57 protein-coding genes, 2 tRNA genes and 1 pseudogene (1 of these 60 only partly in view) are annotated in these 55,665 nt (G+C 59.9%); 32 read left to right on the forward strand and 28 right to left on the reverse strand.

From position 1 onward, the window contains the following. Positions 1-456: 456 nt before the first annotated feature. Positions 457-897, reverse strand: a complete 441-nt coding sequence (locus JN524_RS22915) for a hypothetical protein (protein WP_202370819.1) — start codon at positions 895-897, stop codon at positions 457-459. Between JN524_RS22915 and JN524_RS22920 the strand changes: the two genes are divergently transcribed. Further along, positions 896-1,351, forward strand: a complete 456-nt coding sequence (locus JN524_RS22920; RefSeq protein ID WP_003220777.1) for a tRNA (cytidine(34)-2'-O)-methyltransferase — start codon at positions 896-898, stop codon at positions 1,349-1,351. The genes JN524_RS22915 and JN524_RS22920 overlap by 2 nt on opposite strands. A 202-nt stretch (positions 1,352-1,553) precedes the next feature. Here the strand turns inward: JN524_RS22920 and secB are convergent, their stop codons facing one another. The 3 genes from secB to JN524_RS22935 are packed head-to-tail and all read right to left on the reverse strand — an operon-like array spanning position 1,554 to position 2,766. Further along, a complete protein-coding gene (gene secB / locus JN524_RS22925; RefSeq protein ID WP_025110924.1) occupies positions 1,554-2,039 on the reverse strand; it encodes a protein-export chaperone SecB in 486 nt (161 codons plus the stop codon). A 57-nt stretch (positions 2,040-2,096) separates the two neighbouring features. Further along, positions 2,097-2,351: a glutaredoxin 3 gene (gene grxC, locus JN524_RS22930; RefSeq protein WP_003220774.1), complete on the reverse strand. Its 255-nt coding sequence runs from the start codon at positions 2,349-2,351 to the stop codon at positions 2,097-2,099. A gap of 1 nt (position 2,352) precedes the next feature. Next, complete coding sequence (locus tag JN524_RS22935) at positions 2,353-2,766, reverse strand: rhodanese-like domain-containing protein (protein ID WP_007961724.1); 414 nt, start codon at positions 2,764-2,766, stop codon at positions 2,353-2,355. 154 nt (positions 2,767-2,920) lie between these two features. Here JN524_RS22935 and gpmI point away from each other — a divergent pair, with 154 nt between their 5' ends. From gpmI to JN524_RS22965, 6 genes are all read left to right on the forward strand, one after another. Further along, on the forward strand, positions 2,921-4,447 hold the full coding sequence (gene gpmI, locus JN524_RS22940; protein WP_202370820.1) for a 2,3-bisphosphoglycerate-independent phosphoglycerate mutase: 1,527 nt from the start codon (positions 2,921-2,923) through the stop codon (positions 4,445-4,447). 252 nt (positions 4,448-4,699) lie between these two features. After that, positions 4,700-5,986, forward strand: a complete 1,287-nt coding sequence (locus JN524_RS22945; RefSeq protein ID WP_123585600.1) for a murein hydrolase activator EnvC family protein — start codon at positions 4,700-4,702, stop codon at positions 5,984-5,986. Between the two features lie 31 nt (positions 5,987-6,017). Further along, a complete protein-coding gene (locus JN524_RS22950; protein WP_041071409.1) occupies positions 6,018-7,337 on the forward strand; it encodes a S41 family peptidase in 1,320 nt (439 codons plus the stop codon). Positions 7,338-7,339: 2 nt separating this feature from the next. Beyond that, positions 7,340-8,116 carry a divergent polysaccharide deacetylase family protein gene (locus JN524_RS22955; RefSeq protein ID WP_202370821.1) on the forward strand — a complete coding sequence of 259 codons (777 nt, stop codon included), beginning with the start codon at positions 7,340-7,342 and terminating at the stop codon, positions 8,114-8,116. A gap of 126 nt (positions 8,117-8,242) precedes the next feature. Continuing rightward, on the forward strand, positions 8,243-9,721 hold the full coding sequence (locus JN524_RS22960) for a S1 family peptidase (protein WP_202370822.1): 1,479 nt from the start codon (positions 8,243-8,245) through the stop codon (positions 9,719-9,721). A gap of 206 nt (positions 9,722-9,927) precedes the next feature. Further along, positions 9,928-11,232 carry a Vps62-related protein gene (locus JN524_RS22965; RefSeq protein WP_202370823.1) on the forward strand — a complete coding sequence of 435 codons (1,305 nt, stop codon included), beginning with the start codon at positions 9,928-9,930 and terminating at the stop codon, positions 11,230-11,232. Here JN524_RS22965 and JN524_RS22970 read toward each other — a convergent pair. From JN524_RS22970 to JN524_RS23000, 7 genes are all read right to left on the reverse strand, one after another. Continuing rightward, on the reverse strand, positions 11,213-11,968 hold the full coding sequence (locus tag JN524_RS22970; protein ID WP_097086958.1) for a substrate-binding periplasmic protein: 756 nt from the start codon (positions 11,966-11,968) through the stop codon (positions 11,213-11,215). The genes JN524_RS22965 and JN524_RS22970 overlap by 20 nt on opposite strands. A 73-nt stretch (positions 11,969-12,041) precedes the next feature. Then, complete coding sequence (hisF, locus tag JN524_RS22975) at positions 12,042-12,812, reverse strand: imidazole glycerol phosphate synthase subunit HisF (RefSeq protein WP_007909211.1); 771 nt, start codon at positions 12,810-12,812, stop codon at positions 12,042-12,044. A gap of 9 nt (positions 12,813-12,821) precedes the next feature. After that, a complete protein-coding gene (hisA, locus tag JN524_RS22980) occupies positions 12,822-13,559 on the reverse strand; it encodes a 1-(5-phosphoribosyl)-5-[(5-phosphoribosylamino)methylideneamino]imidazole-4-carboxamide isomerase (protein ID WP_027611256.1) in 738 nt (245 codons plus the stop codon). A 42-nt stretch (positions 13,560-13,601) separates the two neighbouring features. Further along, on the reverse strand, positions 13,602-13,862 hold the full coding sequence (locus JN524_RS22985) for a DUF2164 domain-containing protein (protein ID WP_003220751.1): 261 nt from the start codon (positions 13,860-13,862) through the stop codon (positions 13,602-13,604). Next, positions 13,863-14,501 (reverse strand): imidazole glycerol phosphate synthase subunit HisH, encoded by a 639-nt coding sequence (gene hisH / locus JN524_RS22990; protein ID WP_007961712.1) that lies wholly within the window; start codon positions 14,499-14,501, stop codon positions 13,863-13,865. Continuing rightward, on the reverse strand, positions 14,501-15,094 hold the full coding sequence (gene hisB, locus JN524_RS22995) for an imidazoleglycerol-phosphate dehydratase HisB (protein WP_007909204.1): 594 nt from the start codon (positions 15,092-15,094) through the stop codon (positions 14,501-14,503). The genes hisH and hisB overlap by 1 nt, the downstream gene beginning before the upstream one ends. 265 nt (positions 15,095-15,359) lie before the next feature. Further along, positions 15,360-17,024 carry an OFA family MFS transporter gene (locus JN524_RS23000; RefSeq protein ID WP_096796694.1) on the reverse strand — a complete coding sequence of 555 codons (1,665 nt, stop codon included), beginning with the start codon at positions 17,022-17,024 and terminating at the stop codon, positions 15,360-15,362. A 319-nt stretch (positions 17,025-17,343) separates the two neighbouring features. Between JN524_RS23000 and JN524_RS23005 the strand changes: the two genes are divergently transcribed. From JN524_RS23005 to JN524_RS23030, 6 genes are all read left to right on the forward strand, one after another. Next, positions 17,344-17,748, forward strand: a complete 405-nt coding sequence (locus JN524_RS23005; RefSeq protein ID WP_202370927.1) for an acetyl-CoA sensor PanZ family protein — start codon at positions 17,344-17,346, stop codon at positions 17,746-17,748. 78 nt (positions 17,749-17,826) lie between these two features. Further along, positions 17,827-20,052 (forward strand): AsmA family protein, encoded by a 2,226-nt coding sequence (locus JN524_RS23010; RefSeq protein ID WP_202370824.1) that lies wholly within the window; start codon positions 17,827-17,829, stop codon positions 20,050-20,052. Then, positions 20,049-21,116 (forward strand): A/G-specific adenine glycosylase, encoded by a 1,068-nt coding sequence (mutY, locus tag JN524_RS23015; RefSeq protein ID WP_202370825.1) that lies wholly within the window; start codon positions 20,049-20,051, stop codon positions 21,114-21,116. The genes JN524_RS23010 and mutY overlap by 4 nt, the downstream gene beginning before the upstream one ends. Next, positions 21,113-21,385, forward strand: coding sequence for an oxidative damage protection protein (locus JN524_RS23020; RefSeq protein WP_008024947.1), 273 nt, complete (start codon positions 21,113-21,115; stop codon positions 21,383-21,385). Before mutY ends, JN524_RS23020 begins: the two co-directional genes overlap by 4 nt. A gap of 103 nt (positions 21,386-21,488) precedes the next feature. Continuing rightward, a tRNA-Phe gene (locus JN524_RS23025) sits at positions 21,489-21,564 on the forward strand. A 166-nt stretch (positions 21,565-21,730) separates the two neighbouring features. Next, complete coding sequence (locus tag JN524_RS23030; RefSeq protein WP_202370826.1) at positions 21,731-22,081, forward strand: hypothetical protein; 351 nt, start codon at positions 21,731-21,733, stop codon at positions 22,079-22,081. Between the two features lie 50 nt (positions 22,082-22,131). Here JN524_RS23030 and JN524_RS23035 read toward each other — a convergent pair whose 3' ends face one another. After that, positions 22,132-22,581, reverse strand: a complete 450-nt coding sequence (locus JN524_RS23035) for a carboxypeptidase regulatory-like domain-containing protein (protein ID WP_202370827.1) — start codon at positions 22,579-22,581, stop codon at positions 22,132-22,134. 243 nt (positions 22,582-22,824) lie between these two features. On the opposite strand from JN524_RS23035, the gene JN524_RS23040 reads away from it, so the two are divergent. The 4 genes from JN524_RS23040 to JN524_RS23055 are packed head-to-tail and all read left to right on the forward strand — an operon-like array spanning position 22,825 to position 24,888. Beyond that, positions 22,825-23,775 (forward strand): alpha/beta hydrolase family protein, encoded by a 951-nt coding sequence (locus JN524_RS23040; RefSeq protein WP_202370828.1) that lies wholly within the window; start codon positions 22,825-22,827, stop codon positions 23,773-23,775. Positions 23,776-23,803: 28 nt separating this feature from the next. Next, complete coding sequence (locus JN524_RS23045; protein ID WP_202370829.1) at positions 23,804-24,217, forward strand: hypothetical protein; 414 nt, start codon at positions 23,804-23,806, stop codon at positions 24,215-24,217. A gap of 6 nt (positions 24,218-24,223) precedes the next feature. Beyond that, positions 24,224-24,676: a hypothetical protein gene (locus JN524_RS23050; RefSeq protein ID WP_202370830.1), complete on the forward strand. Its 453-nt coding sequence runs from the start codon at positions 24,224-24,226 to the stop codon at positions 24,674-24,676. A gap of 44 nt (positions 24,677-24,720) precedes the next feature. Continuing rightward, a complete protein-coding gene (locus tag JN524_RS23055; protein WP_202370831.1) occupies positions 24,721-24,888 on the forward strand; it encodes a hypothetical protein in 168 nt (55 codons plus the stop codon). 96 nt (positions 24,889-24,984) lie between these two features. Here JN524_RS23055 and gabP read toward each other — a convergent pair whose 3' ends face one another. Beyond that, positions 24,985-26,376 carry a GABA permease gene (gene gabP, locus JN524_RS23060; RefSeq protein WP_027611243.1) on the reverse strand — a complete coding sequence of 464 codons (1,392 nt, stop codon included), beginning with the start codon at positions 26,374-26,376 and terminating at the stop codon, positions 24,985-24,987. A gap of 552 nt (positions 26,377-26,928) precedes the next feature. On the opposite strand from gabP, the gene JN524_RS23065 reads away from it, so the two are divergent. From JN524_RS23065 to JN524_RS23090, 6 genes are all read left to right on the forward strand, one after another. Further along, the gene (locus tag JN524_RS23065) at positions 26,929-27,702 is read left to right on the forward strand and encodes an ABC transporter ATP-binding protein (RefSeq protein ID WP_007961695.1); all 774 of its coding nucleotides are present in this window, start codon (positions 26,929-26,931) and stop codon (positions 27,700-27,702) included. Between the two features lie 13 nt (positions 27,703-27,715). Continuing rightward, complete coding sequence (locus tag JN524_RS23070) at positions 27,716-28,465, forward strand: ABC transporter substrate-binding protein (RefSeq protein ID WP_202370832.1); 750 nt, start codon at positions 27,716-27,718, stop codon at positions 28,463-28,465. A 77-nt stretch (positions 28,466-28,542) separates the two neighbouring features. Further along, on the forward strand, positions 28,543-29,238 hold the full coding sequence (locus JN524_RS23075; protein ID WP_007961693.1) for an ABC transporter permease: 696 nt from the start codon (positions 28,543-28,545) through the stop codon (positions 29,236-29,238). Then, positions 29,235-29,924, forward strand: a complete 690-nt coding sequence (locus tag JN524_RS23080) for an ABC transporter permease (RefSeq protein WP_003220713.1) — start codon at positions 29,235-29,237, stop codon at positions 29,922-29,924. The genes JN524_RS23075 and JN524_RS23080 overlap by 4 nt, the downstream gene beginning before the upstream one ends. Further along, positions 29,905-31,140: a methyltransferase gene (locus tag JN524_RS23085; protein WP_202370833.1), complete on the forward strand. Its 1,236-nt coding sequence runs from the start codon at positions 29,905-29,907 to the stop codon at positions 31,138-31,140. Before JN524_RS23080 ends, JN524_RS23085 begins: the two co-directional genes overlap by 20 nt. Before the next feature lie 419 nt (positions 31,141-31,559). Then, positions 31,560-31,635, forward strand: a tRNA-Thr gene (locus JN524_RS23090). Positions 31,636-31,753: 118 nt separating this feature from the next. On the opposite strand, the pseudogene JN524_RS27285 reads toward JN524_RS23090, so the two are convergent. The 3 genes and pseudogenes from JN524_RS27285 to JN524_RS23100 all read right to left on the reverse strand — a co-directional run. Further along, positions 31,754-31,879: pseudogene (locus JN524_RS27285) on the reverse strand (helix-turn-helix domain-containing protein); the annotation flags it as partial. Between the two features lie 64 nt (positions 31,880-31,943). Next, positions 31,944-32,624 carry an RES family NAD+ phosphorylase gene (locus tag JN524_RS23095; RefSeq protein ID WP_202370834.1) on the reverse strand — a complete coding sequence of 227 codons (681 nt, stop codon included), beginning with the start codon at positions 32,622-32,624 and terminating at the stop codon, positions 31,944-31,946. After that, the gene (locus JN524_RS23100; protein WP_007961687.1) at positions 32,621-33,031 is read right to left on the reverse strand and encodes an MbcA/ParS/Xre antitoxin family protein; all 411 of its coding nucleotides are present in this window, start codon (positions 33,029-33,031) and stop codon (positions 32,621-32,623) included. Before JN524_RS23100 ends, JN524_RS23095 begins: the two co-directional genes overlap by 4 nt. A gap of 738 nt (positions 33,032-33,769) precedes the next feature. On the opposite strand from JN524_RS23100, the gene JN524_RS23105 reads away from it, so the two are divergent. Next, complete coding sequence (locus JN524_RS23105) at positions 33,770-34,696, forward strand: LysR family transcriptional regulator (RefSeq protein WP_007961685.1); 927 nt, start codon at positions 33,770-33,772, stop codon at positions 34,694-34,696. Here JN524_RS23105 and JN524_RS23110 read toward each other — a convergent pair. The 6 genes from JN524_RS23110 to JN524_RS23135 form a co-directional block, all read right to left on the reverse strand. Further along, a complete protein-coding gene (locus JN524_RS23110) occupies positions 34,613-34,930 on the reverse strand; it encodes an AzlD domain-containing protein (protein WP_202370835.1) in 318 nt (105 codons plus the stop codon). The two genes, JN524_RS23105 and JN524_RS23110, sit on opposite strands and share 84 nt — an antisense overlap. Further along, positions 34,909-35,625, reverse strand: coding sequence for an AzlC family ABC transporter permease (locus tag JN524_RS23115; RefSeq protein ID WP_027611235.1), 717 nt, complete (start codon positions 35,623-35,625; stop codon positions 34,909-34,911). The genes JN524_RS23110 and JN524_RS23115 overlap by 22 nt, the downstream gene beginning before the upstream one ends. Next, complete coding sequence (locus tag JN524_RS23120; protein WP_003220700.1) at positions 35,622-35,999, reverse strand: GNAT family N-acetyltransferase; 378 nt, start codon at positions 35,997-35,999, stop codon at positions 35,622-35,624. Before JN524_RS23120 ends, JN524_RS23115 begins: the two co-directional genes overlap by 4 nt. A gap of 79 nt (positions 36,000-36,078) precedes the next feature. Beyond that, the gene (locus tag JN524_RS23125) at positions 36,079-36,825 is read right to left on the reverse strand and encodes a 2OG-Fe dioxygenase family protein (protein WP_007961854.1); all 747 of its coding nucleotides are present in this window, start codon (positions 36,823-36,825) and stop codon (positions 36,079-36,081) included. Between the two features lie 231 nt (positions 36,826-37,056). Then, positions 37,057-38,343 carry an OprD family porin gene (locus JN524_RS23130; RefSeq protein ID WP_202370836.1) on the reverse strand — a complete coding sequence of 429 codons (1,287 nt, stop codon included), beginning with the start codon at positions 38,341-38,343 and terminating at the stop codon, positions 37,057-37,059. Positions 38,344-38,638: 295 nt separating this feature from the next. Next, positions 38,639-39,307 carry a DsbA family protein gene (locus JN524_RS23135; RefSeq protein WP_202370837.1) on the reverse strand — a complete coding sequence of 223 codons (669 nt, stop codon included), beginning with the start codon at positions 39,305-39,307 and terminating at the stop codon, positions 38,639-38,641. Positions 39,308-39,563: 256 nt separating this feature from the next. On the opposite strand from JN524_RS23135, the gene JN524_RS23140 reads away from it, so the two are divergent. Then, positions 39,564-41,657, forward strand: coding sequence for a TonB-dependent receptor (locus JN524_RS23140; protein WP_202370838.1), 2,094 nt, complete (start codon positions 39,564-39,566; stop codon positions 41,655-41,657). 149 nt (positions 41,658-41,806) lie between these two features. Here the strand turns inward: JN524_RS23140 and JN524_RS23145 are convergent, their stop codons facing one another. From JN524_RS23145 to JN524_RS23155, 3 genes are all read right to left on the reverse strand, one after another. Further along, entirely contained in the window at positions 41,807-42,019 is a 213-nt protein-coding gene (locus JN524_RS23145; RefSeq protein WP_202370839.1) for a hypothetical protein, read from the reverse strand. A 245-nt stretch (positions 42,020-42,264) separates the two neighbouring features. After that, a complete protein-coding gene (gene aguA / locus JN524_RS23150; protein ID WP_007961848.1) occupies positions 42,265-43,371 on the reverse strand; it encodes an agmatine deiminase in 1,107 nt (368 codons plus the stop codon). A gap of 226 nt (positions 43,372-43,597) precedes the next feature. Further along, complete coding sequence (locus tag JN524_RS23155) at positions 43,598-46,510, reverse strand: aminotransferase (protein ID WP_202370840.1); 2,913 nt, start codon at positions 46,508-46,510, stop codon at positions 43,598-43,600. 147 nt (positions 46,511-46,657) lie between these two features. On the opposite strand from JN524_RS23155, the gene rfbC reads away from it, so the two are divergent. Genes rfbC through JN524_RS23175 form a run of 4 tightly spaced genes read left to right on the forward strand, consistent with a single transcriptional unit; the run spans position 46,658 to position 50,888 of the window. Beyond that, entirely contained in the window at positions 46,658-47,203 is a 546-nt protein-coding gene (rfbC, locus tag JN524_RS23160) for a dTDP-4-dehydrorhamnose 3,5-epimerase (RefSeq protein WP_103368291.1), read from the forward strand. Positions 47,204-47,245: 42 nt separating this feature from the next. Next, a complete protein-coding gene (locus tag JN524_RS23165) occupies positions 47,246-49,054 on the forward strand; it encodes a sensor histidine kinase (RefSeq protein WP_027611227.1) in 1,809 nt (602 codons plus the stop codon). Further along, positions 49,051-50,436: a sigma-54-dependent transcriptional regulator gene (locus tag JN524_RS23170; RefSeq protein WP_097086920.1), complete on the forward strand. Its 1,386-nt coding sequence runs from the start codon at positions 49,051-49,053 to the stop codon at positions 50,434-50,436. Before JN524_RS23165 ends, JN524_RS23170 begins: the two co-directional genes overlap by 4 nt. Next, positions 50,433-50,888 (forward strand): YiiD C-terminal domain-containing protein, encoded by a 456-nt coding sequence (locus JN524_RS23175; protein WP_202370841.1) that lies wholly within the window; start codon positions 50,433-50,435, stop codon positions 50,886-50,888. The genes JN524_RS23170 and JN524_RS23175 overlap by 4 nt, the downstream gene beginning before the upstream one ends. Before the next feature lie 85 nt (positions 50,889-50,973). Here the strand turns inward: JN524_RS23175 and cysQ are convergent, their stop codons facing one another. Both cysQ and nudE read right to left on the reverse strand, forming a co-directional pair. Then, positions 50,974-51,807 (reverse strand): 3'(2'),5'-bisphosphate nucleotidase CysQ, encoded by an 834-nt coding sequence (gene cysQ / locus JN524_RS23180; RefSeq protein ID WP_202370928.1) that lies wholly within the window; start codon positions 51,805-51,807, stop codon positions 50,974-50,976. Between the two features lie 5 nt (positions 51,808-51,812). Beyond that, entirely contained in the window at positions 51,813-52,379 is a 567-nt protein-coding gene (gene nudE, locus JN524_RS23185) for an ADP compounds hydrolase NudE (protein WP_047600934.1), read from the reverse strand. Positions 52,380-52,467: 88 nt separating this feature from the next. Between nudE and yrfG the strand changes: the two genes are divergently transcribed. Further along, on the forward strand, positions 52,468-53,130 hold the full coding sequence (gene yrfG, locus JN524_RS23190) for a GMP/IMP nucleotidase (RefSeq protein WP_202370842.1): 663 nt from the start codon (positions 52,468-52,470) through the stop codon (positions 53,128-53,130). 102 nt (positions 53,131-53,232) lie between these two features. Here the strand turns inward: yrfG and lysM are convergent, their stop codons facing one another. Beyond that, positions 53,233-53,673, reverse strand: coding sequence for a peptidoglycan-binding protein LysM (lysM, locus tag JN524_RS23195; RefSeq protein WP_027611221.1), 441 nt, complete (start codon positions 53,671-53,673; stop codon positions 53,233-53,235). A gap of 188 nt (positions 53,674-53,861) precedes the next feature. Here lysM and fdhD point away from each other — a divergent pair, with 188 nt between their 5' ends. Beyond that, positions 53,862-54,701 carry a formate dehydrogenase accessory sulfurtransferase FdhD gene (fdhD, locus tag JN524_RS23200; protein WP_027611220.1) on the forward strand — a complete coding sequence of 280 codons (840 nt, stop codon included), beginning with the start codon at positions 53,862-53,864 and terminating at the stop codon, positions 54,699-54,701. After that, positions 54,698-55,665, forward strand: the 5' end (the start) of a protein-coding gene (locus JN524_RS23205) for an FdhF/YdeP family oxidoreductase (protein ID WP_202370843.1). It continues 1,381 nt past the right edge of the window; only the first 968 of its 2,349 coding nucleotides appear in the window; the start codon lies at positions 54,698-54,700; its stop codon lies off the right edge, out of view. The genes fdhD and JN524_RS23205 overlap by 4 nt, the downstream gene beginning before the upstream one ends.

Raw genomic sequence — 55,665 nt, forward strand, 5'->3', positions numbered from 1 at the left:
GAGAACGCATATCCCTGTAGGAGCTGCCGAAGGCTGCGATCTTTTTTTGTGTGCACCGCCACAAGGCACGGCGAACCGCAATTGGGCATGACTCACTGATCAAAAAAACACCAACAAGATCAAAGCTTCAACCAAGCGGAAGCATCAAAGCCCCGATTCACGGGACTCTCGCGGCTCTTAGGCTTTTTTCTGTTTCGAAATGCTAAAACTGGCACGCCCCCTGCAATAACGCTTACAGGTGATTCGATTCACCAACCCTTTCGGGGACCTTGGTACAGGCAGGCCGGGGATTCCCCTCTTTACACCGGGCTCAAAACCGCAACGCGGCGAACCCACCCTTTTGGGATCCTTGGTACAGGCAGGCCGGGGGTTCCCTCTTTACACCGGACCGACGCTCTCAGCGAAGTCCACCCCGTTTTGGGAACCCTGGTACAGGCAGGCCGGGGATTCCCGCTTTTATTGCTCCCGGAGATGGATCTCCAGCCGCCAGCGGTCATCGACCCTGCTGCCGGCCCAGTCCCCCTGCAGCGGCCGCGCCGCCAGCACCGTCAGCAACAGCCCACCGTCACTCAAGCGCGTTCGCCAGTTCACGTCCTTGCCGTTGAGCTTGAGCTGACCCTTTTGCGCCTTGCCCTCTGCCTGAAACAACAGGGCCACGGTGCCATCGATGATTTCACCGTGCAGCTTCGGTTCGTTATCGAACCACACCACCAGGCCGTCAGCGGTCACCTCGACCTGCTGCAGCACGCTGGGGTCCGGCGTGGTCAGGCGGCCGATCATCAAGCCGACCATCAAGCCGACAATCGCCAGCGAACCGATCACCCGCGGGAATAGTTTCGAACGCGGGTCGGCTTGCGGCGTAGAATGCGCGTCATCTTTACCTTCGGAGCCGTGCATGTTTCACGTCATCCTTTTTCAACCAGAAATTCCGCCGAACACCGGCAACGTTATCAGGCTGTGCGCCAACAGCGGCTGCCACCTGCATTTGATCGAACCGCTGGGTTTCGAGATGGACGACAAGCGCTTGCGCCGGGCCGGTCTCGACTACCACGAATATGCCACGTTGCAGCGCCACGCCGACCTCGCCAGTTGCCTGGAAAGCCTCGGCAACCCACGGCTGTTCGCCTTTACCACCAAAGGTTCGCGGCCGTTTCACGATGCCGCGTTCGTCCCGGGCGATGCGTTCATCTTCGGCCCGGAAAGCCGTGGCTTGCCGCCGGAAGTGCTGGACGCCCTGCCCGCCGAACAGCGCCTGCGCCTGCCGATGCGTGAAGGCTGCCGCAGCCTGAACCTGTCCAACACCGTGGCGGTGGCCGTGTACGAAGCGTGGCGGCAGAACGACTTCAAATAACCCGCCGCCCGCAAAAACATCACCCCTGTAGGAGCTGCCGAAGGCTCGGGCCGCGTTCGGACGATCTTTTGATCCTGTTTTTGAAGATCAAGATCAAAAGATCGCAGCCTGCGGCAGCTCCTACATGAAGTCATGAAGTCTGTATTCCAACCCAAGAAAAAAGCGCCTGTTACGGCGCTTTTTTCGTTGTCGCTCAAACCGCTTATTGAACGGTCGGAGTCTCGCCCGCTGCCTGCATGCGCTGCAGCTCCTGCGCGTACAGAGCGTCGAAGTTCACCGGCGCCAGCATCAGGGCCGGGAACGAACCACGGGTCACCAGGCTGTCGAGGGTTTCGCGCGCGTACGGGAACAGGATGTTCGGGCAGAACGCACCCAGAGTGTGGCTCATCGAAGCCGCGTCGAGGTTCTTGATCAGGAAGATACCGGCCTGTTGCACTTCAGCGATGAAAGCCACTTCGTCGCCGTTTTTCACGGTCACGGACAGGGTCAGCACGACTTCGTAGAAATCGCCTTCCAGTTCTTTCTGACGGGTGTTCAGGTCCAGGCCGACGGTCGGGTCCCACTGCTGGCGGAAGATCGCCGGGCTTTTCGGGGCTTCGAAGGACAGATCGCGTACGTAGATGCGCTGCAAGGAGAATTGCGGTGCGGTTTCTTCTTCGCTGGCTGCAGTGTTCTGTTGGTCAGTCATCTCAGATCCTTTCTGATCTTGGGTCTTTTAGGGATTGCTGTACGTGGGTGCAGCCGTTCAGGCCTTGAGCAGCGCGTCGAGCTTGCCGGCGCGCTCCAGGGCATACAAATCATCACAACCGCCGATGTGCTTTTCGCCGATCCAGATCTGCGGCACGGACGTGCGTCCGGCCTTCTGGCTCATGGCAGCACGAATCTGCGGCTTGCCATCGACCTTGATCTCTTCGAAGGCCACACCTTTGTTCGCGAGCAATTGCTTGGCTCGCATGCAGTAAGGGCAGTAATCGCTGGAGTAGACGATGACTTCGCTCATATCACTTCACCAGCGGCAGGTTGTCGCCTTTCCAGCTGGAGATCCCGCCGGACAGCTTGGCGGCAGTGAAGCCGGACTTCATCAGCTCGCGAGCGTGGGTGCCAGCGGTCTGGCCCAGGGCGTCGACCAAAATGATGGTCTTGGCCTTGTGCTTTTCCAGCTCGCCGGTACGCGCAGCCAGTTTGTCTTGAGGAATGTTGATCGCGCCAACGATATGGCCGGCGGCGTAATCTTTCGCCGGACGGATGTCCACCACCACGCCTGCGTCCTTGTTGACCAGTGCGGTCAGTTCGCCGGTGCTCAGGCTTTTACCGCCGCCCTGCATCGTGTGCGCCAGCAGCAAAGCCAGCAATACGACGAAGATACCGACAAGAATGTAGTGGTTAGTGGCAAATTCAATCAGGTGAGCAACCATCGAAGGAGGTTCCAGGGCGTTAAAATGTCGGCCAGTATACACAGCCACTATGGTGGGCCAAACCCCGTCCGGCGGTGACGTGGTCGGAACTAAGCATTAAACTCGCCACTCCCTTTTTCAACGCCCTCTTCTTTATTAGCCACGAGTGGATTCCATGACTACCACGCCTAAACCTTTGGTCCTGATGATTCTCGACGGCTTCGGTCACAGTGACAGCCACGAATCCAATGCCGTGTATGCGGCGAAGAAGCCTGTGCTCGATCGTCTGTGGGCCACGGTGCCGAACGGCCTGATCTCGGGCAGCGGCATGGACGTTGGTCTGCCGGACGGTCAGATGGGCAACTCCGAAGTCGGCCACATGAACCTCGGCGCCGGGCGCGTGGTGTATCAGGACTTCACCCGCGTGACCAAAGCGATCCGCGACGGTGAGTTCTTCGACAACCCGACCATCTGCGCTGCCGTGGATAAAGCCGTGGCCGCCGGCAAAGCCGTGCATTTCATGGGTCTGCTGTCCGATGGCGGCGTGCACAGCCACCAGGATCACCTGATCGCCATGGCCGAACTGGCCTTCAAGCGCGGTGCCGAGAAGATCTACCTGCACGCCTTCCTCGATGGCCGCGACACCCCGCCAAAAAGCGCCGCGTCGTCGATCGAACTGCTCGACGCGACCTTCCAGGCACTTGGCAAGGGCCGCATCGCCAGCCTCATCGGTCGCTACTTCGCGATGGACCGTGACAACCGCTGGGACCGCGTCTCCCAGGCCTACAACCTGATCGTCGACGGCAACGCCGAATTCAACGCCGCCACCGCTCAGGAAGGCCTCGACGCCGCCTACGCCCGTGGCGAGAGTGACGAATTCGTCAAAGCCACCACCATCGGCGAACCGGTCAAGGTCGAAGACGGCGACGCCGTGGTGTTCATGAACTTCCGCGCCGACCGCGCCCGCGAACTGAGCCGTGTATTCGTCGAAGACGATTTCAAGGAATTCGAGCGCGCGCGTCAGCCCAAAGTGCAGTACGTGGGCTTGACCCAATACGCCGCCAGCATTCCAGCCCCAGCAGCCTTTGCTCCGGGCAGCCTGGAAAACGTGCTTGGCGACTATCTGGCGAAAAACGGCAAGACTCAGCTGCGCATCGCCGAAACCGAAAAATACGCGCACGTGACCTTCTTCTTCTCTGGCGGCCGCGAAGAACCGTTCCCGGGTGAAGAGCGCATCCTCATCCCGTCGCCAAAAGTCGCCACCTACGACCTGCAGCCGGAGATGAGCGCGCCGGAAGTCACCGACCGCATCGTCGATGCCATCGAACACCAGCGTTACGACGTGATCGTGGTCAACTACGCCAACGGCGACATGGTCGGCCACAGCGGCGTGTTCGACGCTGCGGTGAAAGCCGTGGAATGCCTGGATACCTGCGTTGGGCGTATCGTCGAAGCGCTGGAAAAGGTTGGCGGCGAAGCGCTGATCACCGCTGACCATGGCAACGTCGAAAAAATGGCCGATGAGGAAACCCACCAGGCGCACACCGCGCACACCACCGAGCCGGTGCCGTTCATTTATGTCGGCAAGCGCGACCTCAAGGTCCGTGAAGGCGGCGTACTGGCGGACGTGGCACCGACCATGCTGATGCTGCTGGGCCTGGAAAAACCGGCGGAAATGACTGGCACCTCGATTCTGGTTTAATTCGCCAGATCAAACACCACCAAACCCTGTGGGAGCTGGCTTGCCAGCGATAGCAATCTGACAGCCAACAGCTATGTTGAATGTGCGGACGCCATCGCTGGCAAGCCAGCTCCCACAGTGGTTTATGGGGTTTTCGAAATGGAAATGAGCCTCTCCGCCGCTCCAGTTATCACACAAGCCCAATTGGGCGTTTTTTTTGCCGCCCCGGGCGGGCATACTAGGCCGTCCATTACCCTGGTGCCGCCCGCCTCTATGCTCCGCGTCCTGATCGCCCTCGCTCTGACCTGCCTGCTCCAACCGGCCTTCGCTGACGAGCGCGCGCAAACCCAACAGCAGTTGGATGCCACGCGTCAGGACATTGCCGAGCTGAAAAAGCTGCTGGGCAAGCTGCAGGAAGAAAAATCCGGTGTGCAGAAAGAGCTCAAGGGCACCGAAACCGAGATGGGCAAGCTCGAGAAGCAGGTCGACGCCCTGCAGAAAGAGCTGAAGAAAAGCGAATCCGAGCTGCAGCGACTCGATGCGGAGAAAAAAAAACTCCAGAGCGCGCGCACTGAACAGCAGCGACTGATCGCCATCCAGGCCCGCGCGGCCTACCAGAATGGCCGTCAGGAATACCTCAAGCTGCTGCTCAACCAGCAGAATCCCGAGAAATTCGCCCGCACCCTCACCTATTACGATTACCTGAGCCAGGCCCGCCTGGAGCAGTTGAAGAACTTCAACGAAACCCTGCGCCAACTGGCCAATGTCGAAAAAGACATCGCCATGCAGCAGGCGCAATTGCTGGTACAGAAAAGCAGCCTCGACACCCAGCGCGACGAGCTGGAAAAAGTCCGCAAGGAACGCCAGCAAGTCCTCGCCAAGCTTAACGATGACGTAAAAGCCCGCGACCAGAAACTGGCCGCCCGCGAGCAGGATCAGGCAGACCTGTCTAAAGTTCTTAAAACCATTGAAGAAACCCTGGCCCGCCAGGCCCGTGAGGCAGAAGAGGCGCGGCAGAAAGCGCTGATCGCCCAGCAGGAAGCGGAAAAAAAGCGTTTGCGTGAGGCGCAGGCTGAAAACAGCGACGCCCCACGAAAACCAGCCAGATCAACCCCCGGCGCGCTGGTATCCAGCAGCGGCGAGACCTTCGGTGGCCCTTTTGCTGCAACCCGGGGAAAACTTCCATGGCCGGTTGATGGTCGATTGCTGGCACGCTTCGGCGAAAGCCGTGGCGACGATGCCCGGACCAAGTGGGATGGCGTGATGATCAGCGCCGCCGCCGGCAGCCAGGTGCATGCCGTGCACGGCGGGCGCGTGGTGTTCGCCGACTGGTTGCGTGGTGCCGGGCTGCTGGTGATCCTTGATCACGGCAATGGTTATCTGAGTCTTTACGGTCACAACCAGACACTGCTCAAGTCGGCCGGTGACGTGGTAAAAGCCGGTGAGTCGATCTCCACTGTGGGTAACAGTGGCGGTCAGGACACACCAGCGCTGTATTTCGCAATTCGTCAGCAGGGTCACCCGAGTGATCCGGCGCAATGGTGTCACGCGCAAGGATAAGCGCGTCGCCTAATTCAGGAGTTCGTTCGACATGCTGCATTTGTCCCGCCTTACCTCGCTGGCCCTGACGATCGCCCTGGTGATCGGCGCGCCTCTGGCGTTCGCCGCTCAACCGGCCCCGGCCGTCGCTCCGGCAGGCACTGCCGCGACCGCCAAGGCCCCGTTGCCGCTGGAAGAGTTGCGCACCTTTGCCGAGGTCATGGACCGGATCAAGGCGGCGTATGTCGAGCCGGTGGATGACAAGACCCTGCTGGAAAACGCGATCAAGGGCATGCTCAGCAACCTCGATCCGCACTCCGCGTATCTCGGCCCTGAAGACTTCACCGAGCTACAGGAAAGCACCAGCGGCGAATTCGGCGGTCTGGGCATCGAAGTCGGCTCCGAGGATGGCTTCATCAAGGTCGTCTCGCCGATCGACGACACCCCGGCGTCGAAGGCCGGCATTCAGGCCGGAGACTTCATCGTCAAGATCAACGGCCAGCCGACTCGCGGCCAGACCATGACCGAAGCCGTGGACAAGATGCGCGGCAAGATCGGCCAGAAAATCACCCTGACCCTGGTGCGCGATGGCGGCACGCCGTTCGACGTGACCCTGGCCCGCGCCGTGATTCAAGTGAAGAGTGTCAAGGCGCAGTTGCTTGAGTCTGGCTACGGCTACATCCGCATCACCCAGTTCCAGGTCAAGACCGGCGAGGAGGTCTCCAAGGCCCTGGCCAAGCTGCGCAAAGACAACGGCAAAAAGCTCAACGGCATTATCCTCGACCTGCGCAACAACCCGGGCGGTGTGTTGCAGGCGGCAGTGGAAGTGGTCGACCACTTCATCAAGAAAGGTCTGATCGTTTACACCAAAGGCCGGATCGCCAACTCCGAGCTGCGCTTCTCCGCCACCGGCAAGGACGAAAGCGAAGCGGTGCCGATGGTCGTACTGATCAACGGCGGCAGCGCCTCGGCTTCGGAAATCGTCGCCGGCGCCCTGCAGGATCAGAAACGCGCGGTAGTCATGGGCACCACCAGTTTCGGCAAAGGCTCGGTGCAGACCGTGCTGCCGCTGAACAACGACCGCGCGCTGAAGATCACCACGGCGCTGTATTTCACGCCGAACGGCCGCTCGATCCAGGCCCAGGGAATCGTTCCGGACATCGAAGTGCGCAAGGCCAAGATCACCAACGAAGCGGACGGCGACTACTTCAAGGAAGCCGACCTGCAAGGTCACTTGGGCAACGGCAACGGCGGCGCAGACAAGCCGACCGGTTCCGGCGCCAAGGCCAAGGCCATGCCGCAGGATGACGATTACCAGTTGGCCCAGGCCCTGAGCCTGCTCAAAGGCCTGAGCATCACGTCCGGCCGTTGAGGATGTCGTTGCGTTTGCTCTTCGTCCTGCTGTGCTGTCTGGCGGGTGCTGCTCACGCAGAACCCGCCAGGACCACCGCGCAAAAAGCCTACCTGACGCTGATCATCGACGACCTGGGGCAGAACCTGCCCCGGGATCGCCGCGTGCTGGCTCTGCCCGGCCCGGTGACCACGGCGATCATGCCCGACACGCCGCACGCTACCGAGTTCGCCCGCGAAGCCCATCGCGCCGGCAAGATCGTGATCCTGCATATGCCCATGGACCCGGCCACCGGCCCGTATGCCTGGCATCCCGAGCTGCCGCTCGAAGAGTTGGAAAAACGCCTCGATGCCGCCTTCAAAATGGTTCCCTACACGGCGGGCATCAACAACCACATGGGCAGTCGCATGACAGCCCAGCCGGTGGCGATGGCGTGGCTGATGGGTGAGTTGCAACGTCGGCACAAGTTCTTCGTCGACAGCCGCACCAGCGCCCAGACCGTGGCGGCGCAGCAAGCACAGAAGATCGATCTGGCGAGTGTTTCGCGGGATGTGTTCCTCGATGACGAACGCACCGAAGCCGCTATTTTCACCCAGCTGCAGACGGCGATCAGCCTGGCCCGCAAGCAGGGCTCGGCCGTGATGATCGGCCACCCTTACCCGCAGACGCTGGCGGTGCTGGAACGTGAATTGCCGAAGCTCAAGGCGCAAGGCATCGAGTGGATCGATATCAAGCAGATGATCAGCGTGCGGAGTAACAAAGCGACAGCTGCACACGGAAAAAATGGAATTTATCGTTAAGCTATCAACTTATTAAATTCTCATAAGCCTCTACGACCAAAATAAGCAGCAATAACTTATAGAACCGACTCAAACCCAACTGTCTTATTCTGCGCCAGTCTTTTACTCACAAGCCAAGGACTGGCCATGAACTTTAAATATATCCACCCAAGCTTTTTATTACTGACCGCCTTCTCACTTCCTGCCTGTTCCAGTCCTGTCGATTACGGCAAGGGCGCTGAAAACTTCTCACCGTCGCGACACCTGACTAACAAAGATGGCGAAAATAACCACTGGATGGGGATCGGCGAGTACAAAAGCCGCGAGCACGGTTCCTGCACCGCCTTCCTGATCGACACTAACAGCTCTCGACCGTCCGATTCCGCCTATGCACTGACCAGCGCCCACTGCGTGGGCAAGGAAAACGGGGTCATGCGAACAGATGACCCTATCGAAGCCAGCATTACCTTCAACAACTTCATCGATACGACTGCTGCCTCCAGGACTGTGCCTGTGAAGAAAGTAGCCTGGAGCAGTATTCAGGGTGTCGACCTGGCTCTGTTGGAGCTTGGAGTGTCGCAGGGCGAACTTCTGGCACAGGGCATCACGCCCATGAAACTGGCCCGGCAGGCGCCGGCAGAAGATAGCGACATTCTGATTGTGCACAAACCCGTCGGTGCTCCATTACAAATGTCAGCCTGCACCCACATGCCCTCCCCGGCGATTTTCGAAAAGCCCTGGGTTTGGCGGCATACCGTCAGCAACCAATGCAAAGATATTGCTGCCGGCAGCTCGGGGAGTCCGGTCATCGTTCGAGCGACCAACGAGGTCTACGGCGTCCTTGGGACCTTGGCTCACCATCTGACGCCGCTGCCTGGATACGGTCAGATGCCGAGCGGCAGTTACGGCAGTCCCACCTCGGTTTTCAACGGCTGCTTTATCGATGGCAAACTCGATACGGATCCGCAGGTGTGCGAGTTATTTCCAGCGGCCTCTATCAGACTGCCTGCCCAAGTGCCAACGCATGCAAAGATCAGCATAAACGCTCAGGGTAACTACGTTTATCCAGAGTGGAACTTTGAAATAACCGCCAGCACCCGGTTTATCCGGACCAAACGTACGCCTGACCCGGTCGATTGCGAAGTTCCGCAAGGCTACAGCCAGCCAATCACCACCGGCACTGCGCCCACTCGATTAAATGTTCCGATGGGACCTGAAACCGGGCTTAACAACCTTTGCATCATCGCCACAAACAGTACTGAGGACATATTACCCGCAGGCACTTATCGCAATGCCGTCACTGTTCCCACTTATCTGATTGATGCGGGCCCGACGCCTGTTCCGACCATAGCGACTTCGTTTAACAAAGAGATAAACAAGGCGCTGATTCTGTGGCCGGAACACAAGAACGAGGGCCTTGATCGATACGAGGTAAAAGGCGGCCTTGCTGAAAAAGTCAGTTGCGAAGACCCGCAGGGTTATAGGCGTGTGACCTCCAATTGGCTACGCCCGGAAAGCAACTTCCCCCTCAAGCTCTGCGTTTACGCTGTCGACCCCAACAATCAGCGCTCAGAATTGAAGGAATACATCCTGGAATGGGAAGCGCTCAAAAACAGCGCCCCCTGAGCTGATCAGTGACGCCGGCCTTGTGCTTCTGCCTTATTGGGCAAAACAGGAGCGCAAGGCTGCCCATGGCAAGGAACGGTTTTTCGGAAATAACTGGTCACGACGTCATACATAGTTACCGCCAGAGACCGGGTGCGAATACCGATAGTGAGACCTGCAACGGGTCGCGACTCCCTTGAGTCGCCGTTCAACTATCAGGAGTGACCATGACCATTCATGACCAGGCCGCAGCCCCATCCAGGCAAATCGAACCGATCAGACACGACAATCTGCTGATCCATTTCACCACGGAGTTTCACCGCATCTGGGACAGCACCGGCTCGCGGGCAAAACCCGCGGCCTTCTGGCGCCCGACTCCGGCACCGGATGTGTTGCCGGGCTATTTTCCGCTCGGCGACGTGTTCGTCGCCGGACACGACAACATCAACGGTAGCACCGTAGTGGCCGTTGTTTGCGAGGCGGATGCACCCAGTGCAGATCCGGACAGGGGCCCGGCATTAAGGCGCCCGGAGGATTTCGAACTGATCTGGAAAGATTCCGGCTCAGGCTCGAAGAAAGACGGTGCCGTATGGCGACCGATCGCTCCGCAAGGGTATGTGGCCATGGGCGCGGTCTGCTCCAATGATCACGAAAAACCTTCACTCAACGCGGTTCGCTGCGTACGCGCCGATCTGGTGATCGCCTCGGACGTTGGCGAACTGATCTGGAATGACAGGGGCAGCGGCGCCAAGCAGAGCTTCAGTGCATGGAGTGTCATACCACCCAATGCACCGCCGGGAGAGATTCATTTCGCACCGGGAACATTTGTTGCGGCCAGCAGTTTCAACCGGCCAGAGGGCAATGTCGGTGCCTATTCACTAAGCATGCAGATCGCGCCGCTAATCCAGTCACCGCCACAGCTGCCGACGCTCTCCGCAGCGCAAGCCCCCGAAACCAAGGGAGTGGCCACCCTCGCCCAAGTCATCGAGCTGCCATGGTTCGTGGTCAAGGATGACTTGTCGCCAATTGATCAATTACGCACCACGCCGTTTTATCGCCTGGAAAGAACCGACCAGTACTATCTGGTTGGGAGCGGACACAACACGGGCGAGGAGGCACGGGCTTTCAAGTGGACTGCACAGCGGCTGCAGAATCCGAAGACGTTGCGTCTGTTCACTCAACTTACCGCGATCAGTTTTGTGAGCCCGTGGGCAACGAAGGCAGACGCTCCTCCGTCACTCCCATTCTCGGCAAGACTGGACAGCCAGTTCACTCACAGCGAGACGTCAACCAGTGGTTGGCAGACTCCATTTGTTACCCATGTGATCGCGATGGCCGGCAAAGGCAAATTCGTCGCGGTTTATCAGCTGGAGAGTTTCTACGAGCTGCGTCGTGCTGACGGCTCGCAAGCGGGGATCAATCTGGCTTACACCCAGAACGATAACCTGAGTCTGCTGCAGTATCCGCCGCAAGAATGCACCCACGACGCAGCGGACCAGTCGTTACCGACGACTACAGATAGCGCCCCATGATCTCGTCGACAACCCCGTCCTTGCGCATCTGATCCAACGCCGCCTGCAGCCTGGCGACCGTTGCGTCCGACACATCCTTGTTCAGCGCCAGATATAACTCGGCGCTGTTGAAGCGCAACACGGTCTTGAGCCCGGTGACCCCGTCCTGCCGCGCCAGATAACGCCCGGCAGGATCACCCGTGGCCCACAGGTCGATCTGGCCATTGACCAGTTTTTTCGCGTTGTCCTGATCGCGCAGAACGACCGTAGGCTTCAAGCCCTGCTTGGCCAGCGTCTCGGCAATCGCATCGCCTTTGTAGGCACCGATCTTGTATTTGCGCGCATCGTTGAGGGTTTCGAGGGTGATTTTGCTGTCGGCCCTGGCCAACATGATCCAGTCGTCCGGACCGATCGGGCCGACCCATTTGAACAGGTTTTCGCGGTCCGGCAGGCGGGCCATCACAAAGGCGCCGTAACCGGGGTTTTCCAGCGCCAGTTTGTAGACGCGCTCCCATGGGAAGCGCAGCGTCAGGCTGTAGGTGAGCCCGGCGCGCTTGAACATTTCGCGCACGATGTCGGCGGCAATACCGTTGATGTTCTCGCCCTTGGCGAAGTTCTTGCCGTCTTTCGCCATGTTGTAGGGCGGGAAGTTTTCGGTGAGGAGCACCAGATCGGTGTCGGGACTGTTTTCGGCCCGCGCCGTGTTGAGCAACAACACAGAGGCACTGGCGAGAACAAGAAGCAGGCGTTTGATCATGTCGGGCTACCGGAATCCATGGCGTGCCCAAGAGTGCCTTGGGTACGCCATGCTGTCCACTGGCCTGTACGGTTTAGCGCATCACGATGCCGCGTTTGGCCATGTACGCTTTCGCTTCCTGCACGGTGTATTCGCCGAAGTGGAAAATACTCGCCGCCAGTACCGCGCTGGCGTGGCCTTCGAGGATGCCGTCGGCCAGATGCTGCAGATTGCCGACGCCGCCGGAAGCGATCACCGGAATGCCCAGCGCATCGCTGATCGCGCGGGTCACGCCGAGGTCGAAGCCGTTTTTCATGCCGTCCTGATCCATGCTGGTCAGCAGGATTTCGCCGGCACCGAGGCCTTCCATTTTCTTCGCCCACTCGACCGCGTCGAGGCCGGTTGGCTTGCGCCCGCCGTGGGTGAAGATTTCCCAGCGCGGGGTTTCGCCCGGGCCGGAGACTTTCTTCGCGTCGATGGCGACGACGATGCATTGCGAGCCGAAATGCTGCGCCGCTTCGCCAACGAATTCCGGATTGAACACCGCTGCGGTGTTGATCGAGACCTTGTCCGCACCGGCATTGAGCAGGTTGCGGATGTCCTGCACGGTGCGCACGCCACCGCCGACGGTCAGCGGAATGAACACCTGGCTGGCCATGCGCTCGACGGTATGCAGCGTGGTGTCGCGACCATCGACGCTGGCGGTGATATCGAGAAAGGTAATCTCGTCGGCACCCTGCTCGTCATAACGACGGGCGATTTCCACCGGGTCGCCAGCATCGCGGATGTTCTCGAACTTCACACCTTTGACGACCCGGCCGTTGTCCACGTCCAGGCAAGGGATGATGCGTTTGGCCAGCGCCATGGTCAGTCCTCAGCCTTGGTACGAATCGCAGAAAGCTTGCGCTTCGGCGACGTCGAGGGTGCCTTCGTAGATCGCCCGGCCAGTGATTGCACCGATGATGCCCGGCGCCTTGGCGTCGAGCAGCGACTTGATGTCACCCAGATTGTGGATACCGCCGGACGCGATCACCGGGATCTTCGTCGCAGCAGCCAGCGCAGCGGTGAACGGTACGTTGCAGCCCTGCATCATGCCGTCTTTGGCGATGTCGGTATAAACGATCGACGATACACCGTCGGCTTCAAACTGCCTGGCCAGGTCGATGACCTGCACGGTGCTGATTTCAGCCCAGCCGTCGGTGGCGACGAACCCGTCTTTGGCATCCAGGCCGACAATGATCTTGCCCGGGAACGCGCGGCAGGCCTCAGCGACGAACGCCGGATCTTTAACGGCTTTGGTGCCGATGATCACGTAGCTCACGCCCGCCTTGACGTAATGCTCGATGGTTTCCAGCGAGCGGATACCGCCGCCGATCTGGATCGGCAGGTTCGGGTAGCGCTTGGCGATTGCGGTGACCACTTCGCCATTGACCGGCTGGCCTTCGAACGCGCCGTTCAGATCGACCAGATGCAGACGACGGCAACCGCCCTCCACCCACTTGGCAGCCATGCTCACCGGGTCCTCGGAGAACACTGTGGAATCTTCCATGCGGCCCTGGCGCAGACGTACGCAGGCACCGTCCTTGAGATCGATAGCGGGAATAATCAGCATCTGGCAAACCTTCAAATTTGAATGTTCAGCTTGGCTCGGAAATCAGTTTTTCTCGAGCGCCCACAGGTCGCTTTCGATGCTTTCAAACCGCTCTTTGAGGTGGGTCTGCACATCGAAAATCGCCCTGTTGTAATAGTGCGGAGCAATTTCGCGGGTAAACAGCTCAAGAATTTCCGCCGCCTCGAACGAACCCAGGTCGAGTTCGAACCGATCCTCCATGAACCGCTGGATCTTGCGGTTGGCCTCGTTCTCCTGCTCGGGAGTGAGGGTCAGGATCGGCGGTTTGGACTTCTTGGCAGCCATTTACCAGCGACCGTCCCACGCGGCGAAGTTCTGCAGCAATTGCAGGCCATGGGTATGGCTCTTCTCCGGGTGGAATTGCACGGCGAAACGCGAGCCTTCGGCCAGCGCGGCAGCGAAATCGACTCCGTAATGACCGCTACCGACTACCTGCCGCGCATTGGCGGCAGCGATGTAGTAACTGTGCACGAAGTAGAAACGCGCCATGTCCGGAATGTCGTGCCACAGCGGGTGACTGACCTTCTGCTGCACTTCGTTCCAACCCATGTGCGGGACTTTCAGGTGCTCGCCGTCTTCATGCAGGTCTTTGCCGAAGAACTTCACCGCGCCCGGGAACAGGCCGATGCAGTCGACGCCGTCGTTCTCTTCGCTGCTGTCGAGCAGGGCTTGCATGCCGACGCAGATGCCGAGGAACGGACGATCCTGGCTGACTTCACGCACCAGCGAGTCGAACCCGAGGCGACGGATCTCCGCCATGCAATCGCGAATCGCGCCTACGCCGGGGAATACCACGCGGTCGGCTTCGCGAATCACGTCGGCATCGCTGGTGATCAGCACTTTGCCGGCGCCAACGTGCTCAAGGGCCTTGGCCACCGAGTGCAGGTTGCCCATGCCGTAGTCGATAACTGCAACCGTCTGCATTACAGAACGCCTTTGGTCGATGGCATTTGCCCGGCCATGCGCTCATCCAGCTCGACGGCCATGCGCAAGGCGCGGCCGAAAGCCTTGAACACGGTTTCGATCTGGTGGTGGGTGTTGGTGCCACGCAGGTTGTCGATGTGCAGGCTGACCAAGGCGTGGTTGACGAAGCCCTGGAAGAATTCCTGGAACAGGTCGACGTCGAAGCCGCCCACGGTGGCGCGGGTGTACGGCACGTGCATCTGCAGGCCTGGACGGCCGGAGAAGTCGATCACCACGCGCGACAGCGCTTCATCGAGCGGCACGTAGGCATGGCCGTAGCGACGGATGCCTTTCTTGTCGCCGATGGCTTTGGCGAAGGCCTGGCCGAGGGTGATACCGACGTCTTCCACGGTATGGTGGTCGTCGATATGCAGATCGCCCTTGCATTCAATATCCAGGTCGATCAACCCGTGACGGGCGATCTGATCCAGCATGTGCTCAAGAAAAGGAACACCGATATCGAATCGGGCCTTTCCGGTGCCATCAAGGTTGATCGAGGCTTTGATCTGGGTTTCCAGAGTGTCGCGCTCGACAGACGCCTTACGTTCGGCCATCACCAGCTCCGCAAAATCATTGGGCGAAAAAGGCAGCCATTATAGGCACGCGGGGCCGAAACAGAAACACGCGACGTGAGATGGCTGACGGATAGAACGCCCGGCTGTCGCGGGTAGACATGTCCATACAAGCCATTACAGGCACCCCAAAACAACTGTAGGAGTGAGCCTGCTCGCGATGAGGACCTCACAGTCAACATTTCTGTCGACTGTCAGACCGCTATCGCGAGCAGGGCTCACTCCTACAGGGGTATTACGTTTTTACTTAGTGAAACAGTACCGCCGTCTTCTGCAGGGTCACCCACACACCCCACGCCAACGGAATACCCACCACCAGCCACGCGGCGATTGCCAGCGGCTTGCTGCCCGGTGCGGCTTTCCACTCCAGTACGGTGCTGGCATCAGCCCCTTTGTCGTGGCCCAGCGCCTGTTCGGCGGCCAGTTCAGCGTCGGTCATGAAGTACTTGTCGGCCACCGGACGCACCATCAGGTTGCACAGGAAACCCAGCACCAGCAGGCCGGCGAGGATGTACAGAGTGATGTCGTAAGCGGCAGCGCGTTCAACGCCGATGCTCAACTGATACTCGCGCAGGTAGTTCACCAGCACCGGGCCGAGCACGCCGGCGGCGGCCCAGGCAGTCAGCAGACGACCGTGGATCGCACCGACCATTTGCGTGCCGAACAGGTCGGCCAGATACGCCGGAACGGTCGCAAAACCACCGCCGTACATCGACAGGATGATGCAGAACGCCGCCACGAACAGCGCAACGTTGCCCAGATGGCCCATGTTCGGGATCAGCGCGTACAGGGCAAAACCGAGGGCGAAGAACACGAAGTAGGTGTTTTTGCGACCCAGGTAGTCCGAGAACGAAGCCCAGAAGAAGCGGCCACCGATGTTGAACAGGCTCAGCAGACCGGTGAAGCCGGCAGCGATCGCAGCGATCGAAGCCAGTTGCCCGGCGTCCAGTTGACCGAACGGCACGTCAACGCCCAGCAGCTTGCCGCCGAACACTTCCTGCAGCAGTGGCGAGGCCATGCCGAGGATGCCGATACCGGCCGACACGTTCAGGCACAGCACCAGCCACACCAGACGGAACTGCGGGGTTTTCCACGCCACATTCACGTGCACGTGACGGTGGGTGATCATCGCGTTCGACGCTTTCTTCGCTGGAGCGGTCCAGCCTTCAGGCTTCCAGCCGGTTGGCGGCACGCGGTAAGCCAGGGCGCCACCGATCATGAACACGAAGTAGATCGCAGCCATGGCCACGAAGCTTTGCCAGACGCCGACACCGGCAGGCGAAGCGAAGTGGCTCATCAGCGCAGTGGCCAACGGTGCACCGACCATCGCGCCGCCACCGAAGCCCATGATCGCCATGCCGGTCGCCATGCCGCGTTTGTCCGGGAACCACTTGATCAGGGTCGAGACCGGCGAAATGTAGCCCAGGCCCAGACCGATACCGCCGATCACGCCAGAGCCGATCCACATCAGCCAGATCTGGTGGGTGTAGATACCCAGTGCAGAGATCAGCAGACCGCCGCACCAGCACAGTGCCGACACCACACCAGCCTTGCGTGGCCCGGCGTGTTCCAGCCAGCCACCCCAGATCGCTGCCGAGCAGCCGAGGAAGATGAAGAACAGGGTGTAGATCCAGCCGAGCATGGAGATCGGCCAGTCGCATTGCGAAGAGAAGACCTGAGCGATGAAGCTCATGTCCGGTGCGCAAGCCACCGGAGCCGTGACGCCCAGCGCCTTGGACAACGGCAACCAGAACACCGAGAAGCCGTAGGCCATGCCGATGCACAGGTGGATGGCCAGAGCGGCCGGTGGAACCAGCCAACGGTTGAAACCGGGCTTGGCGATGATGCGTTCCTTGGACAGGAACGCAGGCTGGTCGGCGCGCAGGCCGTCCGCCGTGATGCTCGTGCTCATTGTGTATCCCCCAATTATTAGTATGGTTCGCCAGCCACTGCTCACCCTCGGCCTTTATGCACGCAGGCATGACCGTTTTTTCGGGTGAAGCTCCTTGAAGGCGCGACGTTAAGTCGCAGAAGGACGGACGAACCGGCGAAGGTTACCATTTGCACGTGACAGAAAAACCAAACTGATATCACCTTTTTCATGTCATCTGATCTCGTCCCCTGTAGGAGCTGCGGAACGCTGCGATCTTTTGACCTTGGTTTTGAAAGGCAAAATCAAAAGATCGCAGCCTGCGACAGCTCCTACAGGGAGCACTCTTGAGGAGTCATCAATGCCTGTCACCGTTCAAACGCTCGAAGACGCCAGTTACCAGGATCAACAGGACCTGCAAAAAATCTATCGTGACGCTCCACAATGGCTGTTCGCACCGTATTCCGGCGACGCTCAACTGATCGAAAACAGCCTGGCTGACGGCTCTTTGATTGCAGGACGTTTCAATGATCGCCTGCTCGGTGCAGCACGCCTGACAAGGCACGACAGGATTTGGTACTTGTCACATTTGTGTGTACGAAAAGTCACCCGGCGCCGTGGGGTAGCCGAGCGATTGGTGAACCAAGCGCAGAAAATGGCGTCGCAAGCGGGTGCCCAACTGCGCCTGCTGGCACCGGCCGGGCACCTTGAAATCCAGGCGCTGGCCGCCAAATTGCAATTGCCGCTGGACGTCATCGCGACATGACAGCGCCCCGGACCGGGCGGATGCAGCGCTATACTCCCCGGCTAAATTACGAATTCGACTAACTACAAGGACTCGCCCATGAAAGCGTTCGGCAAAATCCTGGGTCTGGTACTTCTCGGGCTGTTGCTGATCATTGTGGCGGCGGGCTTCGCCCTGACCCACCTGTTTGATCCCAACGACTACAAAGACGAGATTCGCCAGATAGCCCGAGACAAGGCCCACATCGAGCTGACGCTCAATGGCGATATCGGCTGGAGCCTGTTCCCGTGGCTCGGCCTGGAACTGCATGAGGCCAGCATCGCCACCCTGATCAACCCGACCGAACCGTATGCCGACCTGCAGATGCTCGGCCTGTCCGTGCGCGTGCTGCCGCTGTTGCGCCGCGAAGTGCAGATGAGCGATGTGCGCGTCGAAGGCTTGAACCTGCGCCTGAAACGCGACAAGAACGGCCACGGCAACTGGGAAGACATCGGCAAGCTGCCACCTCCCGCCACGCCTGCCGGCAGCCCGACGCCTGCCAGCCCGCCTGTTGCAGAGGCCCCCGTCCAGCCGGAAAAACCGCCGCAGCCGATCCGCCTCGACATCGACAGCCTGACCGTCAACAACGCCCGGGTTGAGTACAACGATGAGCAGACCGGCAAGCAGTACAGTGCCGAAAGCATCCAGCTGAGCACCGGTGCGGTACACGATTCGACCAACATTCCGCTGAAAGCCACGGCGTTCCTCAGCACCAATCAGCCTGTGCTGCGCGTGCGTACCGAACTCAACGGCGAGCTGCGCATCGAGCGCGCCTTGCAGCGCTACAAATTCGAAGACATGAAACTGTCCGGCGAACTGACCGGCGATCCGCTGCAGGGCAAGGCCATGACCTTCTCCGCCCAAGGGCAGATCTCACTGGACAAGGCGGCGAACGTCGCCGAATGGACCGGGATCAAGATCTCCGCCAACCAGTTGCGCGCGCTCGGTGAGCTGAGGGCCAACGACCTCGACAAGACCCCGCAGATCACTGGCGGGATCTCGATCGCCCAGTTCGATCTGGCGAAATTTGTCGACAGCATCGGCCAGACACTGCCGGCCATGGCGCCCGGCAGCCTGAGCAAGGTCGAACTGGTCAGCCGCGTGGCAGCCGCGCCAACCAGCGTGGCCTTCGACAACATCAACCTGAAACTAGACGACAGCAGCTTCAGCGGGCGCATTGCCGTGGAAGACTTCGCCAAGCAGTCGCTGCGGGCGATCCTCAAGGCTGACACGTTCGACGTCGACCGCTACCTGCCGCCGAAATCGGAAAAAGCCAAAAACGCCACGCAAGTGCGTCAGGCCGAAGTCGCCAGCACCGAAGCCGATGCCATGGCCGGCGCTGGCAGCACACCGCTGCCGGACAAGCCGAGTAAAAGCGCCTGGAGCACCGAGCGCCTGTTGCCGGTCGAGCGTCTGGCCAAACTCGACGTTGATGCCGATCTGAGCTTCGGCCAACTGACCCTCGACAAACTGCCGATCCAGAACGCCGCGCTCAAAGCCACCGGCCAGGGCGGCCTGCTGACGTTGGAGAATCTGCGTGGCGGCCTGTACAACGGCGACTTCGAAGCCAAGGGCACCCTCGACGTACGCCCAAGTGCGCCGGTGCTGAACCTGCAAACCAGAATCAACCGCGTGCCGGCCGAGAAAATCCTCGAAAGCCAGGGCAAGAATCCGCCGGTCAAAGGCCTGGTCACACTGACCAGCAGCCTCACCGGCAGCGGCAACAGCCAGCAGGCGCTGATCGAAACCCTCAACGGCAACGCCAGTTTCGTGATCAACAACGGTGTGCTGCTCAACGCCAACCTTGAACAGCAACTGTGCAAAGGCATCGCCACCCTCAACCGCAAAACCCTCAGCGGCGAGCCACGGGGCAAGGACACGCCGTTCCAGGAACTCAAGGGCAACCTGACCTTCCGCAACGGTATCGCCAGCAACCCGGACCTGAAAGTGCGCATCCCGGGCATGACCGTCAACGGCGATGGCGACATCGACCTGCGGGTGCTGGGCATGGATTACCGCGTCGGCATCATCGTCGAAGGCGACACCAGCGCGATGCCGGATCCGGCCTGTCAGGTCGGCGAGAAATTCGTCGGCATCGAGTGGCCGCTGCGTTGCCGTGGCCCGCTGGAGCTGGGCGCCAAGGCCTGCCGTGTGGATAACGAACGTCTCGGCCAGGTCGCGACCAAAATGGCCGGCGACAAACTCAGCGAGAAGATCGATGAAAAACTCGGCGACAAGGTCAGCCCGGAATTGAAAAACGCATTGAAGGGGCTGTTCAAGCGATGACAGCGGAGCAGTTTTCCACGGCGGTGCTGGAATGGTTCGACCGCCACGGCCGCCACGATTTGCCTTGGCAGCAGGACATCAACCCGTATCGGGTGTGGGTCTCGGAGATCATGTTGCAGCAGACCCAGGTCAGCACCGTGCTCAATTACTTCGACCGCTTTATGGCCGCGCTGCCAACGGTGCAAGCCCTGGCCGAAGCGCCGGAGGACGAAGTGCTGCACCTGTGGACCGGGCTGGGTTACTACACCCGCGCGCGCAATTTGCAGAAGACCGCAAAGATCGTCGTCAGCCAGTACGACGGCGAATTTCCGCGGGACGTCGAAAAGCTGACGGATTTGCCGGGGATCGGCCTGTCCACCGCCGGCGCCATCGCCAGCATCAGCATGGGCCTGCGCGCGCCGATCCTCGATGGCAACGTCAAACGCGTTCTGGCGCGCTTTACCGCGCAGGAGGGTTACCCGGGAGAACCGAAGGTCGCCAAACAGCTGTGGGCCAACGCAGAGCGTTTCACACCGCACGATCGGGTCAATGCCTACACCCAGGCGATGATGGATCTCGGTGCCACGCTGTGTACGCGTAGCAAACCGAGCTGCCTGCTGTGTCCGCTGGAAAAGGGCTGCGAGGCGCACATGCTCGGGCTGGAGACGCGCTACCCGATCCCCAAACCGCGCAAGGCCATCCCGCAGAAACGCACGCTGATGCCATTGCTGGCCAACGGCGAAGGCGCGATTCTGCTATATCGCCGCCCGTCCACGGGGCTTTGGGGCGGCTTATGGAGCCTGCCGGAACTCGACGATCTCGACGACCTGCAACATCTGGCCGACCAGCACTCGCTGACCATGGGCGAGCAGCAGGCGCTGCCAAGCCTCATCCACACGTTCAGCCATTTCCAGCTGTCCATTGAACCCTGGCTGGTTCAGGTGCAGGAGGCCGGTCAGCACGTGGCCGAGGCCGACTGGCTCTGGTATAACCTCGCCACCCCGCCGCGCCTGGGCCTTGCCGCCCCGGTCAAAACCTTGCTCGAACGCGCGGCCGCCGTATTGAACGCAGGAGAGTCGTCATGACCCGCACCATCATGTGCCGCAAGTACAAAGAAGAATTGCCCGCGCTGGAACGCGCTCCTTTCCCGGGCGCCAAAGGTCAGGATATTTTTGACCACGTCTCGGCCAAGGCCTGGGCCGACTGGCAGAAGCACCAGACCCTGCTGATCAACGAAAAGCGTTTGAACATGATGAACGCCGAAGACCGCAAATATCTGCAGGGCGAAATGGACAAGTACTTCTCCGGCGAGGAATACGCCAAGGCCGAAGGCTACGTTCCGCCTGCAGAGTAAACCTGCAAAATCGGGGGGCGGATCGTAAGCGACGGAATTAATTTAAGAAATTTTAAAAAAGTCGTTGACGTAAATCCGAAAAACCCTTTTAATGCGCCCCGTTGCCCAGATAGCTCAGTCGGTAGAGCAGGGGATTGAAAATCCCCGTGTCGGCGGTTCGATTCCGTCTCTGGGCACCAAATACCGAAAACCCTGAATCGCAAGATTCAGGGTTTTTTTATGCCTGCGATTTGATGGCGGCTCAATCCAGTCTTTTTTCTGGGCTGCGCAAATGCGCGACGGGTTTCGAACAAAGGCAATCCGCGCTACTTTGGCCGCACCTTATGGAAGAGGGTCATCCGCTCGATGAACCAGAAAAGAACCCGCGTCCCCCTGCCCCATCCGCCACTCTATCGCCAGAGCCGGGTGGCATTCTGGCTGACGGTGCTGGTCGGCGTACTGATCGCCTTCCTCATCGCCGCGTCGACTTATCTGATCATCCACAGCTTGATCAGCGGCTCCATCACCACCTGGAACCGATCGGGCCCACGCCATACCTACACCCTCGCGCAGCAACCCCGAATGTTCTGGTTCGAGATCGTGTCGCAGTGCGTTGGCACCCTGTTTCTGATAGCCGTCGGCTGGATCGGATTATGGATTCACCGAATGGCGCGCGAGCCCAGTGACAAGCAGCAGGCCAAGCGTACGCGGGGGTAAAGGAATGCGCGGGATTGTACCCGCGCCTCGACTTTCAATTACACCCATCGTTATCCAGCGTCATTCCAGTGGAACACCAGATTGCGCGCAGTGCCGCTGCCAACGTCTGTCACGTCACGCCGTGTTTCGCCATTGCGCGTGGCGACCACGGTGTACTTACCGGGTGGCAGTTGCACGTACACCAACGGGCCCGTTTGAGTGAGGGTCAGCACGGTTTGCCCCGGCGACTTTTGAATCACCACATCGACATCAGCGGTGTACTGGTCTTGCGCGCCCACCGCGAACGTCATGTGCAGGTTGTAACCAGTGGATTGTTGAATGGCTTTTGACTCGTCCAGGCCGATCCCGCCAGACAGGTAGTTGATGCCGTTTTGCTGTTGTTGCTGGACTTGCACGCCGGCACTGTCGATCGGGTCGAGGTTGGCCGCCTGCAACATCGCCGGAAAGACCAATGCAGCCACCGCCGCGATGGGCAGCAGGAATGAAAGAACGCGTTTCATGATGACGACTCCCGGGCTCTTGTAGAGCCCAACCGTTACTCCTTATTTGATCCGGCCAGGGAAGCACGTGTTTTAGAATGATTGGAACTTGGCCAGGGTGCGAAAGGGACTAATTCGAGACGCACTGCGGCTCGAATTCACAGAGTCGCCAACCTTCAATCCGGAATGCACTGCGTTCCAAGTGATTGCGCAGCCGGGCGTTGAAGCTCATTCTCGATCCGTCTTCGCCAAGGCCAAGTCCATATGAATTCACGCAGTCCCGCGTTTACGCCCGACACCGCAACCGTGAACGAACCTTTCAAAGAAGCTGCCGCAGATGGCTTTATGGTCGGCGGCTTCACCTGGCGTCACGCCCTGCCCGATGCGCAACGCCCGGTAGTCATCATCAACGCCGCCACCTCGGTCCGCTGCCGACACTATTCACGCTTCGCCGATTACCTGTTCGCCAACGGCTTCGACGTGATCACCTACGACTACCGAGGCATCGGCGAATCGCGTCCGGCAACCCTGAAAGGCCTTGAGGCTTCATGGACCGATTGGGGCGCGCTGGATTTCGAGGCGATGCTCAAACGCGCGCAACGGGAATTTCCCGACCAGCCAATCGATGTGGTCGGCCATAGCTTCGGCGGTTGCGCGGCCGGGCTCGGCGAGTCCGGGCAGGTCATTCGTCGACTGGTGACAGTCGGCGCGCAGTTCGCTTACTGGCGCGACTATGCGCCGGCACAGCGCTGGCGCATGTTTGGTAAATGGCATTTGCTGATGCCGCTGCTGACGCGGCTCTGTGGCTATTTCCCGGGCAAACGCCTCGGCTGGCTGGAGGACACGCCAACAGGCGTCGTACGCGACTGGAGCACGCCTGCCGCGAGCTACGAGCAGCGTCCGAGCGGTCGCCGACTGCTGAAGGCAAGCGGTCGCCTGCCCTTCGCCAACGTCCGCGCACACACCCTGGCGATCAGTATCAGCGACGACCCGTACGGCACGATCCCGGCCATCGAACGCCTGCTCGGCTACTTCAGTCATGCGCACAAAACCCACTTACGCATCGAGCCGCAGGACATCGGCGAACAACAAGTCGGACATTTCGCCTTTTTTCGTAGCGCATACCAAGCCACACTATGGCCCATTGCTCTGACCTGGCTGCAAACCGGCGAGTTGGCCCCCGACACACCCGGGCGGCCAGTGCCACGCAGCTGAGCCCTTTCAACGCACGACGGAACACACCATGGCCTCCGCCAACAAGCAGCAAAAACGCGCCGCCCGGGCCAAGACCAAGGCCAAGCAAAACCGCAGCAAACGCGCCGAGGCGCCGGTCGAACTGGACCCGAACGATGACCGTATCGACTTCGAGTCGGTGGACCTGACCGAGCTGTTCAAGAAAATGATCGACGCCGAGAAGATCAGCCAGCAAGCCATGTGCACCGCGTTCCTCGAAGACCCGCTGCTAGGACTGGTCTACGAGCAGGAGGGCGAAGAAGGCGCGATGGATTTCATCCTCGCCGCGCTGATCGAGTATCGCCAGTGGTCCCAGGAAACCGACGAAGCCGGCGCCCTGGCGTGGATCGAATCCCCGGCCTTCCAGGCCGACTATGTGGCGGCGTCCGACGCGATCGCCGCACAAACCCAACAGAAGAACTGAGTTCCCATGGCATCCCTGAACAAGCAACAGAAACGCGCCAAACGCGCCAAGGCCAAAGCCAAACACATCCGCATGGTCGGCCGTAAGCCGCTGGACCAGGACGACAGCCTCGGGCATCTGGAAGAGCCGATCCCGGAATACACCCTCGCAATGTTCAGCAAAATGCGCGACGCCGAAGCCGTCAGCCGCAACGAAATGCTGCTGACCCTGCTGCGCGAACTGGCCTTCATCATCGTTGACCATCCAGAGCTGCTGGACATGGAAAATGCCGAGAACGAAGGCATGGCCGCCACTCACCTGGCCGCCGACATGCTGATCGACTACCGCATGTGGGCCGATGGCATGGATATCGAAACCGCCCAGGCCTGGCTGACCGAGCCACAGTTCATCACCGATTTCGGGATTGCGCTGGATACTTATGGCAAGTCGCTGGAGGACAGCGCCCCCAAAGCCGAGTAACTTTTTGCACCTGACATTCACGCACGATCAAAAAAGGAGGTCAGGTGAAGAAGACAGCTTCATGCAAGGATCGACAATTGCCGAAATCAGAAGACTCAGCTGCGACCCTTCAAAGCAAAACCGTTAAAACTCCCAAGGAAACAACTTGGGATGAATGGTTCGACGAAGAGAAAGGCAGCTCAGACTTTATGCTCTTGCGAGAACAAAGCTGATTACGGATATGTGGCGATGTTTCGCCACCTGCAGCACAAACAAAAACGGCCGCTCGTCATCACTGACAGCGGCCGTTTTGCATTACGCGTTACGGATCAGTTCAACACCACCGCACCACGGTTTTCCAGCTTGCGGCGGCGTGCCACCAGCAGGCCTGCGGCAACGACCATGAGGCTCAGCAGGCCGGTTGCGAGGATTTCCACGCGGTGGGCTTCCTGGAACAGCATGATAGTCAGGGCCGCGACGATGAAGATGATCACCGCGTAGGTCAGGCCCGGGAACAGCCACATGCTGAAGACGATTTTCTCGCCGCGGGCCATGCGTTGTTTACGCATGCGCAGTTGCGAGAACGCGATCACCAGGTACACCAGCAGCGCGATGGCGCCGGAGCTGGCCAGCAGGAATTCGAACACGGCAGCCGGGGCCACGTAGTTGGCGAAGGTGCAGAGGAACGCCGCGCCGGTCGACAGCATGACGGCCCAGTAAGGCGTACCGCTTTTGTTGACCCGAGTCGACATCGCCGGTGCATCACCGCGCTTGCCGAGGGAGAACAGCATGCGCGACGAGGTGTACAGCGCCGAGTTCAGGCAGCTGGTTACCGCGACCAGCACCACGATGTCGACGATCATTTTCGCGTTCGGAATGCCCATGCGCTCAAGCACGGTCTGGTAGGAACCGAGGTTGGCCAGCGTAGGATCGTTCCACGGTACCAGGGCCACAACGATGAAGATCGATACGAGGTAGAACAGGCCGATCCGCCAGATCACCGAGTTGGTGGCCTTGGAAATCTGCTTGCCCGGGTTCTTCGATTCCGCAGCCGCGATGGTCACGATTTCGGTACCCATGAACGAGAACATGGTGGTCAGGATTGCACCCAGCACCGCGCCCATGCCGTTTGGCAGGAAGCCGCCGGAATCAAACAGGTGCGAAACACCGCTGACCTGGCTGTTCGGCAGGAAGCCGAAAACGGCCGCAAGACCCAGCGCGATGAAGCCGATGATCGCCAGGACTTTGATCAAGGCAAACCAGAATTCGAATTCACCGTAGTTTTTCACGCTGAACAGGTTGGTGACCGTCAGCAGCATGGTGATGATCAGTGCAAACGCCCAGATCTCGATCCCCGGGAACCAGGCATGGAGAATGGTCGCGGCGGCGTTGGCTTCCAGTGGAATCACCAACACCCAGAACCACCAGTACAACCAGCCGATGGTGAAACCGGCCCAGTGCCCGATGGCACGGTCGGCGTATGTCGAGAACGAGCCGGTGTCGGGCGAGGCGACAGCCATCTCACCGAGCATGCGCATCACCAGCACCACCAGGGTACCGGCGGCGGCGTAGGCCAGCAGCACGGCGGGGCCGGCGGCAGCGATCGCGTGGCCGGAGCCAACGAACAGACCTGCGCCGATAACACCGGCGATCGACAACATGGTCACATGACGCGGTTTGAGCCCCTGTTCGAGGCCATTGGAGCTTGGGGTACTGCTCATCGGAACTACCTTTGCGAGGAAAGCGATTGCGTCCGTCCTGTCTGGTTTTCCTTCTCGTAAAAAGAAACCAACAGGGCGTTCCAGATTCTGCACGCAATAAATGCGCCAAAATGTTTCAAACTCTTCTGGGCCGCGGTTTTCAGCGAGACCGGACAGTCATCGCAAGTCATTGGAATGAATGGCAATTCGCCAGAGCGTTACCCTGCGACTCACTTTTCAGACGATTCAGCGCACCAGAAACACACTGAAAAAGTGTGGGATGCACAATAAAAGGGCGATTCAGGAACGTTCGGCCGGATAGCGCTTCCAACACCCCGCCAAAGCTGGCAACATCGCGCCTTTTTTTACGCGACACCCACGGGTTTGCACGATCAAACACCCGTTCGGTTGTTGATGGGGCGACAGTCTGCTGTGCCGATGCGACAACCTGCCACACGCCATCCGCTTACCGCCCGTAGCGCTGTTGGCTGCCATTGAAACGCTATGCTAGCTTGGCCGCCTCGCCAGGAAGGCCCGCCAACAGCAGGAGCGCAACATATATGAGGAACGCACATGGCTGAGGCCACGCCCGCGCTTGAAATCCGCAACTTGCACAAACGCTACGGACAGCTTGAGGTGCTCAAAGGCATCTCGCTGACCGCCCGCGACGGCGATGTGATCTCGATCCTCGGTTCCTCCGGTTCCGGCAAGTCCACGTTCCTGCGTTGCATCAACCTGTTGGAAAACCCGCACCAGGGTCAGATTCTGGTGGCCGGGGAAGAACTCAAGCTCAAGCCCGCCAAGAATGGCGAACTGGTTGCCGCTGATGGCAAGCAGATCAACCGCCTGCGTTCCGAGATTGGTTTTGTATTTCAAAACTTTAATCTGTGGCCGCACATGAGTGTGCTCGACAACATCATCGAGGCCCCGCGCCGCGTGCTCGGCCAGAGCAAGGCCGAGGCGATTGAAGTTGCCGAAGCGCTGCTGGCCAAGGTCGGTATCGCCGACAAGCGCCACGCCTACCCGGCGCAACTGTCCGGCGGTCAGCAACAACGCGCGGCGATCGCCCGCACGCTGGCGATGCAGCCGAAGGTGATTCTGTTCGACGAGCCCACCTCCGCCCTTGACCCGGAAATGGTTCAGGAAGTACTTAGTGTCATCCGCGCACTGGCCGAAGAAGGCCGCACCATGCTGTTGGTGACCCACGAAATGGGCTTTGCCCGTCAGGTCTCCAGCGAAGTGGTGTTCCTCCACCAGGGGCTGGTGGAAGAGCAAGGATCGCCTCAGCAGGTGTTCGAAAACCCGCTTTCGGCGCGCTGCAAACAATTCATGTCCAGCAACCGCTAACGGAGCAACATGCATGCAGAATTTTAAAAAGGTCTTCCTGGCCGCCGCCGTCACCCTCGCGTTCAGTGCCGGTGCCATGGCCGAGACCCTGAAGATGGGCATCGAAGCGGCTTACCCGCCGTTCAACAACAAAGACGCCAGCGGCAACGTGGTCGGCTTCGACAAAGACATCGGCGACGCACTGTGCGCCAAGATGAAAGTCGAGTGCAGCGTGGTCACCTCCGACTGGGACGGCATCATCCCCGCGCTGAACGCCAAGAAGTTCGACTTCCTGGTCTCCTCGCTGTCGATCACCGAAGAGCGCAAGGGCGCGGTGGACTTCACCGACCCGTACTACTCGAACAAGCTGCAGTTCATCGCGCCGAAAAACGTCGATTTCAAAACCGACAAGGATTCGCTCAAAGGCAAGATCATCGGCACCCAGCGCGCCACCCTCGCCGGTACCTGGCTGGAGGACACTTACGGTAGCGATATCGAAGTCAAACTCTACGACACCCAGGAAAACGCCTACCTGGACCTGACCTCCGGTCGCGTCGACGCCATCCTGGCCGACAAGTACGCCAACTACGACTGGCTGAAAACCGACGCTGGCAAGAACTACGAGTTCAAGGGCGACCCTGTCGTGGAAAGCGACAAGATCGGCATCGCCGTGCGCAAAGGTGATCCACTGCGTGAGAAGCTGAACGCCGCGCTGAAGGAAATCGTCGCCGACGGTACCTACAAGAAGATCAACGACAAGTACTTCCCGTTCAGCATCTATTGATCTGACCTGCGGGACCGGCACCGTGATCCGACGGCGCCGGCTCCCGGCCTTGCCTGCCGCGATTTGAAAAGAAATCCATGATTATCGACCTCTACGGATTCGGCCCGGCCCTCGCCGCCGGTGCGCTGATGACCGTCAAACTGGCGCTGACGGCCCTGTGCCTGGGACTGGTGCTCGGTCTGCTCGGCGCCTTGGCCAAGACTTCCCCGTACAAGCCGCTGCAATGGCTTGGCGGCACTTATTCGACGCTGGTGCGTGGCGTCCCGGAATTGCTCTGGGTGCTGTTGATCTACTTCGGTACGGTCAACCTGATGCGCAGCCTCGGTGAGTTTTTCGGCAATCCCGACCTGCAACTCAGCGCCTTCGCCGCCGGCGTGATTGCGCTGGGCCTGTGCTTCGGCGCCTACGCCACGGAAGTGTTCCGCGGCGCGATCCTTGCCATTCCCAAAGGCCATCGCGAAGCGGGTGTGGCGCTGGGACTGTCGAAATGGCGGATCTTCACCAAGCTGATCATGCCGCAGATGTGGCGCATCGCCCTGCCCGGCTTGGGCAATCTGTTCATGATCCTGATGAAAGACACCGCGCTGGTGTCGGTGATCGGCCTGGAAGAAATCATGCGTCACGCGCAGATCGGCGTGACCGTGTCGAAACAACCGTTCACCTTCTATCTGGTGGCGGCGGTCATGTATCTGGGCCTCACCGTGCTGGCGATGACCGGCATGCACTTCCTGGAAAAACGCGCCGCCCGCGGCTTTGCGAGGAGCGCTTCATGAACTGGGAAGTGATCATCAAGTGGCTGCCGAAACTGGCGCAGGGCGCGACCCTGACCCTGGAACTGGTGGCGATTGCCGTGATTGCCGGCCTGCTGCTGGCAATTCCACTGGGCATCGCCCGCTCTTCGAAGCTGTGGTACGTGCGCGCATTGCCCTACGCCTACATCTTCTTTTTCCGTGGCACGCCGTTGCTGGTGCAACTGTTCCTCGTCTATTACGGCCTGGCGCAGTTCGATGCGGTGCGCAGTAGCGCACTGTGGCCGTACCTGCGCGATCCGTTCTGGTGTACCACCGCGACCATGACTCTGCACACCGCGGCGTACATCGCCGAAATTCTGCGCGGCGCAATCCAGGCGATTCCGCCCGGCGAAATCGAGGCGGCGCGGGCGTTGGGCATGTCCAAACCCAAGGCGATGTTCTACATCATGCTGCCGCGAGCGGCGCGCATCGGTCTGCCGGCCTACAGCAATGAAGTGATCCTGATGCTCAAGGCCAGCGCACTGGCGAGCACCGTGACCCTGCTGGAACTGACCGGCATGGCCCGCACGATCATCGCGCGCACCTACCTGCCGGTGGAAATCTTCTTCGCCGCCGGCGTGTTCTATCTGCTGATGTCCTACGTGCTGGTGCGCGGCTTCAAGCTGCTGGAGCGCTGGCTGCGCGTCGATGCCTGCCAAGGGCGTTGAAACTTCCCACGTGCTGACGGGCGAGGCCCTACTCGCCCGCTTCACCGCGCTGGATGCTTTTCTGATTGAGCATCAGGCGCTGTGGAAACCTCGTCCGTTCACTCATCTTTCGCTTCCATGGGAAACCGCCTACCCCGAATTGGCTTCGTGGCTACGCGGACGATCACTGGAAGATGCAGAGTTTGTGCATAACCACCCTGCCGATCTCATCGATGCGCCGGAGCCGTTCGCTTCATTGGCGGCGTTGTCGGCTGAGCTGAGCGCAGTCGGAGAGTTGCCGGAACATGCGCTGGAAACCCCAGGCCATCGATTGAATGTCGATGTGCCGGGGCGCAAGTGGCAGCAGATCGAGGCGTTCGCCAGTCGCTTGTCTTTTGCCTCGCAGCCGACGCACTGGCTGGACTGGTGCTCCGGCAAGGGACATCTGGGCCGACGCCTGTTGGGTACGGGGCAACAACTGACTTGTGTCGAATACGATCCGGCGTTGGTCGCCAGTGGTCAGGCATTAAGTCAGCGCCATCATTTACACGCCCTGCATGTCGAGCAGGATGTACTGGCGGCAGACGCAGCGAGCGTTATAAATGCTCAGCACACCCCGGTCGCCCTGCACGCCTGCGGCGATCTGCATGTGCGCTTGATGCAACTGGCAAGCGCGGCCGGATGTCAGCAGATGGCCATCGCCCCGTGCTGTTACAACCGGATCGATCGCAGCGAGTATCAGGCATTGTCCTCAGCGGGCTTGCGATCCGCCCTACAGCTCTCGCTCGAAGATCTGGCACTGCCAATGAGCGAAACCGTCACCGCCGGTGCAAGAGTCCGACGTCAGCGCGACACCTCCATGGCTCGACGCCTGGCTTTCGATTTGCTGCAACGGCAAGTGCGCGGAGTAGACGAATACCTGCCCATCCCGTCCCTGCCCAGCGCCTGGCTGGAAAAACCCTTCGCCGATTACTGCCGCGATCTGGCTGCATTGAAGGAGTTATCCACAATCGGCACGCCAGATTGGCAGGCACTGGAAGCAGCCGGTTGGCAGCGGTTGGCCGAAGTTCGCAACCTGGAATTACTGCGCGGATTGTTCCGACGACCACTGGAGCTTTGGCTGAATCTTGATCGAGCCATTTTTCTGGCCGAACAGGGATACGTCGTACGCCTCGGCACCTTCTGCGACGCACCGCTGACTCCGCGTAACTTCCTGCTGCTGGCCGAGCGCGCTTGAATTCTTTACACCCTGTGGATAACTCTGTTGATGATTTTCCCGTGGATCCAATATCCACGGCCATTGCATGCCAAAAACAGCGTTGGTCATTTTTTGTTCATATAAATAAAAAACCTGTAAAACAGGGCTTTGCGCACAAAATGAGAACGTGTCCACAAAATCCCCTGCAACACCGCCGTAGCGCCCATCCGTTGTGCATAAGCTTCCAATCAAAAGGACATAAACGGCTGAAATAGGTGCTTAAACAGTGCAGAAATCTTGCCAACACTCGCATGCTGGATTGACGTCGAACAGCCCGATTTTGCGGCTTGAGACCCAATGACACAGCCCACACCGCACCTGATCCAGCGCCTGCGTAAAAATAGTCTGAATTCAGGGGTTTACAGAACCAACCCAATCGCTATAATCGTCGCCCACACGCCGGTATAGCTCAGTTGGTAGAGCAACTGACTTGTAATCAGTAGGTCCCGGGTTCGACTCCTGGTGCCGGCACCATACAAAACGAAGCCCCTGCAGAAATGCAGGGGCTTTGTTGTTTCTGATACGTCCACATTACGTCCACACTGCCTAAAGCCTGTGAAGCCCCAAATCGTCATTGATCTGGATGGCTCGTTATCGAGGGATGTGCTTCTGCCGGTGCGGGGCGCGGCACCTTGGTTACACGTACAGCTTTACCGGCCTTCATCTGACGTACAGATTCCAGCAAATCCCTCCGGAATTGTTCCAATTCATTGAGCATTAATGAGTTTTCTCATTCGGTTGCTCAGGTCGGCTACGAGCAGGCTGTCGAATAAGATCGCGCTTCAAACCTGACTGATCTCAAACACATGCGAAATCCTGCGCTGACTCGCACTCCACACATACCGCAAATGCTTGCCCTGCTTCGGAATCGACACCGCCGGCGGCCGAAACGCGGCGACGCATTCATGGCCCGGCAGACGAACGCTGTTGTAGAGCAGTCCCCACGATTCAGACTCGCGCAACTGTCGGGCAAACGTCTGGGACGGGCCATAGGCCTCCGGATCGGGTTGATGTAAATGTGCAAAACCATCACGAACATCGTGCAGCGGCTTAACCACCCGATTGACGTAAGTACGCATGGTCAACTCAAGATCCACTTCGTTGGTGGCCGCAAGAAAACGCTCCTGGTGATAGCAGGTTTCGGCGATGGCGGCGGCCTGGCTACTGGCGGCGTAATAGACGCCGAAGGTGCCATCGGTGAAGCGGCTGCTTTTGCCGATGTGGGTAAACGCCGCCATCACCGGCGTTGAACCGGGGCCGGAGAGTCGGTCTTCGGGGCGTACGCGGGCGAGGACGCCGGCCTGTTCGATCAGGCGATCGTTGGTCAGTGCTTCCAGCGCGTAGGCGATTTCCAGGTCTTCGGGGTCGAGCACGTCTTCAAATAGCGCAATCGGCGGGAAGCTGCTGTTGACGATCCGGTAGGCCTTGGGCCATTGCGGATCGGCCAGTGGCGGGGCCTTCAACCGCGCACCCCGTCGAGGTAGCGGCGCACGTCGGCGATATCGACCACCCTCCCGGCCAGCATGTAATCCAGCGCCGTTCGACCATTGAATGGTGCAGCCGTGTTGGGGCTGCTGACCCACGTATAAGCACGCTCGCGACTGTTGCTGAAGATGATGCTCAAGGCCTTGTGAATGCCCATCAGATACGAGATGCGCTCCAGCGTGTCGTGTGGCAGGCGAATGTTCGGCGGCAGGTGTTTGTACTTGTAGAACGTGGTGTTGCCGACGCCGCCCAGCAGCGTGCGCTGCTGCTCGGCGTTGCAGCCCCAGCGCTCCATGAGGTTGAAGAAGAACTTCAGCGCGACGCGCCCGGCTTCGGGGACGTCGAGTTGTTCACGCGGGGTGAGGGCTGGGGATGAGGTAGGCATGATTGTACTTCTTCGCAGGTCCGCAAGCTGAGCGTAGTACAGATATGAATATTTTCAATGAAATTATTCGTATACGAATAAACGCCTAAGAATCCCAAGTTGACACGTTAATGTCCCGTGGCAGAGGATCTGCCTCAAGAGCGCGAAACCGACTGCCATCAGGTGGCGATAGTCGGCGTTAGGAACCCCGTTGATTACCTGAAAATCAGCGCTCGGGTGAGACCTCTTTCCCCGTTCAATGGAGCAAAAAGCCGACAGCAATGTCGGTTTTTTTTGCCTGTTTTACTTGAGCATTTCGCTTGCCTGGTCGGAGTGTTGGCGAACTTTCCCTATGTGCATTCACATACGGACGCTCTTCAGCGCCCCGTAAATGGCAGCTCCAGAGTCGCAACAACCCGGTGGCGAAGAAATTGGAAAGCCTCCCTGATGCTAAGGGCACTCGCGCTCAAAGCTGAAAAATATCCGCATATGTCGCCGGGGAAATTACAGGAGCCATAAGCCGTTTCTCCTCGAAAAACCCGCCCTGCGCACCAAAACCACGCACTTTTCTTGACCCCAATCACCCCCACGTCATCAAAAATCCCGATCCTGTGTCAGCTTCCAGCCATCGGCGGGGACATCAATTCGCTACTAAACCCGCGACAACTATGCTCAGGTGCTGGAATATAGCCGGCATATGACGCCGGATCGGCAGTCTCGTAAACAACAATACCCAGCCCACTTCAGAGGGCATTACCCATGGATAGCAGAACCTTACGCAACCTGATGCGCATCGTGCAGACCGGCTCGTTGTCGGCCGCAGCCGAGCATTCGTGCCTGACTGTGCAGGCCCTGGCCGCGCAGTTGAACAAGGTCGAAGAGCAGTTCGGTTTCCGCTTGTTTCGACGTTCCAACAAAGGGCTGACGCTGACGCCGCAAGGCACGGAGCTGACGCCTTACATGGACAAAGTGCTGATTGCCACGCGACAGATGGAAGAAAAGGTCGAGGCGCTCAAGGTGCCGGGGCAGCGCACATTGAAGGTCGCGTTGAACAACACGTTGTCGTCTGACTTCAACCGGCGAATGATCGGACGCCTGATCGAGGTGTTTCCCGATTACCAGATGGAATTCAGCTACGCCGAGTCGATGGAGAACCTCAGCAAGCTGAAGAATGAAGACTTTGATCTTGCGGTGCTGATCGGCCCGCAGCGGCCGGGTTTGCCGAGTATCGTCCTGCCGGATGTGCAGGTGCAGGTGGTCGGTGCCCATTGCGGGCAGGAAAACGATCCACTGACGTTGCTGGGCAACAAGTTTCAGGTGCGTCCTGCGGAAGATTGTCCATATTCCCACAGTTTCCTGCGTTTTCTCGACGCCGGACTGGGCAATCACGAGAACGGTCAACGCATGGTCTATTCCTGCAGCGAGACCCTGACGCTGTCGTTGATCACGCAGATGGACGCAGTGGGCATGGTTTCTCGTGAGGCCGCGCAAAAGAACGGCCTGACGATTTTCCCCGGATTCGAGGATTTCCTCGAAGTGCGTCTGGCGGTGAACAACCCGAATCTTTCAGGCCAGGCCCTGAACGATGTGGTCGATCTGCCGCTACATGAACGAGCCGAGCGCAATGTACGCAGCCGTCCCAACCGCCACACTGAGAAAGAGGTTTTTGCTGAAATACGCACATAACAGCGTCGGAATGGCTGCATAAAATTCCGGGCGATCGAGCTGCAGGTGCTGATCCTTGATCAACAAGGGTGTCAGGCTGATCGCAGCGACGATCGCCACCGGCAGGTATTCCAGCGCCCGCGCAACGAACGACGGCCAGTGCTCGGTGTTGACTTGCAGCGGCAGCGCGCGTGGCAGGAAGGTCACGGCCATCATCAGCGCGACCACCAGAATCAGGAACGTTTGGTCAGGCATACACCCACTCCGCAGCCCACAAACGTGGCGATGAAAACGTTGAACGGCGAAGTGCCGACCAGGCTCAGCGCGCCCATGCAGACGACGGCAGCCGCGGCGGCGATGAGTTTGTTGCGGGTGTTGCACAGCGACACCAGCACGTAGAGCATCATCGCGGTCAGTGCGTAGTCGAGCTGATATTTGATCAGGTGCGATGCATATTGCGCGCAGACGGCGCCCAACAATCCACCCAGCACCCAAGAGGTGTGGCAGAACAGGTTGAAGCCGATCAGGTAACGGATGTTGACCGGCGCGCCGGTGCCCAGTTTGACGCTGTGGAACGCGAAGGATTCGTCGGTCAGACCACCGGCGTAGGCCCAGCGCTCCATGCGGCTGAGCCCCAATGCGCGCAGGGCCTTGGCCATGTACACCGACATCAGCATGTGCCGCGCATTGATCAGGAAGGTAGTCAGCACGATGGTGGTCAGCGACGCACCACTGGAGATCAGCGCCAGTGCGGCGAATTGCGAAGCGCCGGCGTAGACGAACAAGCACATCGCCACCGGCAGCCACATCGGCAGCCCGGCATTGACCGCCATCAGCCCGAACACGAACGACACCGTGAAGTAACCGGCCACCACCGGGCTGGCTTCGGCAAACGTGCGCGATGGCTGATGAGCAGCCATCAGCGGCGCACTGCCGGACGTTTCATTCATAGATCCCTCTCAAATGTCCGCTCGCCGTGGGGTTCGCAAAAACCCTGGGCAGTCCAGAATCGCTTGCCCGCGAGGTTAGCATCGTCGACGAACAGAAACATCCGTAATACACCGACCCGTTTCATGTCGGATGACGCCGCTTCCACCAGCCGCTGGCCGACGCCCTGGCTGCGGTAGCGCGGGCTGACCGCCAAGTGGTTGATGGTGCCGCGACTACCGAGCATGCCGCCGAGCACCGCACCGACGATTTCGCCTTCTACGTCGAAGGCCAGATAGGCCGTGGTGGTCTTCTGGATCAATACACCGCGCAGGCATTTGGCGTCCTGCCATTCGCAGAACGACACTTCGTCGAACTGCCGGAAGAAGCGCTCCATGCGCTGCGCGTCCTTGGCGGTGGCGCGTCGCAGCACCACCGGCGTCGAGCACTCGACGCCATCGATTGGGGTGATCTGATTAGCGAACAATGTCGAAAGCGGTCCCGGGCCGCGAGAAGGAAATCGCCAGAATCTGCCGGTACGCCATGGCATGCGTGTGGGTGTTGCGCGCCGGGGTTACGTAGTGGCGCATATCGCGATCAAGGAAGTAGGTGGTGTCGAGAATTTCCTGGTAGGTGGTCGACGCCAGTTGATGCTCGTGGATGTCGTAAAGACGACTCTCCGCGCCCTCGACATTGTTGCGCCCCCAGAAGTGCACACCGCTGAACGGATAGCCGTCGCAGTGAATCCCTTCCGGGGTGATTTCCAGTTGCTTGCCGGGTTTGATCTCGATGCGGATCTGATGAATCTGGCACTGCCAGATTTCATCGTGCAGTTCTTCCGGCAGCACGCTTTTGTACACTTCAAAATCGGTGTCGATCAGGCTGCGCATCACCGGTGAAGTGATCACTTCATCGGAGAAGTCCTGAAAGTGCCGCACAACACCGCCCACGTAGGCGTTGTTCTCTTTCGACTGCACGTACGCGCGATGCTCGAGTTGCTTCAGTTCACGTGTTTTCGGGTTGTACTCAAAGTCGCTGTAACGACGGTAACGCATGCCGGCTTCGGCCTGACCGTAGTAACTGTCCGGCTCCATGTTTTCCCAACTTTTGGTCAGTCTGACGAAGTCGGCAAAATGACCGTAGAGATTGAAGTCACCACCCTGGACGTTGACATATTTGTCGCGCCGTAGCGATTCGCCCACTTCTCTGTTCAAAACGATCATTACCAAATTCTCCGCTGCGTTGAGCGGCCTAATCTATTAGGTGGAGAATTTGCGTCCATGAGAAAGAATTTCAGGCATTTAAAGCCCTGTTTGAAACGGAACTTGAAGCTGCTTGAAAACAACTTTTACGTGACAAAAACACGGGTTTTTTACGGTTTTTGCAGAAAAGACCTCGAAAAAAAACCCCGAGCAAGTCGGGGTTTTCTCATGCTTCTTACACCAGATCGTTCATCAGAAGATGTTGATCGGGTAGTCCACGAATACACGCAGCTCGTTGCCGCTGACGTTGTACTCGCTGGATTTCTGCGACACACGCAGGATCGAGCTGCGCAATTTCACGCTCAGATCTTTAGCCGGACCGCTTTGTACGACGTATTTGACCTGGTTGAAGATCTCGCGCTCGGTGCCGCCTTCGCTGGTGGATGTGGTGATGTTGTCGCCACGCACGTAAGCGAAGTTGTAGCTCAGACCCGGTACGCCAAATGCGCCGAAGTCCAGGCCGTAGCCCAACTGCCAGCTGCGCTCGTCTTCAGCGTTGAAGTCCGACCAGTAGGAGTTGGCCAGGTAGATAGTGTTGCCACCGTCACCGACACGACCTTGCTCTTTCTGATAGCCGCCGTAGGCGTAGCCCAGATTGCTGTCGCCGGTGGAGCGCTGGTGCGCCACGGTGAAGGAGTGAGGGCCGGTAGCGAACGTCGCTGCCAGGCTCCAGATCTTGTTGTCATCGCCGGTAGCGCCACTTTCGCGGACGTAGGAGTCGTCCAGCTTGGTGCGATAGCCGTTGAAGTCCAGGGTCAGGGACTGATCCTTGTCGATCGGGAACACGTAGTTGGCATTCACGTATTGCTTCTTCAGCACGTCCTCGACGTCGGAAGCGTACAGCGCCGCCTTGAATTGTTCGGTGAACTGGTAGCTACCGCCCAACACGTTGATCGCCTTCAGACCACCGCTGTCACGGCCTTCAGCGCTTTTGCGCGATTCGGCAGTGAAACGACCGGCGTCCAGTTGCAGGCCTTTGATCTCTTTGGAAGTGATCAAGGTACCGGTATAGCTTTCCGGCAGCAGACGCGAATTGTCGTAGTTCAGCACCGGCAGCGCCGGCATCTGGTCACCGTAGGTCAGCACGGTGTTGGACAGACGGAATTTGACCGCAGCGCCGCCCTTGGACAGGTCGTTGGCAGGTTTGCCGCTGTCGCCACGTTTGAAGAAGTCGATGCCGCCGGCACCGCTGCGATCTTCGCTGCGCTCCAGGTTCAGGGCATACAGACCGAAAGCATCGACACCGACACCGATGGTGCCTTGGGTAAAGCCGGACGAGAACGTACCGATGGCCGCTTGGCCCCACTCAGACTTGTCTTTGTTGCCGTCTTTGTAATCACGATTGATGTAGGCATTGCGCAGCAGCACTTTCAGACTGCTGTCTTCTACAAAACCCTTGGACTCGGCCTGGCCGTCAGCCATGGCCTGTGTGGCACTCAACATCCCCAGTGCGATCAGACTGATTCGCTTGTTCAACATTTTGTTTTCCTTATTACGGGTTGAAACGCGCTGTGTCGAACGGCTGAAACGGCGCTATTGCACTCTTTTTTCACCCCGAAACAAAAAGACCCGCCCACGGTAAGACCGTGTCGGGCCCTTTTATTATTTTGAGTCATGGCGGTTGGCCACAGGCGTTGGGCCGAATCGTAGCCGCGCCCTCAATAATGTGTCAATTTCAAGAATCGTCTTTAAATAGGTAAAAATCGTCTAAGAATCGTAAATTTTGCGATAGCGCATTGCTCGGAAATGCGCTCAGCCAGTGAATCCAGTGCGATTACGCGCAGCCGTCGAGACCGCATTGCGCGGCGGATTGCCCCGGCTCAACCGCGACCGCCGCTTGTCCCAACCAGTCGACGAAAGCCTGCGGCTTGCCAAGCCATGGGCTGATGTCGATCAGGGTGAATTGCCCGTCATGCTCCAGCGCCAATGTCGGAAAACCCTGGCCGCCCAGTTGCGCCAAGAGTGCGCGGCTGGCTTTCACATGCGCGTTCGTATCAACGGATTTAAACGCAGCCGCAAAGGTGTTCTCGGCGTAGCCCAACTCACTGGCGAGTTCGAACAGTACGGATTCATCGGCAATCCGCCGTCCCTCAACGTAATGCGCCGTTTGCAAACGCCCAAGCAATTGCAGGCCAAGGCCGTCGATGGACTCTGCCGCCATCACCGCTGCGATCGGCGGCGTCGAATCGAAAACCGCCGATTGATCCCGCAGCAGACCTTCGAAATATGCCTCGCCAAAAGGTTGCCCGGTGTATTCGGCGATGCGCCGGTCGTGGGGCATGACGTAATCACGCAGTTGCGGCGAAACGCGCTGACGACTCGCGCCGCTCATCATTCCGCCCGCATGGGCAATGACCGGCAGCAATTGCTGCGCCGCTTGCACCAACGGTTTGGCGCCATAGCACCAGCCGCACAATGGGTCGTAGATGTAGTGAAGGATCATGGGAGGACTCCGGCAGACAATCAGGAAAAATCGATGGCGGCAGACTATTCCTTCGCGCATCGGGGAAAAACGCCGGTATGGCTTCAAGACTGTTTCGCCAATCGGTCGAATGGATCGATCGCTCAGGTCGTATCGAGATCGACACAAATTGAAACAATCCCACAAGGGAACTTCTCAGGAATAAATTACGGGAGCAAATGCAAAGCATTACCATTCGCGCGTTTGAATTTCCTTACCCTTTCGGATGCGCTTTTCCATGCCTGCCCCGTTCCGTCTCACGCCCGTCACCCTTGGATTGTCTGCCGTTCTGTCCAGCGGTTTTGCTTATTCCGCCACTGAACTGCCCGCCACGGCGATCAGCGCCGAAGAACAAGCCGAAGACCCGCGCGTCAAGATCAGCACCACTGCGACTCGCACTTCGACCCCGGTGCGTTATGTGCCGCAGGCCATCGACTCGATCAAGACCACGAACGTCGCCGACTACGGCACCAACGACATCGGCGACGCGCTGAGCGGCATTCCCAACGTCAGCAGCAGCGCCGACACGCGCTTCGACAGTCTGCGTATCCGCGGCTTCGACGCCAGCAACGACTTCTATCTGGACGGCATTCGCGACGACAGCCAGTACAAGCGCGACCTGCACAACATCGAGCGGGTCGAAGTGCTCAAAGGTCCGGCGGCGGTACTTTACGGCCGTGGCAGCCAGGGCGGGATCGTCAACCGCGTGAGCAAGCTGCCCGAGTTCGGCCGTCGTTCGACCATCGAGGCCCAGGGCGGCAGCAACGACCTGCGTAGCCTGTACGCCGACCTCAGCACCGACCCCAGCGAAAACCTCAGCCTGCGCCTGAACATGGGCAATATGGATGAAAACAGCTTCCGCGACGGCGTCAGCGGCAATCGCCAGCTGTTCGCGCCGTCGATGAGCTGGCAGCTGACTCCGGACCTGAACTGGCTGGTGCAATACGAATACAGCCGCTACAACCGCACCCCGGATCGCGGCATTCCCGGTGTGAATGGCCGCCCGGCGGATGTCGGTCGCGACACCACCTACGGCAACGATCACGATTTCATCGACGACAAGGCGCAGTCCCTGCGCTCGAAACTCACCTACGAGATCAACGACAACTGGCAGCTGCGCCAGACCCTCGGCGTGTTCAAGCTCGACAGCGATTTCGACAACACCTACCTGACCAGCTTCGATCCGAAAACCAATAAGGTCGCGCGCCAGCACTGGCAGCAGGATCTGACCACCCGCAACGTCTACAACAACCTCGAACTGGAAGGTGGTTTCGATACCTTTGGCCTTGAGCATCGCCTGTTAACCGGCGTCGAGATCGGCAGCCAGCGCCGTGATCCGAAGTTGTACAACGCCGCGACTGGCAAGACCCCAGGCGCACAACCGGTGCCATCGCTCGACCTGTTCAACCCCAACCGCGAGCTCCGTCACACCGGCAGCATGCAGGTGTTCAGCAACAGCCACACCGAAGTCGAAAGCCGCGCGGTGTACGTGCAGGATCAATTGCGCCTTAACGATCAATGGCAACTGCTGGCCGGCCTGCGCTACGACACCTTCGATATCGAGTCGACCAACAAGCTCAAGAACCTCACTGAGGATCGTGACAGCCACAGCACCAGCCCGCGCTTCGGGATTGTCTGGACGCCACTGCAGAATCATTCGTTCTATGCCTCGTGGTCGAAGACCTTCTCGCCCGTCGGCGGCGGCCTGATCGGCATCACCCCGGGAGCTGCCGGCAATAGCAACGACTTGAGTCCGGAGCTGACCAAACAGAAAGAAATCGGCGTGAAAAGCGACTGGCTGGATGATCGCTTGAGCACCACGCTGGCGGTCTACGACCTGGAACTCTACAACCGCCGCACCAGCGACCCAAACGATCCGACCCTGACCGTCATGACCGGCCTTCAGCGCTCACGCGGCGTCGAGCTGACCGCCACCGGCAAACTGGTCGGCAACTGGTACATGCGCGGTGGCGTCGGCGTGCAGGACACCACCATCGAGAAGGACAACAACGGCCTGGAAGGCAAACGCGTCAACAACGTGGCCAAACACAACGGCAGCCTGTTTCTGACCTGGAAACCGGAGATGGGCTGGTACGGCGAAACCGGTCTGACCCTGGTTGGCCAGCGTTATGCCGACAACGCCAACACCACCGTGCTGCCGGGTTACGGCCGCTGGGATGCGCTGCTCGGCTACCGCTTCAAGGACTGGGACTTGCGCGCGGCACTGAACAACATCACCGACCGCGAGTATTACGCCTCGGCCACCAGCCAATATCAGATCCAGCCAGGCGCACCGCGCAGCGTAGTGATGACCGGTACCTATAGTTTTTAAAAGCAGGATCAAAAGATCGCAGCCTTCGGCAGCTCCTACAGGGAAGCACACCACCCCATGTAGGAGCTGCCGAAGGCTGCGATCTTTTCGGTTCTCCATAAAAAAGCGCCGCCATCCCGGCAGCGCTTTCAGCAATCCTTGTTGTTTTCTTATCCCTGCATTACAGCCCATAACGCTTCCAGTTCGGCCTCGCTGAACAGGCCAGCGGGGTAGCGCTCGATCATCATCCGGCGCGGATCAGGTTCCCTGATCTGACGCGTTCCGTTGGATTTCAAAAAGTGCGCGACAATCTGGAGCGATTCGCCGTTTACGGCCATGGGATGCAAAGTCCGCTCGCTGACTACGTTCACTTCGGCGTTCATTTCAGCGCTCTCTCCCCGTTCGTGAGCGGCTACGTTATCCAAGGTATGTGACAGAACTGTTGAAGTTCCCCCCTCTCCCTAGTGCGCTTCGTCCGATACAAGAGCTATGCCAAGGTTTCCGATTTGTCGACAAGCGGATACAAACAAGCCCGCGGTCCAACCGGGCCGCGGGCTTGTTTGAGTGCATAGCAAGCTAATTGTTGCCCGGCCGATTTATGAATCAACTCAAGCTGTTACGTCTCAACTCACTCTTTGTGCGGGGCTGGCTGCTGTTGGGTAAGGCAGTGGATATTGCCGCCGCCCAGTAACAGTTCGCGGCCCGGCACCATCACCACTTCGTGCTGCGGGAACAGCTTCTGCAGGATTTCCCGCGCAGGCGCGTCCATCGGATCGTCGAAGCTTGGCGCGATGATGCCGCCATTGACGATCAGGAAGTTCACGTAGGATCCGGCCAGACGCACCGAAGGGTTGCGCTCCTGGGTACCGTCCACCGGATCGACACCGGCGCACTCTTCTTCGGTCGCGTACAGCGGCCCCGGAATCGGCATCTTGTGCACCGTGAACGGGCGCCCCTTGGCGTCGGTGCTGCTTTGCAGCACGTTCATCGCCGCCTGGCAGCGCGGGTAGTTCGGATCCTGCGGATCGTCGGTCCACGCCAGCAGCACTTCGCCCGGACGCACGTAGCAGCAGAAGTTATCCACATGACCGTCGGTTTCGTCGTTGAACAGGCCATCCGGCAGCCAGATGATCTTATCCACCGACAGATTGTCGCGAAGCACCGCTTCGATTTCTTCGCGGCCCAGGTGCGGGTTGCGGTTGTGATTGAGCAGGCACTCTTCAGTAGTGATCAGCGTGCCTTCACCGTCGACGTGAATCGAACCGCCTTCAAGCACAAAACCTTCGGTGCGATAACGCGGGCTGCGCTCGATTTCAAGGATCTTGCCGCCGACCTGCGAATCACGGTTCCACGGCGAATACAGACCGCCTTCAAAACCACCCCATGAGTTGAAGTCCCAGTTCACACCGCGCACTTCGCCGCTGTTGTTGATGACGAAAGTCGGGCCGGTATCACGTACCCAGGCATCATCGCTGGACATCTCGACCACGCGGATATTCGGCACGTCGAGACGTGCGCGTGCGTTCTCGTACTGACCGGCCGACACGGCAACCGTCACCGGTTCAAAACGGGCGATGGCCTTGGCCACTGCAACGTGCGCGGCCTGCGCCGGCTTGCCACCCAGGCGCCAGTTGTCCGGACGCTCAGGCCAGATCATCCAGGTCTGGGTCTGCGGCGCCCACTCGGCCGGCATGTAGAAGCCGTCGTCACGCGGGGTACTTTTCAAAGTGGTCATCGGATCAGGACTCCAGGGAACCGTCGAAGGGTTGCAAAGCGATGGCGACTTTATAACCGATAAATATCGGCATTAAAAGCTGATAAACATCCAGACATCTAAAATCACACAACTATTATCGATATAAATCTGAATCACTGTAGGAGCTGCCGCAGGCTGCGATCTTTTGATTTTGTAAAGCCAGATCAAAAGATCGCAGCCTGCGGCAGCTCCTACAGGGTCTGGTTTAGAGACCTTCCTCAAGCACCCGATCCAGCATGTCGACAAAGAAGTCCACACTGCGCCGCGACGTGACCATCGGCGGTTTGATCTTGAGAATGTTCAGGTCATCCCCGGTCGGTTGCATGAAGATCCCCAGCTCGCGCAGGCGATCGCACAACAACGTGGTCTCCTCGGTAGCCGGCTCCAGCGTCTCGCGGTTGCGGATCAGCTCCACCCCCAGATAGAACCCGGAACCATGTACCGCGCCCACTAGCGGATGCTTATCGATCAATGCCTCCAGCCGTGCCTTGAAATGCCCGCCTACCACCTGGGCATTTTCCCAGAGCTTTTCTTCTTCCATCACATCCAGCACCGCCATGCCGATCTGGCAGCTCACCGGACTGCCGCCGGCCGACGAGAAGAAATAGCCTTCAGCTTCCAGCGCCTCGGCGATTTCCCGACGCGTAATAACGGCGCCGAGCGGCTGGCCGTTGCCCATGCCCTTGGCCATGGTGATGATGTCCGGCACCACGCCCTGCTCCTCGAAGCCCCAGAAGAAGTGGCCCATGCGCCCGTAACCGACCTGTACTTCGTCGGCGATGCACACCCCACCCTGGGCACGCACCAATGCGTAAACCTGTTTCAGATACGTCGGCGGAAGCGAGATACCCCCGGCGTTGCCATACACCGGCTCGCAGATGAAGCCGGCCAATTGGCGATTCTGCGCGGCGATATGCGCCAGTTGCGCTTCGACGCTGCGCACATAGTCCGGTGCAGAATCGGGGCCGCGGAACTCGCCACGGTAAATGTTCGGCGCGGTCACTGGGTGCACCCAGTCCGGACGGCTTTCCAGCGCTCGCGGGTTGTCGGCAACCGACGTCGACACCGCGTCGGCGCCGATGGTCCAGCCGTGATAGGCCTCCAGCACGCTGAGCATGTCGCGCCCACCGCTGTAGGCCCACGCCAGACGGATCGCCAGGTCGTTGGCCTCGCTGCCACTGTTGACCAGAAACACCCGATCCATGCCTTCCGGCGCCAGCTTCAGCAAGCGTTCGGAGAACTGCGCCACGGCTGCATAGTTGAAGCGCGAGTTGGTGTTGAGCAGCGACCACTGTCGCGCCGCCACCTGGGCCATGCGCGGATGACCATGGCCGAGCACTGCGACGTTGTTGAGCATGTCGAGGTAGGAACGGCCCTGCATGTCGATCAGGTGATTGCGCCAGCCGCGCTCGATGCGCGGCGGGTCGACGTAATAATGTTTTTGTGTGCGGGCGAAACTGGCGTCACGTCGTTCGAGCAAGGTTTTCGCATCCAGCTCCGGTTCGGCATCGCAGGCCAGACCCAGCAAAGTGGCTGGCGATGGACACAGGGCCTGCCAGGCTGCAGCGCGCGCAGGACTGCAGAACAATGGCGCATCCAGCGATGCAACGCGGCTCAACTGTACCTTCAACGGACCGTCGACCGAACCCAGCACCTGACCTTTGACCAGCGCCGCGCCACTGTGCAACGAGGCGTTCACACCCCACAGACGTACGCTGAGCTGTGGTCCGTCGAGTTGCAGCACACCATCCGCCGCGTGATGCAGCACACCGGCAAACGGCGCTTCCACGGCCGAACCCTGCGGCACGCGCAACTCAACGTGCAGCGGGAACGTCTCCGGTTCGACCGCGCTGTCCACTCGCGTCTGCGACAAGCGGTATTGCCCGTAACGACTGGCCGCCAGGCCATGCGCGGCCGCGGCTTCAGTGAGCAGTCGTTGATCGATACCCTCCTGCTCCCAGTTGCCCGCCTCGAAATGCGGACTCAGGACGCCAAGATCGATCAGCGCAAATTCACGCCCGACCAGCTCTGGCAACAGTGGCGCAAAACCGTCGCTGCCGACCGTCGGCAGACGCTGGCCGACTGACGTGAGGATCGCCGCTTCCATCAGCGCCAAGGGTACAGAAGTGGCCACGTGGAAAATTTCCCATTCGTGGCCAAGGTTGTCGCGACTATAGGTATTACCCGGATCGATGCTGACCTGTTGCTCGCCACTGAGCACCAGCACCGCCGCCCGCGCCACGATCAAAGGCCACAACGCCAGCAACTCCTCATGTTGCAGTGGATTGACCGCGTGATAGGCCTGCACCGCCTGCAGAATCACAAACGGATCACCGCCGGCATGGTGCAGCAGCGCCGCGCACGTCACCGACAGATCGGTGATACGCCAGGTGCGCACCAGATCACCGAAGTCGATCACGCCCTGCAATTGCCAATGACGCTTGGCATCGCGTTGCCAGACAGCGTTATCGTCGGTGATGTCCATGTGGATCGCCTGCACCGGCAGCTTGTCCTGCAACGGCTGCAAGCGACGTTCGGCCTGTTCGGCGGCTTGCGCGATCAAGGCGCGCTGGCGCTCATCCTGAATCACCGGCAGCAGATGGCTGATCAGCGCACTGGCGTGGCGGGCGTCCCATTGCAGCGTGCGCTGAAGGCCCGGGTGATCGAAGCCGGCCAGGGCCAGGTCCATCTCGCCACACAACCGACCGAATCCGGCCACCACGTCATGGCCCAAATGCTCAAGATGGGTCAGCGGCTGGCCTTCGATGTAATCCAGCAACCGCACGTGCACCGGCTCGCCGTCGGCTTCCAGCGACAACAGATCCTCGCCGTTACTGGCCGGGACCACTTTGGGCACGTGCACCGACGAATGCTCGGCAAGGTACTTGAGGCCTGCATGCTGAGCCTGCAACTCCACAAGTGCATAATCGCCGCGGCAGATTTTCAGGACAAAGCGCCCACGCTCACTGTCGACCCGATAATTCAGGTCCTGCTGACTGCCCAGCGCCTGTAGCGTGCCGCTGAGCCCGTAATGCTCGGCCAACCACTGCCGTGCCTGCGCTTCAGAAACCTGCGGGCTGGGCAAACTGGCGCGATGAATCAACGTGGCGAGCGGCATGGGACGACCCCTGAGATTTTATCAGGTGCCTATATCGCCATTGCTGCAGTGGATGCGCAACCCCTGACCGGAGATATTCAAGCGCTCGCATCCTTCGGCACTTTGCGCAAGAATGTCGGCCATTCACCCCTATCTGGAAAAAACCTCATGAATGTAATCACCACCGATCTGCCCGGTGTTCTGATCATCGAACCCAAGGTATTTGGTGACGAGCGCGGCTTCTTCTACGAGAGTTTCAACGCCAAGGCGTTCCAGGATGCGACGGGGCTCGACACCCAGTTCGTTCAAGACAACCATTCGCGCTCGCAGAAAGGCGTGCTGCGCGGCCTGCATTACCAGCTGCAAAATACCCAGGGCAAACTGGTTCGGGTGACCGCCGGCGAAGTGCTTGATGTAGCCGTGGACATCCGTCGCAGCTCGCCGCACTTCGGCAAGTGGGTTGCTGTACGCCTGTCGGCCGAGAACCACCGTCAACTGTGGGTTCCGGAAGGCTTTGCCCATGGTTTCGTGGTGCTGAGCGAGTTCGCCGAATTCCTCTACAAGACCACCAACTACTACGATCCATCGTCCGAGCGCAGCATTCGCTGGGACGACCCTGCTCTGGGCATCGACTGGCAACTGGACGAAGCGCCGAAGCTGTCGGCCAAGGATCAGGTCGGCGCACTGCTCAAGGACGCTGACGTCTTCGCCTGAGCCTAGGCATAATGCGCCTGTTCACTCAGGCGCATCCGGCTCATGAAACCTACCCTTCCCCGCAGACCCCGCTGGCGCAGCCTCGCCCTGCTGGCCCTGTGTCTGGCACCGCTGCTGTGGCCGCTGGAGCATCTGGCCGAACGTTATTACCGCAGCGAACTGGCCGGGCAAAACCGCCAGACCCTCGACCTCTACGTCGCCAACCTGCTGGGCACCCTGCACCGTTATGAAGTGTTGCCGCAGATTCTCGGCGACCTGCCGGCCCTGCGCGCCGTGCTCGGGGCGCCGGACGACGGCGTCACCCAGGGCAATGCCAATCGCCTGCTGAAAAACATTGCCGCACAGACTGGCGCCGAAGTCATGTACCTGATGGACACCAGCGGCCAGACCCTGGCGGCGTCGAACTGGGACAAACATGACAGCTTCGTCGGGCGCAATTTCGCTTTCCGTCCGTATTTCAGCGAAGCCATGGCCGGACGTCTGGGGCGTTTCTTCGGCCTCGGCACCACTTCGGCCAAACGCGGTTATTTCTTCGCCGCGGCAGTGCGCAACGGCGAAAAAATCATTGGTGTGCTGGTGATCAAAGTCGATCTCGACCACACCGAAAGCCTGTGGGGCAAAACCCCGGAACAACTGCTGGTGACCGACCACAACGGCGTGGTGATTCTCACCTCGCGCCCGGAATGGCGCTTTCGTTCAACCCGCATTTTGAGCGACACCGAGCGCTCGGCGATCACCGCCATCCTGCCCTATCCGACCCGCGAGCCACGTCCACTGAACCTCAGCGACAGCGCCTGGCTGACCCAAACTGTCGATATCGCCGAAACCGGCTGGAGCGTCAGTATCCTCGCTCCGCGCACGCTGATCGACCGTCCGGTGCGCACCGTGGTCGCGATCGGCGGCGCCACGCTGTTGGTGGTGATGCTGTTGCTCGGGCTGATGATGCAGCGCCGTCGGCATTATCTGGAACGCATCGCCTTTGAAGCCAAGGCCCGGCGTGAACTGGAAGGTCGGGTGGCCGAGCGGACCAGCGATCTGGAAGGCCTCAACCGCCGCCTCAAGCAGGAAGTGCTGGAGCGCGAACAGGCCCAGCAGGAACTGGTGCGCGCCCAGGACGATCTGGTCCAGGCCGGCAAACTCTCGGCGCTGGGCACGATGTCGGCGAGTATCAGCCACGAACTCAATCAGCCGCTGGCGGCGATTCGCAGTTACGCGGAAAACGCCGAAGTACTGCTCGATCATCAACGCACCGACGATGCTCGCGGCAACCTCAAACTGATCAGCGAACTGACCGGGCGCATGGCCTCGATCATCGCCCACCTGCGTGCCTTCGCCCGCCGCGACCGCCACGCCCCGGAAAGCGTCGCCCTGCAACCGGCGCTGGACGATGCGCTGGCGTTGCTGGCCAAACGGCGCCGCAGCATGGAAGTCGAGCTGATCCGCGACCTGCCCGCCGCCACGCTGTGGGTCGAGGCCGGGGAGACCCGTTTGCGTCAGGTGCTCGGCAATCTGCTGGCCAACGCGCTCGATGCGCTGACCGAAAAAGGCCCACCGCGCAAACTGTGGCTGAGTGCCGAATCCACCGCCGAGGGCGTCAATCTGTACATTCGCGACAACGGTCCGGGTTTCTGCATGGAAGCCCTCGGCCGCGCCAGCGAGCCCTTCTACACCACCAAGACCCGCACTCAGGGCCTTGGCCTGGGGCTGGCCATCTGTGAAACCCTGATGCGCGCCTTCGGCGGTGAACTGTCGTTCGCCAACCACAAGCAAGGTGGCGCCTTGATCACCCTGCGGCTGCGCGCCGGTGCGCCCGGGGTCAGCCTGCAACCGTCCGAGGATCGAAGTGCATGACCATCGACAATCGCATTCAGGTGGTGTTGATCGACGACGATCCGCACCTGCGTCAGGCCCTCGGCCAGACCCTGGACCTGGCCGGGCTGAAAATCCTTCCGCTGTCCGAAGCCAAAGGTCTGGCCGGGCAACTGGAGCGTGACTGGCCCGGCGTGGTGGTCAGCGACATCCGCATGCCGGGCATGGACGGCCTGGAGCTATTAAGCGAATTGCACGCTCAGGATCCGGAGCTGCCCGTGCTGCTGATCACCGGCCACGGCGACGTGCCGTTGGCGGTGCAGGCGATGCGTGCCGGCGCCTATGACTTTCTGGAGAAACCGTTCGCCAGCGACGCGCTGCTCGACAGCGTGCGCCGCGCCCTGGCTCTGCGCCGGCTGGTGCTGGACAACCGCAGCCTGCGCCTGGCCCTGAGCGATCGCAACGAACTGAGCGCACGCCTGGTCGGCCACTCGGCGCCGATGCTGCGCCTGCGCGAGCAGATCGGCGCGCTGGCGGCGACCAAGGCGGATGTGTTGATCCTCGGTGAAACCGGCGCTGGCAAAGAGGTCGTGGCCCGTGCGCTGCACGATTTGTCGAGCCGGCGCAACGGCCCGTTCGTAGCGATCAACGCCGGCGCGCTGGCCGAATCGGTGGTCGAAAGTGAGCTGTTCGGGCATGAGCCGGGCGCGTTTACCGGCGCGCAGAAACGCCGGATCGGCAAGTTCGAATTCGCCAACGGCGGCACGCTGTTCCTCGATGAAATCGAAAGCATGAGCATGGACGTGCAGGTGAAACTGCTGCGCATGCTGCAAGAGCGCGTGGTCGAACGCCTGGGTGGCAATCAGTTGATCCCGCTGGACATCCGCGTCATCGCCGCGACCAAGGAAGACCTGCGTCAGGCCGCCGATCAAGGGCGCTTCCGCGCCGACTTGTATTACCGCCTGAACGTCGCACCGCTGCGCATTCCGCCACTGCGCGAACGCGGCGAGGACGCGCTGGTGCTGTTCCAGCATTACGCCGATGAAGCCAGCGCCCGACATGGCTTGCCACCGCATGAACTGCAGCCGGCGCAACGCGCCTTGCTGTTGCGCCACACCTGGCCGGGCAATGTGCGCGAACTGCAGAACGCTGCCGAGCGCTTCGCCCTCGGTCTGGAACTGGCGCTGGATAACAGTGGAAACGAAGGCGGCGGCACCAGCGTGGAAGTCATCAGTGGTGGCCTGAGCGAGCAAGTGGAAAACTTCGAGAAGTCGTTGATTGCCGCCGAGCTGGCGCGCTCGCACAGTTCGGTGCGCAGCCTCGCCGAAGCCCTGGGGATTCCGCGCAAGACCCTGCACGACAAACTGCGCAAGCACGGCTTGAATTTCGCCGACAGTAACGCCCATGGAGACGAAGCCGAATGAGCCGCGACAGTCACTATCTGGAATCGGTACTGCATCACGACATTCCCCTGACCCGCGAGATGGGCCTCAAGATCCTCGCCTGGCACGAGCAGCAGTTAAGCCTGCACTTGCCGCTGGAGCCGAACGTCAATCACAAGAGCACCATGTTCGGCGGCAGTCTCTACTGCGGCGCAGTGCTGGCGGGCTGGGGCTGGCTGCATTTGCGCCTGAAGGAAGAAGGCATCGACGACGGGCACATCGTGATTCAGGAAGGCCAGATCAGCTATCCGCTGCCCGTGACCGGTGATGCCACAGCGATTTGTCCGCCACCGGAAGCGGCGGTCTGGAAGAAGTTTCTGGCGATGTATCAGCGTTATGGGCGGGCACGATTGACGCTCAACACGCGGATCGTCAACGCCGGGAGTGATGAGAATGCAGTGACGTTCAGCGGCCAGTACGTTCTGCACCGCTGAAGCAAAAGATCGCAGCCTTCGGCAGCTCCTACAGGGGGATGCGAAATCCTCTGTAGGAGCTGCCGCAGGCTGCGATCTTTTGATCTCATGAGCGAGCCAGCTCCAACAGTCTTGAACGCCACGCCGCCTTCGCCGGCAACGCCAGAAAGAACTCATTGAGCAGCGATTCCCGCGCCGGATAACAGAACGCTTCGCCCTGCAGATCCAACACTTCGCCGCCAGCACCTTCGAGCACGCCCTGCGCCGCCGCGGTGTCCCACTGCGAAGTTGGCGCCAATCGCGGATAACAATCCGCCGCCCCTTCAGCCAACAGACAAAACTTCAACGAACTGCCGATGTTTGCCAGTTGCAACTCGCCCAGGCTGGCGCTCAGACCGGCAAGCAGCCGCTCTTGCTCCGGACTCGAGTGCCGACGGCTCGCCACCACGGTGAACGCTTCACCGGGCGCGAGCACGTCACGCACCTGAATCGCCACCGGCGAACCACCTTTGTCCCCACGCCACGCGCCGAGACCGGCACCGCCGACATAGAAGCGGCCATTGGTCGGCATCGTCACCACGCCAAACACCACCCGACCGTTTTCGATCAGGGCGATGTTGACGGTGAACTCTTCACTGCCGCTGATGAACTCCTTGGTGCCATCCAGCGGATCCACCAGCCACCAACGCTGCCACCCGGCGCGCACGCTCTGCGGGATGTTGGCGTCTTCCTCGGACAGAATCGGAATACTGGAGTCCAGCGCGGTCAGCCCGGCGACGATGACGTGGTGCGCGGCCATGTCCGCTGCGGTCACCGGTGAATCATCGGACTTGGCGGTGACCTCCACGCCAGACCGCCAGAACGGCAGAATCGCCTCGCCAGCCTGCAATGCCAGCTCAACCACCGGCGCCATCAACGGATGGGGAAACTTCATCGACATCTCACTCATGACTGAAAGAACCCGCGCTGTGTCAGCAGATCACGCGCCAGATACAGCGCCGCCAGGGCACGGCCTTCGGTAAATTGCGGGTTTTGCGCCAGCGCCGCCAGTTCACGCAGGTTGACCTTGTCGACCCGCATCGGCTCGGGCTCGTCGCCCTCCAGACGCTCCTCGTAGAGGTCGGTGGCCAATACCACCTGGATCTTCTGGCTCATGTAACCGGGCGACAGCGACAACTCGGTCAGATGTTCCAACTGGCGCGCGCCGAAACCGGCCTCTTCCTTGAGCTCGCGCTCGGCCGCTGCCAGCACATCTTCACCCGGCTCGATCAGGCCTTTGGGCAGGGACAGTTCGTATTCGTCGGTGCCGCCGCAGTATTCCTCGACCAGCACCGCGTGCTCGCTGTCGAGCATCGCCACAATCATCACCGCGCCATAACCCGCGCCTTTGCCGACCAGACGCTCGTAAGTGCGTTCCACGCCATTGGAAAAACGCAGCTTCAGTTCTTCGACGCAAAACAGACGACTGGTGGCGACGATCTCGCGGGCGAGTACAGTGGGTTTCTGGCGCATGCAAAGCTCCTTGGCGTGAACGCGCTACTATAACGCGGCTTTCCCGATTGTTTGTGTCGGATATCTTTCTACCGCTCGAGACGTTGCCATGCCTTCTTTACCGTGGTCTGACATCGATACCGTCCTGCTGGACATGGACGGTACGTTGCTGGATCTGCACTTCGACAACCATTTCTGGCTGGAACACCTGCCGCAACGCTACGCCGAACTGCACGGGGTGAGCCGGGCCATGGCCGAGATGGAATTGCAGCCGCTGTTCGAGCGCCATGCCGGCCAGCTGCAATGGTACTGCCTGGATTTCTGGAGTGCCGAGCTGAAACTGTCGGTGCGTGAACTCAAACTGGAAACCGCGCACCTGATCGCGCTGCGCCCGGATGCCGACACCTTTCTGCAGGCGATCAAAAATGCCGGCAAACGGGTGATCATGATCACCAACGCGCACCGCGATTCACTGTCGTTGAAACTGGAACGGATCGAACTGGCGCCGTACTTCGAGCGGCTGATCAGCTCGCACGATTACGGTTTCCCCAAAGAGAATCCGCAGTTCTGGGATGCCTTGCAGGCGGATATCGATTTTGATCCGGCACGCAGTCTGTTCATCGACGATACGTTGCCGATTCTGCGTAGTGCGCGGGAATTTGGTGTGACGCATTTGTTGGCGGTGAAAGAGCCGGACAGCCGCAAAGGGCCGAAGGACACGGCTGAGTTTGCGGCAGTTGAAGACTACCGCGATTTGATTCGGGGCCTCTGATTTCCTGCAGGAGCTGCCGAAGGCTGCGATCTTTTGACTTTGATTGTTTAAAAAACACGATCAAAAGATCGCAGCCTTCGGCAGCTCCTACAGGGTGTTGTGTTACTCCGGGATACGCAGGGTCTGGCCCGGGTAGATTTTGTTTACATCCTTGAGCATTGGTTTGTTGGCCTCAAAGATCTTGTTGTACTGATTGGCGTTGCCATACACCGCGAGGGAAATCGCACTGAGGGTGTCGCCTTTTTTCACCACGACAAAACGTGCGGCAGCCACAACCGGCCCGGTCACGGTGATCTGATCATCAACACTGCCCACGCCTTCGATGTTACCCACCGCCAGCAGAATTTTTTCCTTCTCCTCCTGACTTGCAACTTCACCGGTGACCGTCACCTTGTCGCCGTCCACGGTTGCCTGAACATTCGGGTTGCCCAACCCGACCTTGCTGATATGTTCCTTCAACTGTTCGCTGGCATTGGCATTACCCGGGGTCAGCAGGTCGATCAGCTTTTCACCGGCTTCTTTCACAAAGCTCAACAGACTCATAGCGCACACTCCTTGATTTGGATTCCAGACGTCAAAGCCTAGACCACACCAGACCAACCCGGTTCCGGGCCGACCAATGACCCGGCAGCCGCTTGATCGACGCCATCTATCAATAGATCGACAGTACCGATTAGACGCGACAAGTTGCCGCGCCTAGTCTTAGCGTTGATCAATCCGTCGGTGATGCCATGAACGCCAAGCGCCCAACTTGCGCGGCGCCTGCACTCGAAACGCCCGCGCCCGCCGCCAGCCAGACCTACAGCTACAGCGATCTGCCCCTTGTGGAATCGGCCAGCACCGCGCTCGCCGAGGAAGTCGCGTTGGCGATCGCCTACAACGGTATCAGTCAGGCGGTGATGCTGGTGACGCCGACGGATCTGGAAGATTTCATCGTCGGTTTCAGCCTCGGCAGCGGCATCATCGAAGACGCCAGCGACATTTATGACCTGCAACTGACCGGCGCAGGCTCCGCGCAATACGCGCAAGTGACTATCGCCAACCGCGCGTTCTGGAACCTCAAGCAGCAGCGCCGACAACTGGCCGGCACCAGCGGTTGCGGTCTGTGCGGCGTTGAAGCCGTCGAGCAAGCCTTGCCCGATCTGAACGTCCTGCCCGGTGCACCGTTACCGCCTGCCGCATGGCTCGACGGCCTGCGCCAGCGCATCGGCGCGTTCCAGCCGCTTGGTCAGCACTGCGGCGCGGTTCACGCGGCGGTGTTCATGAACGCCAGCGGTGAATTGCTGCTGGGCCGTGAAGACATCGGCCGGCACAACGCCCTCGACAAACTGATTGGCGGGCTGATCCGCCAGAAGATTTCCACCGAAGGGGGCCTGGCGATTGTCACCAGCCGTTGCAGTCTCGAATTGATCCAGAAAGTTTTACGCGCCGGCATCCAGACTCTGGTCAGCCTGTCCGCGCCCACGGGCCTTGCCGTGCAATGGGCCCGTCGCCACAACCTCAATCTCATCCACCTGCCGCAGAAGAATGCGCCGCGGGTCTACAGCCCAGCGATGGAGAATCAAGCGTGAGCCAACATCATCAAGCCGACCAGAAACCTGTCCCGCGCTATAAACCTTACAAAGGTGCAGCCGGCGGCTGGGGTGCCCTGATCAGTGTGGCCCAGGCCTGGTTGACCAGCGACAACGCGTTGAAAAACCTGCGCATGATGCTCAAGACCAACCAGAACGGCGGCTTCGACTGCCCGGGCTGCGCCTGGGGCGATTCGCCGGAGAGCGGCATGGTCAAGTTCTGCGAGAACGGCGCCAAAGCGGTGAACTGGGAAGCGACGAAACGCCGGGTGGACGGCAAGTTTTTCGCCAAACACAGCGTCACTTCGTTGCTGGAGCAGAGCGACTACTGGCTTGAATACCAGGGCCGCCTGACCGAGCCGATGGTCTACGACGCCGAGACCGACCGCTACAAACCCATCGCCTGGGACGATGCCTTTGCAATGATCGGCAAACACCTGCAAGCGCTGTCGAGTCCGGATCAAGCCGAGTTCTACACCTCGGGCCGTGCCAGCAATGAAGCGGCGTACCTTTATCAGCTGTTCGTGCGCGCCTACGGCACCAACAACTTCCCGGACTGCTCGAACATGTGCCACGAGGCCAGCGGTGTGGCGTTGGCGCAGAGCGTTGGCGTCGGCAAAGGCACCGTGACTTTCGACGACTTCGAACACGCCGACGCGATTTTCGTCTGGGGCCAGAACCCCGGCACCAACCATCCCCGGATGCTCGAACCCCTGCGTGAAGCGGTGAAGCGCGGCGCGCAAGTAGTGTGCATCAACCCGCTGAAAGAACGTGGCCTGGAACGTTTCCAGCACCCGCAGCACCCGATCGAAATGCTCACCAACGGCGACAAGCCGACCAACACCGCGTACTTCCGTCCGGCACTGGGCGGCGACATGGCGGTGCTGCGCGGCATGGCCAAGTTCCTCCTGCAGTGGGAGCGCGATGCGCAGAAGGCCGGTGAGCCTGCGGTGTTCGATCACGA

Origin of the sequence: Pseudomonas sp. MWU318, assembly GCF_016756945.1 — a bacterium.
Classification (GTDB): Bacteria; Pseudomonadota; Gammaproteobacteria; order Pseudomonadales; family Pseudomonadaceae; genus Aquipseudomonas; species Aquipseudomonas putida_A.

What these genes read in the sequence shown, in the direction of transcription:
- JN524_RS22965 (WP_202370823.1), top strand. Translation starts at nt 9,928, where the DNA reads ATGACCATTCATGACCAGGCCGCAGCCCCATCCAGGCAAATCGAACCG.
- JN524_RS23005 (WP_202370927.1), top strand. Translation starts at nt 17,344, where the DNA reads ATGCCTGTCACCGTTCAAACGCTCGAAGACGCCAGTTACCAGGATCAA.
- cysQ (WP_202370928.1), bottom strand. Translation starts at nt 51,807, where the DNA reads ATGTCGATGAAGTTTCCCCATCCGTTGATGGCGCCGGTGGTTGAGCTG.
- JN524_RS23135 (WP_202370837.1), bottom strand. Translation starts at nt 39,307, where the DNA reads ATGATCCTTCACTACATCTACGACCCATTGTGCGGCTGGTGCTATGGC.
- JN524_RS22945 (WP_123585600.1), top strand. Translation starts at nt 4,700, where the DNA reads ATGCTCCGCGTCCTGATCGCCCTCGCTCTGACCTGCCTGCTCCAACCG.
- JN524_RS23075 (WP_007961693.1), top strand. Translation starts at nt 28,543, where the DNA reads ATGATTATCGACCTCTACGGATTCGGCCCGGCCCTCGCCGCCGGTGCG.
- JN524_RS23080 (WP_003220713.1), top strand. Translation starts at nt 29,235, where the DNA reads ATGAACTGGGAAGTGATCATCAAGTGGCTGCCGAAACTGGCGCAGGGC.
- JN524_RS23030 (WP_202370826.1), top strand. Translation starts at nt 21,731, where the DNA reads ATGAACCAGAAAAGAACCCGCGTCCCCCTGCCCCATCCGCCACTCTAT.
- hisH (WP_007961712.1), bottom strand. Translation starts at nt 14,501, where the DNA reads ATGCAGACGGTTGCAGTTATCGACTACGGCATGGGCAACCTGCACTCG.
- JN524_RS23035 (WP_202370827.1), bottom strand. Translation starts at nt 22,581, where the DNA reads ATGAAACGCGTTCTTTCATTCCTGCTGCCCATCGCGGCGGTGGCTGCA.
- JN524_RS23045 (WP_202370829.1), top strand. Translation starts at nt 23,804, where the DNA reads ATGGCCTCCGCCAACAAGCAGCAAAAACGCGCCGCCCGGGCCAAGACC.
- JN524_RS22960 (WP_202370822.1), top strand. Translation starts at nt 8,243, where the DNA reads ATGAACTTTAAATATATCCACCCAAGCTTTTTATTACTGACCGCCTTC.
- JN524_RS22955 (WP_202370821.1), top strand. Translation starts at nt 7,340, where the DNA reads ATGTCGTTGCGTTTGCTCTTCGTCCTGCTGTGCTGTCTGGCGGGTGCT.
- nudE (WP_047600934.1), bottom strand. Translation starts at nt 52,379, where the DNA reads ATGCGCCAGAAACCCACTGTACTCGCCCGCGAGATCGTCGCCACCAGT.
- JN524_RS23165 (WP_027611227.1), top strand. Translation starts at nt 47,246, where the DNA reads ATGAAACCTACCCTTCCCCGCAGACCCCGCTGGCGCAGCCTCGCCCTG.
- hisB (WP_007909204.1), bottom strand. Translation starts at nt 15,094, where the DNA reads ATGGCCGAACGTAAGGCGTCTGTCGAGCGCGACACTCTGGAAACCCAG.
- JN524_RS23145 (WP_202370839.1), bottom strand. Translation starts at nt 42,019, where the DNA reads ATGAACGCCGAAGTGAACGTAGTCAGCGAGCGGACTTTGCATCCCATG.
- gpmI (WP_202370820.1), top strand. Translation starts at nt 2,921, where the DNA reads ATGACTACCACGCCTAAACCTTTGGTCCTGATGATTCTCGACGGCTTC.
- JN524_RS23170 (WP_097086920.1), top strand. Translation starts at nt 49,051, where the DNA reads ATGACCATCGACAATCGCATTCAGGTGGTGTTGATCGACGACGATCCG.
- JN524_RS22985 (WP_003220751.1), bottom strand. Translation starts at nt 13,862, where the DNA reads ATGGCTGCCAAGAAGTCCAAACCGCCGATCCTGACCCTCACTCCCGAG.
- JN524_RS23050 (WP_202370830.1), top strand. Translation starts at nt 24,224, where the DNA reads ATGGCATCCCTGAACAAGCAACAGAAACGCGCCAAACGCGCCAAGGCC.
- JN524_RS23110 (WP_202370835.1), bottom strand. Translation starts at nt 34,930, where the DNA reads ATGCCTGACCAAACGTTCCTGATTCTGGTGGTCGCGCTGATGATGGCC.
- JN524_RS22970 (WP_097086958.1), bottom strand. Translation starts at nt 11,968, where the DNA reads ATGATCAAACGCCTGCTTCTTGTTCTCGCCAGTGCCTCTGTGTTGTTG.
- JN524_RS23085 (WP_202370833.1), top strand. Translation starts at nt 29,905, where the DNA reads ATGCCTGCCAAGGGCGTTGAAACTTCCCACGTGCTGACGGGCGAGGCC.
- JN524_RS23130 (WP_202370836.1), bottom strand. Translation starts at nt 38,343, where the DNA reads ATGTTGAACAAGCGAATCAGTCTGATCGCACTGGGGATGTTGAGTGCC.
- JN524_RS23000 (WP_096796694.1), bottom strand. Translation starts at nt 17,024, where the DNA reads ATGAGCACGAGCATCACGGCGGACGGCCTGCGCGCCGACCAGCCTGCG.
- JN524_RS23040 (WP_202370828.1), top strand. Translation starts at nt 22,825, where the DNA reads ATGAATTCACGCAGTCCCGCGTTTACGCCCGACACCGCAACCGTGAAC.
- JN524_RS22920 (WP_003220777.1), top strand. Translation starts at nt 896, where the DNA reads ATGTTTCACGTCATCCTTTTTCAACCAGAAATTCCGCCGAACACCGGC.
- JN524_RS22915 (WP_202370819.1), bottom strand. Translation starts at nt 897, where the DNA reads ATGCACGGCTCCGAAGGTAAAGATGACGCGCATTCTACGCCGCAAGCC.
- fdhD (WP_027611220.1), top strand. Translation starts at nt 53,862, where the DNA reads ATGAACGCCAAGCGCCCAACTTGCGCGGCGCCTGCACTCGAAACGCCC.
- JN524_RS23140 (WP_202370838.1), top strand. Translation starts at nt 39,564, where the DNA reads ATGCCTGCCCCGTTCCGTCTCACGCCCGTCACCCTTGGATTGTCTGCC.
- gabP (WP_027611243.1), bottom strand. Translation starts at nt 26,376, where the DNA reads ATGAGCAGTACCCCAAGCTCCAATGGCCTCGAACAGGGGCTCAAACCG.
- rfbC (WP_103368291.1), top strand. Translation starts at nt 46,658, where the DNA reads ATGAATGTAATCACCACCGATCTGCCCGGTGTTCTGATCATCGAACCC.
- grxC (WP_003220774.1), bottom strand. Translation starts at nt 2,351, where the DNA reads ATGAGCGAAGTCATCGTCTACTCCAGCGATTACTGCCCTTACTGCATG.
- JN524_RS23100 (WP_007961687.1), bottom strand. Translation starts at nt 33,031, where the DNA reads ATGCCTACCTCATCCCCAGCCCTCACCCCGCGTGAACAACTCGACGTC.
- hisF (WP_007909211.1), bottom strand. Translation starts at nt 12,812, where the DNA reads ATGGCGCTGGCCAAACGCATCATCCCTTGCCTGGACGTGGACAACGGC.
- aguA (WP_007961848.1), bottom strand. Translation starts at nt 43,371, where the DNA reads ATGACCACTTTGAAAAGTACCCCGCGTGACGACGGCTTCTACATGCCG.
- JN524_RS23070 (WP_202370832.1), top strand. Translation starts at nt 27,716, where the DNA reads ATGCAGAATTTTAAAAAGGTCTTCCTGGCCGCCGCCGTCACCCTCGCG.
- JN524_RS23065 (WP_007961695.1), top strand. Translation starts at nt 26,929, where the DNA reads ATGGCTGAGGCCACGCCCGCGCTTGAAATCCGCAACTTGCACAAACGC.
- JN524_RS22935 (WP_007961724.1), bottom strand. Translation starts at nt 2,766, where the DNA reads ATGGTTGCTCACCTGATTGAATTTGCCACTAACCACTACATTCTTGTC.
- lysM (WP_027611221.1), bottom strand. Translation starts at nt 53,673, where the DNA reads ATGAGTCTGTTGAGCTTTGTGAAAGAAGCCGGTGAAAAGCTGATCGAC.
- JN524_RS22950 (WP_041071409.1), top strand. Translation starts at nt 6,018, where the DNA reads ATGCTGCATTTGTCCCGCCTTACCTCGCTGGCCCTGACGATCGCCCTG.
- JN524_RS23010 (WP_202370824.1), top strand. Translation starts at nt 17,827, where the DNA reads ATGAAAGCGTTCGGCAAAATCCTGGGTCTGGTACTTCTCGGGCTGTTG.
- mutY (WP_202370825.1), top strand. Translation starts at nt 20,049, where the DNA reads ATGACAGCGGAGCAGTTTTCCACGGCGGTGCTGGAATGGTTCGACCGC.
- JN524_RS23020 (WP_008024947.1), top strand. Translation starts at nt 21,113, where the DNA reads ATGACCCGCACCATCATGTGCCGCAAGTACAAAGAAGAATTGCCCGCG.
- hisA (WP_027611256.1), bottom strand. Translation starts at nt 13,559, where the DNA reads ATGCTGATTATTCCCGCTATCGATCTCAAGGACGGTGCCTGCGTACGT.
- JN524_RS23125 (WP_007961854.1), bottom strand. Translation starts at nt 36,825, where the DNA reads ATGATCGTTTTGAACAGAGAAGTGGGCGAATCGCTACGGCGCGACAAA.
- JN524_RS23105 (WP_007961685.1), top strand. Translation starts at nt 33,770, where the DNA reads ATGGATAGCAGAACCTTACGCAACCTGATGCGCATCGTGCAGACCGGC.
- JN524_RS23115 (WP_027611235.1), bottom strand. Translation starts at nt 35,625, where the DNA reads ATGAATGAAACGTCCGGCAGTGCGCCGCTGATGGCTGCTCATCAGCCA.
- JN524_RS23175 (WP_202370841.1), top strand. Translation starts at nt 50,433, where the DNA reads ATGAGCCGCGACAGTCACTATCTGGAATCGGTACTGCATCACGACATT.
- JN524_RS23120 (WP_003220700.1), bottom strand. Translation starts at nt 35,999, where the DNA reads ATGGAGCGCTTCTTCCGGCAGTTCGACGAAGTGTCGTTCTGCGAATGG.
- yrfG (WP_202370842.1), top strand. Translation starts at nt 52,468, where the DNA reads ATGCCTTCTTTACCGTGGTCTGACATCGATACCGTCCTGCTGGACATG.
- JN524_RS23155 (WP_202370840.1), bottom strand. Translation starts at nt 46,510, where the DNA reads ATGCCGCTCGCCACGTTGATTCATCGCGCCAGTTTGCCCAGCCCGCAG.
- secB (WP_025110924.1), bottom strand. Translation starts at nt 2,039, where the DNA reads ATGACTGACCAACAGAACACTGCAGCCAGCGAAGAAGAAACCGCACCG.